Genomic DNA, 57,087 nt, shown 5'->3' with positions numbered 1-57,087 from the left:
TCGCGGGGCCCGGCGGCAGCCCGCGGTCCGGGTACTGGTGCGACCAGGGCCCGATCAGCCCGCGGACCCGGCGCGGGTCCAGCCGCTCCACCAGCTCCAGCACGGTGTCCCGGTGCGGGTCGTGCCAGCCGCCCACGGCGAGGACGGCCGCGCGGACCGCCGGAAGGGCCTCGCGGACGCCGCCCTCCCGCCAGTGGCCGTCGCGGGTCTGGTGGGCCAGCCAGGTGTGGACGGCCGGTTCCAGCGCCTCCAGCCGGTCCAGCCAGCGCGCCCGCCAGCCCTCGCCGGTGAACAGCGGGTCCGGCGGCCGGGCGGTGAGGGCCAGCAGGGCCGCCGCGCCCGCGTGCGCCTCCGGGGCGAGCACCGAGCCGCCCCGGTAGGGCCCGCCCCCGTCGAAGCGGTCGGCCGCGGCGCAGACGGCGACGACCGCCTTGAGGGCCGCGGGGGCGAGGGCGGCGGTCCCGAGGGCGGTGGAGCCGCCGTGGCCGAGCCCGAACATCCCCACCGCTCCCGTGCACCACGGCCGCCCCGCCAGCCACTCCACCACCGCGACCGCGTCGGCCGCCTCCCGGGCCTCGCCGGGCCCGCCGGGGCGGCCGCCGCTGCATCCGTGCCCGCGCGCGTCCACGCGTACGGAGGCGTAGCCGTGGCCCGCGTACCAGGGGTGGCGCTGGCGGTCGCGGGGCGCGGTGGAGTCGGTGAGCCGGTCCGGCAGGTACTCCAGCAGGGCGGGCACCGGCTCGTCCGTCACGGGCCGCCAGATCCGCGCGTACAGCTCCACGCCGTCGGGCAGCGGGATCCGGACGTCCTCGTGGGTGGTCTCGTACGGGAACGCGGTACGGATGATCATCGGGATCTCGGCCGCCCATCATCTCGGTGCAGGGGAGGGGGACGAGGATGCCCTGCGCACCGAACATACCGGTGCTTATCGGGCGGCGCGTGGAGGGTGGCCGGGAAGGCCCTCTCCGTGATCGAAAAGGGACCCGATACGCTGGCTTGAGTGATGGCAGCGACACATCGACAATCCAGGTGATCGTCAGCGTGATCGTCAGCAGACAGGAGTACCCCTCGTGACCGTCGTCGGGCCGTTCGGACTGAGCGTGCGGGACCAGGCTCTTGAGACCGATGTCCAGGCCGGACTGGCCGCCGTCGAGGCGGGTCTGCTGGAAGCCACCAAGAGCGAAGTCCCCTTCATCACCGAGGCCGCACAGCACCTGGTCCGGGCCGGCGGCAAGCGGTTCCGGCCGCTGCTCGTCATGCTCGCGTCCCGGTTCGGGGACCCCTACGCGCCCGGGATCGTCCCGTCCGCCGTGGTGGTCGAGCTCACGCACCTCGCCACGCTCTACCACGACGACGTCATGGACGAGGCGGACGTGCGCCGCGGGGTGGAGAGCGCCAACGCCCGCTGGGGCAACTCGGTGGCCGTCCTCACGGGTGACTTCCTCTTCGCCCGCGCCTCGCACATCCTGGCCGACCTCGGGCCCGAGGCCGTACGCATCCAGGCGGAGGCGTTCGAGCGGCTGGTGACGGGCCAGATCCTGGAGACGGCCGGGCCGCGCGACGGCCGCGACCCCGTCGCCCACTACCTCGACGTCATCGCCGGCAAGACCGGCTCGCTGATCGCGGTCTCCGGCCGCTTCGGCGCGCTGATGTCCGGCGCAGACGAGTCGGTCGTCGACATCCTGACCCAGTACGGCGAACGGCTCGGCACCGCCTTCCAGCTCGCCGACGACGTCCTCGACATCGCCTCCGACGCGCACGAGTCCGGCAAGACCCCGGGCACGGACCTGCGCGAGGGCATCCCGACGCTGCCCGTGCTGCGGCTGCGCGAGATGGCCGCGCGGGACGGCCGTCCGGAGGACCTGGAGCTCGTCGCGCTGCTCGACGGCGACCTCACGGACGACGCCCGGCACGCCGAGGTCCTGACCCGGCTGCGGGCGCACCCCGCCCTGGAGCAGGCCCGCCGCGACACCATCCGGTACGCGGAGGACGCGCGGGCCACGCTCGCGCCGCTGCCCGAGTGCTTCGCGAAGGCGGCCCTGGAGGAGCTCTGCGACGCGGTGGTGCACCGCGCCGGCTGACGCCGCCGGGGCGGCGCCACCGCCCCTCGTACGGACACGGGCCCCGGGCCCCCGGTGACCCCTACGGGTCGGGGGAGCGGGGCCCGCGCCGTGTCATCCCTCGGTATTACGTCCGGTTGCGTCCGGGGGCTGACGCGTCCGGGCCGCGTTTTTGGTCAGATGGAGCTATCAACCCCACCGGATCGGGTGAGTGCGGCGAAACGGATATCGCCGCCGTCGACACAGAGGGCAGGGCACTGACATGGCAGCGAACACGAAGACTTCTCGCAGGGTCGCCCGGTACGCGGTACCGGTCGCGGTGGCGGGTGTCGCCGCGGCGACCGTGGCGATGGTCCCGGCCTTCGCCAACGCCGGCGGACCCGACCTCCCGCACCTCACCGCGCAGCAGCTGATCGAGAAGGTCGCCGCCTCCGAGGTGGAGCAGCTCTCCGGCACCGCCAAGATCAGCACCGACCTCGGCCTGCCGAAGCTCGCCTCCGGCCTGCTCGGCGGCGGCGGGGTCACGGGCGGCTCCGCCAACCCGGAGGACAAGGTCGCGCAGCTGGCGAACGGCACGCACACCCTGCGTGTCGCGGCCGACGGCCCGGACCGCCAGAAGCTCACCTTCCTCGACGGCAAGGACGAGTACAGCCTCCTGCACAACGGCGACGAGGTGTGGGGCTACGACTCCAAGTCGAACGAGGTCTTCCACGAGAAGGCCCCGGCCGGCGCCGGCCACGAGGCGGGCAAGGGCCAGGACAAGGGCAAGGAGCACAAGACGGGCGAGCGCATGGGCGCCTCCCCGCAGCAGCTGGCCCAGGAGATCCTCAAGGCCGCCGGCCCCACCACGGACGTCAGCGTGGGCGACACCGCGCAGGTGGCCGGGCGGGACGCCTACCAGCTGGTGCTCAAGCCCAAGCAGGCCGGTTCCACGGTCGGTTCGGTGCAGATCGCGGTGGACGCGAAGAACGGCGTGCCGCTGCGCGTGCAGCTGCTGTCCGCCCAGGGCGGCAAGCCGATCGTGGACGCGGGCTTCACCAAGGTGGACTTCGCCAAGCCCGCCGCCGACACCTTCGCCTTCACCCCGCCCAAGGGCGCCAAGGTGACCGAGGGCACCGACGCGCCGGGCAAGGGCGAGAAGGACTCGCCGTTCAAGGCACTGGAGTCCTTCCCCGGCCTGGACGGCCTGGCCGGCGGCGCGAACGGCAAGGGCGACGTGAAGGTCCTCGGCGAGGGCTGGGCGGCCATCGCCCGGATCGACTCCGGCGCGGGCACGAGCCTCAAGGACCTGGAGAAGGACAAGAACGCGCCCAAGGAGGCCAAGCAGTTCCTCGACTCCCTCGGGGACAAGGTGAACGGCTCCTTCGGTGAGGGCCGGGTCCTGTCCACCCGCCTGTTCAACGTCCTGCTCACGGACGACGGCAAGGTCTACGCCGGCGCCGTCACCAAGGACGCCCTGGTGAAGGCCGCCGAGGCCCACAAGTAAGCCTCCCCGGGGGGAGTTCCGCCGGGGCGGGCGCGGCTGTGCCGTCGCCCACCCCGGCGGCCGTCCTGCTGACCGTACAGCGGTTCCGCTGTACGGTGTGGGGCATGTCGAGACACGTCACCATCCGCCTGGACGAGGAGTTCCACGAGCGCCTGAAGGCGCGCGCCGCGGCGCTGGGGACGACGGTGACCGCGCTGATCACCGAGGTCACCGAGCGCGAACTCGACGAGGACCGGAAGAACTTCCTCTCCGGCATAGAGGAGTTCGCCGACCACTGGAGCTACTTCCAGGAGCGGTTCGGCAATTGAAGATCACCATGGAGTGGGCCTGGACCGCTCTGGCCCACCATCTCCCGTCAGATCCCGCCGTGTGGGATCCCTCCGGGGTGGCCGCCGCCGTCGCCCGGCACCAGAACGACCTCGTGCTGGTCCCCGAACAGCCCGCCCCGGACACCGCGTGGCGGGCCGCCGCGTTTCTGCACACGCTCGCGGTCTGCCCGGCGCTGGAGTCCCCGATGAACGAGTTCTACGCGGCCGCGGCGACGCGCTCGTATCTGCGGGTGGCCGGGGCGCGGACGCTGCCCTCGCCGGAGGTGCTGGGCGATCTGGTCGAGGCGGCGAAGCTGGGCCGGGCGGACGTGGCGGCGGTGGCCGAGGAGCTGCGCGCCCGGATACAGGAACCGCAGCCGGCCTCCTCGCAGGGCCGCGCCGACGAGGCGTGAGCGGGCCCGCCGGGTGGCGGGCGTGCGGGAGCCCCGGCGCCGATCGCACCGGGGCTCCCGTGGTCCGCGTACCCGTCGTGGCCGGGACTAGAAGGTGATCTTCCAGCTGTTGATGTAGCCGACGTCCTGCGCGGCGGAGTCCTTGGCCCGCAGCTGCCAGACGCCGTTGGCCACCTCGCTGGAGGCGTTCACGGTGTAGGACTGCACGAGGTTGTCGGCGCTGCCGCCGGTCCGGTTGTGCAGGTTGTAGACCGTGCCGTCCGGGGCGACCAGGTCGACCACCAGGTCACCGCGGTAGGTGTGCACGATGTTCACGTCCACCTTGGTCGTGGCCGGGGCGTTGCCCGCGACACCCGAGACCGTGATCGGCGAGGTCACCGCGGCACCGGGGGAGTCCGGGATGTTCACGTCCGCCGTGTTCTCGAAGGACTTCCCGGGCGGTACGGGCGTGCCCGCGCCCAGGGTCCAGATCGCGTAGGCGGCGGCGTCCGTGTTGCGGTCCAGGGCGGTGTCGCTGATGTTCGACAGGCTGTCGCACGAGGAGTGGTAGCAGCGGTCGAAGGACTGCCCGGCGGTGCCGCCCCACTTCTGCGCCTGTGCGGAGGTCTTGGAGTTGCTGGCTCCGGTGAACAGGCCGCCGACGGGTATGCCCACGTTCTTGAACGAGGCGTGGTCGGAGCGGCCGTCGCCCTCGGTCTCGATCTCGGTCGGGACGCCGATGCCCGAGAAGTAGTTCTTGAAGGTCTGCTCGATGGTCGGGTCGTCGTCGTAGACGAAGTAGCCCGGGTTCGGCGAGCCGATCATGTCGAAGTTCAGGTAGCCGGCGAACTTGGACCGCTCCGCCGACGGCAGGTTGTTGACGTAGTACTTCGACCCGACCAGGCCCAGCTCCTCCGCGCCCCACCAGCCGAAGCGCAGGTGCTTGGTGGGCTGGAGCCCGGCGCGGGAGACGGCGAGGGCCGTCTCCAGGACGCCGGCGCTGCCGGAGCCGTTGTCGTTGATGCCCGCGCCCGAGGTCACGGAGTCCAGGTGGGCGCCGGCCATCAGCACCGAGTTCGGGTCGCCGCCCGGCCAGTCGGCGATCAGGTTGTAGCCGGTGGCGCCGCTGGAGGTGAAGGTCTGCAGGGTGGTGGTGAAGCCCGCCGCGTCCAGCTTGGCCTTCACGTAGTCGATCGACGCCTTGTAACCGGCCCGGCCGTGGGCGCGGTTGCCGCCGTTGTTGGCGGCGATCGTCGAGAACTGCGACAGGTGGGCCTTGACGTTGGCCAGCGGGATGTCGGGCGGTGTCGGCGCCGCGGTCGCCGCCGTGGGGGCGGCCAGTGCGGCGGGAGCGGTGGAGGCGAACAGGCCGGCGACCGCGAGGGCGGTCACGGTGGCGAGGCGCCGGGAGACGGACAGGCTCATGTGGGGGCTCCGGGATTCCGCTGGGGATATGACGGAACGAGCGAGAGAGCGGGTGAGCGTTAGTGCGTCGGTGCGTCAGTGCGAGCCTGATGTTCAGCGAGAGTATGACTGTCCGTCAAGACCATAATCCGGTCATGGGGGTTCGCTCAGCGAACGATCCCCGGTACGGGAGGCCCGTACCGGGGATCGTGGGATCGGAGCGTTTGCTGGTGCGCGCCTCGCGCGCGGTCGCCTACGCGGGCTCGCGCGCCGGAGCGGGAGCGGGCGCGGGCGCCGCTTCGAGCCGGGCCCGGGAGCGCCGGGCCGTCCGCAGCGCGTCCCAGGTGAGGACGGCGAGCGCGGCCCACACGAGCGAGAAGCCCGCCCAGCGCTCCGGCGGCATGGCCTCGTGGAAGTACAGGACGCCGAGCCCGAACTGGAAGACCGGCGCCATGTACTGGAGCAGCCCCAGCGTGGAGAGCGGGACGCGGATCGCGGCCGCCCCGAAGAACACCAGCGGCACCGCCGTGACCAGCCCGGTCGCGGCCAGCAGCAGGGCGTGCCCGGTGCCCTGCGCGGCGAAGGTCGACTGCCCCCGCGCGCCGAGCCAGATCAGGTAGCCCAGGGCCGGCAGGAACAGCAGGGCCGTCTCGGCGGCCAGCGATTCCAGCCCGCCCATGTTGAGCTTCTTCTTGATCAGCCCGTACGTGGCGAAGGAGCAGGCCAGCACCAGCGAGATCCACGGCGGCCGCCCGTAGCCGACGGCGAGCACGAGCACGGCGAGGAAGCTGATGCCGACGGCCACCCACTGGGCGCGGCGCAGCCGCTCACCCAGGACGAGCACGCCCATCGCGATGCTGACCAGCGGGTTGATGAAGTAGCCGAGGCTGGATTCGACGACATGGCCGTTGTTGACCGACCAGATGTACAGGCCCCAGTTCACGCTGATCACCGACGCGGCCAGCGCCGTCAGGGCCAGCTTGCGCGGCCGGCGCAGCAGCTCCCCGATCCAGCTCCAGCGGCGTACGGCGAGCAGCGCGACCCCGACCACGGCCAGGGACCAGGTCATCCGGTGCGCCAGGATCTCCACGGCTCCCGCGGGCATCAGCAGCGGCCAGAAGAGCGGGACCAGCCCCCACATCCCGTACGCGCCGAATCCGTAGAGCAAACCCGTGCGCTGCTCGTTCTCCGCCTTCACGGGGGCCTCCTGTGCGACTTCCAGCCAACTTCACGACGGTATCGCCGCACGGCCCGGATGTCATGCCCGTTATCGCGAGATACTCATGACATCGGGCAGGGGGCGCGCCCAGGAGCCCCGGAAGCCCGCGGGCTCAGGCCAGCGCCTCGCGGATCGCCTCGGCCATCGGGGTCGTCGGCCGCCCGATCAGCCGGGCCAGGTCCCCGCCGGTGCCCGCGAGCCGGCCGCGCGCGATCGCCGCGTCCACGTCCACGAGTACGGCCGCGAAGCCCTCGGGCACCCCGGCGCCGGTCAGGACCGCCAGGTGCTCCTCCGCCGTCACGTCCCGGTACACGACCTCCTTGCCGGACTGCGCCGCCACCTCGGCCGCGTACTCCGCGAGGCTCCAGGCGGTGTCCCCGGAGAGCTCGTAGACCTGGTTCAGGTGTCCCTCGCCGGTGAGCACCACGGCCGCGGCGGCAGCGAAGTCGGCGCGGGCGGCGGAGGCCACCCGGCCCTCGCCCGTACTGCCCACGACCGCGCCGTGCCCGAGGGCGGCGGGCAGCTCGCGGGTGTAGTTCTCGTGGTACCAGCCGTTGCGCAGGAAGGTGTACGGCACCCCGGAGCCGAGGATGGCCCGCTCGGTGGCGATGTGCTCCGCGGCCAGCTCGAAGTCGGCCTCGGGGCCGCCCAGGATGCCCGTGTAGGCCAGCTGCGCCACGCCCGCGGCCTGGGCGGCCTCCAGGACGGCGGTGTGCTGGGCCGTGCGGCGCCCGAACTCGTTGCCGGAGATCAGCAGCACGCGGTCGCCCGCCCGGAAGGCGGCGGCCAGGGCCGCGGGGTCGTTGTAGTCGGCCACGCGGACCTCGACCCCGCGGGCGGCCAGGTCGGCGGCCTTGTCCCGGTCACGGACGACGACGGCGACGCGCTCGGCGGGGACCCGCTCCAGCAGTTCCCCGACGACGAGACGGCCGAGGGCCCCGGTGGCTGCGGTGACGACGATGCTCATGACTGCTCTCCTCAGTGGACGGTCACACCATCGTACGGTAAGCGCTAACTTTTAGAAAGCGCTCACTGTGGGACTGCGCCCGGCGCCGTGCCCGGCACCCTGCTCGGCGTCCTGCGGGGGTGACGTATCCGGGCATGCCGGAGCCCGGACCCCCTGGGGGATCCGGGCTCCGTGACGGCCGTACGCGGGGCCGGTCAGCCGACCACCGTCCAGGTGTCGTCCCCGCTCAGCAGGGCGCCGAGGTCGCCCTTGCCGTTGCGCTCGACGGCCGCGTCCAGCTGGTCGGCCATCAGCGTGTCGTAGACCGGCCGCTCGACACTGCGGAAGACCCCGATCGGGGTGCGGTGCAGGGTGTCCGGGTCGGCCAGGCGCGAGAGCGCGAACGCCGTGGTGGCGCCGGCGGCGGTGGAGTCGTGGACCAGCACCCGCGACTCGTTCTCCGGGGTGACCTCGACGACCTCCAGCTCGCCCGTGGCCTCGTTGCGTACGACGCCCTTCGCGCCGTCGGCGCCGAAGCGGATCGGCCGGCCGTCCTCCAGCCGGATCACCGCCTCCCGGGCCTGCTCCTGGTCCTTGAGGACCTCGAAGGCGCCGTCGTTGAAGATGTTGCAGTTCTGGTAGATCTCCACGAGCGCCGTGCCCTCGTGGTCGGCCGCCCGGCGCAGCACCTCGGTGAGGTGCTTGCGGTCGGAGTCGACGGTCCGGGCGACGAAGGTCGCCTCGGCGCCGATGGCCAGCGACACCGGGTTGAAGGGCGCGTCCAGCGAGCCCATCGGCGTCGACTTGGTGATCTTGCCGACCTCGGAGGTGGGGGAGTACTGCCCCTTCGTCAGCCCGTAGATCCGGTTGTTGAAGAGCAGGATCTTGAGGTTGACGTTCCGGCGCAGGGCGTGGATCAGGTGGTTCCCGCCGATGGAGAGCGCGTCGCCGTCGCCCGTGACCACCCAGACGGACAGATCGCGCCGGGAGGTGGCCAGGCCCGTGGCGATGGCCGGGGCGCGGCCGTGGATGGAGTGCATCCCGTAGGTGTTCATGTAGTACGGGAAGCGCGAGGAGCAGCCGATCCCGGAGACGAAGACGATGTTCTCCTTCGCCAGCCCCAGTTCGGGCATGAAGCCCTGGACGGCGGCCAGGACGGCGTAGTCGCCGCAGCCCGGGCACCAGCGGACCTCCTGGTCCGACTTGAAGTCCTTCATCGACTGCTTGCTCTCGGCCTTCGGCACCAGCGAGAGCAGGGTGCGGGCGGTGCCGGCCCGCCCGGGTGCCGCGCCGGCGGTCGCCCCGTCGGTCGCCTCTTCGGTCACCTCAGTCATCGATGGCCTCCTTGAGAACCGTCGCCAGCTGCTCCGCCTTGAACGGCATTCCGTTGACCTGGTGGTAGGACTGCGCGTCGACCAGGTATTTCGCCCGGATCAGGGTGGCGAGCTGCCCGAGGTTCATCTCCGGCACCACTACCTTCTCGTAACGCTCCAGGACCTCGCCCAGATTCCGCGGGAAGGGGTTCAGGTGCCGCAGATGGGCCTGGGCGACGGGGAGTCCGGCGATCCGGAGCCGCCGGACGGCGGCGGTGATCGGCCCGTAGGTGGAGCCCCAGCCGAGGACCAGGGTGCTCGCGCCGTCCGGGTCGTCGACCTCCACGTCGGGCACCCGGATGCCGTCGATCTTGGCCTGGCGGGTGCGGACCATGAAGTCGTGGTTCGCGGGGTCGTAGGAGATGTTGCCCGTGCCGTCCTGCTTCTCGATGCCGCCGATGCGGTGTTCGAGACCAGCGGTCCCGGGCACCGCCCAGGGCCGGGCCAGGGTCTCGGGATCGCGCTTGTACGGCCAGAAGACCTCGGAGCCGTCGGCCAGGGTGTGGTTCGTGGCGGTGGCGAACTTGACCTTGAGGTCCGGCAGGTCGGTGACCTCCGGGATCCGCCAGGGCTCGGAGCCGTTGGCCAGGTAGCCGTCGGAGAGCAGGAAGACCGGGGTCCGGTAGGTGAGCGCGATCCGGGCCGCGTCGAGGGCGGCGTCGAAGCAGTCCGCGGGTGTGCGCGGCGCCACGATCGGGACGGGCGCCTCGCCGTTGCGGCCGTACATGGCCTGGAGCAGGTCCGCCTGCTCCGTCTTCGTCGGCAGACCGGTGGACGGGCCACCCCGCTGGATGTCCACGACCAGCAGCGGAAGCTCCAGCGACACCGCGAGGCCGATCGTCTCCGACTTGAGCGCCACGCCCGGCCCGGAGGTGGTGGTCACGGCCAGCGCCCCGCCGAAGGCCGCGCCGAGGGCCGCCCCGATGCCCGCGATCTCGTCCTCGGCCTGGAAGGTCCGGACACCGAAGTTCTTGTGCTTCGACAGCTCGTGCAGGATGTCCGAGGCCGGGGTGATCGGGTAGGAGCCCAGGTAGAGGGGCAGATCGGCCTGCTGGCCCGCGGCGATGAGTCCGTAGGAGAGGGCCAGGTTGCCGGAGATGTTGCGGTAGGTGCCGGTGGGGAACGCCTGGGTGGCGGGCGCCACCTCGTAGGAGACCGCGAAGTCCTCCGTGGTCTCCCCGAAGTTCCAGCCGGCGCGGAAGGCGACGATGTTCGCCTCGGCGATGTGCGGCTTCTTCGCGAACTTCTGCCGCAGGAACGCCTCGGTGGCCTCGGTCGGCCGGTGGTACATCCAGGACAGCAGGCCCAGCGCGAACATGTTCTTGCTGCGCTCGGCCTCCTTGCGGGAGAGGCCGAAGTCCTTGAGCGCCTCGACCGTCAGGGTGGTCAGCGGCACCGGGTGGAGGCTGTAGGCCGCCAGGGAGCCGTCCTCCAGCGGGGAGGTCTCGTAGCCGACCTTGGCCATGGGGCGCTTGGTGAACTCGTCCGTGTTGACGATGATCTCCGCGCCGCGCGGCACGTCCGCGATGTTCGCCTTGAGCGCGGCCGGGTTCATCGCCACCAGCACGTTCGGGGCGTCACCGGGGGTGAGGATGTCGTGGTCGGCGAAGTGCAGCTGGAACGAGGAGACGCCGGGCAGGGTGCCGGCGGGGGCGCGGATCTCGGCGGGGAAGTTCGGCAGCGTCGACAGGTCGTTCCCGAAGGACGCCGTCTCCGACGTGAAGCGGTCACCGGTGAGCTGCATGCCGTCACCGGAGTCACCCGCGAAGCGGATGATCACCCGGTCGAGACGGCGTACTTCCTTGCCGCCAGGACTCTCCGGGGTGCGCGGTCCGCCGACGACCGCACCTCCGGCCCCGTCGGCCTGTTCTGGGCTGCTGACCTGGCTGGTCACTGAACTGGACCTCCTTCGAGGCGTGAGCACCCCCAGAACCAACCCTACGACTGCACGGATCGGGTCCCCAGGAGCGGCCACATTCTGGACCGTAGGACCGCCCATCGGGACGGCCCGACCGGTATGCCATATCTGACAGAGTGTCAGTCGATCAAGATTTCAGATAGGTGAGAACGGCCAGTACACGCCGATGATCCCCATCACTCGGCGACAGGCCCAGCTTCATGAAGATATTGCTGACGTGCTTCTCGACCGCCCCGTCGCTGACGACCATCTGCTTCGCCACGGCGGAATTGGTACGCCCCTCGGCCATCAGCCCGAGCACCTCGCGCTCGCGCGGGGTCAGCCCCGCGAGGACGTCCTGCTTCCGGCTGCGGCCGAGCAGCTGCGCGACCACCTCCGGGTCCAGGGCGGTCCCGCCGCGGGCCACGCGGACCACCGCGTCCAGGAACTCCCGGACATCGGCCACGCGGTCCTTGAGCAGGTACCCCACTCCGGTACTGGATCCCGCCAGCAGCTCGGTCGCGTACTGCTCCTCCACGTACTGGGACAGCACGAGCACGCCTATCCCGGGGTGCGCGCGCCGCAGCCGTACGGCGGCCCGCACGCCCTCGTCCGTATGCGTCGGCGGCATCCGCACGTCCGCCACCACCACATCCGGCAGCGCGTCCTCGGCGGCGAGCTCCGCCACCGTCTTGATCAGGGCCTCGGCGTCCCCGACCCCGGCCACGACCTCATGACCCCGGTCGGTCAGCAACCGGGTCAGTCCCTCGCGCAGCAGCACTGAATCCTCGGCGATGACCACCCGCACCCTGTCGTCCACGACTCAGCAGCTCCCGCGTCCACTCGTTCCCACACCACCCGACCCGCCCAAGCATCCCAGCCCAACCCCCTGGGAAAGGCGGAGCCGGGCCAACAGGTGCCCACGAAGCCCGAGTTTTCCCCCGGAACCCCCAGCTCCGCCGCAGGAGCCGCAGATTCCGGCACGGCGGGGGCGCGAGACGGCGCGCCGGGAGGGGCGCCCGGGACCGCAAATCCAGCCCCGCGGGCGCTTGAGGCGCGCAAGCCGGCGCGGCAGAGCCCTGCGCGCGGGGGCGCAGATCCAGCCTCGCCGGCGTTTGAGGCGCTCTAAACGGCGCGGCAGAGCTCCGCGCGCGGGCGCGCAATCCCAGCCCCGCCGGCGTTTGAGGCGCGCAAGCCCTGGCGGCCGAGTCCCGCGCGCGGGGGCGCAATCCCAGCCCCGCCGGCGCTTGAAGGCGCGCAAGCCCGCGCGGCAGAGCCCGGCGCGCGGGGGGCGCAAATCCAGCCCCGCCGGCGTTTGAGGCGCGGGGGTCCGGGGCGGCGCCCCGAGCAATGGCGCGGCACCGGCCAGCGCGCGGGCAGCGCAACACCCGCAATCCCAGCCCCGCCGGCGTTTGAGGCGCGGGGTTCCGCGGCGGAGCCCCGGGCAACGGCGCGGCACACGCCACACGCAAGCGGGGCCCCCGGCCACCGGCCAGAAGCCCCGCACCCCCCCAAGGGCTACGCCCGCCACGGCAACTCGACCGTCACCACCGTCCCCTCACCCTCCGCGGAGTCCACCACGAGCACCCCGTCCACCGCCCCCACCCGCTCCGCGAGCCCCGCCAGCCCGCCGCCGCCCCCACGGGCAACCGCCGCCCCGCCCCGCCCGTCATCCCCCACCTGGATCAGCAACCGCTCCCCGGACTTCCACACCTCCACCGTCGCCCCGCGCGCCCCCGCCCCCGCATGCTCACTCACGTTCCGCAGCAGCTCCGACACCGCGAAGTACGCCATCCCCTCGATCGCCGCCGCCGGCCGCGCCGGCAGTTCCACCGCCACCCGCACCGGCACCGCGCACCGCGAAGCCACCGCCGACAGCGCCGCGTCCAGCCCCCGGTCCGTCAGTACCGCCGGATGGATCCCGCGCGCCAGATCCCGCAGCTCCTGGAGCGCGACCTTCACCTCCCCGTGCGCCTCGTCCACCAGCCGCGCGGCCGCCCGCGGATCCGCGGCCAGCTGCTCCCGCGCCCTGCCCAGGTCCGCCTCCAGGGAGACCAGCCGCGCCTGCGCCCCCTCGTGCAGATCCCGCTCGATGCGCCGCAGATCCGCCGCCGCCGTGTCCACGACCACGCCCCGGTCGGACTCCAGCTCACTGACACGCTCCGCCAGCCGCGACCCTCCCAGCAGCCCGCCGACCATCACCCGGTCCACCATGGTCAGCGCCCGGATCACCCACGGCGTGACAAGGGTGAGGACCAGCCCCACCAGGCAGGTCAGGGCGATCTCGGAGGGCGTGTCCAGGTAGAAGGAGAAGTCGTCGTTCTGGAAGAGCTGCAGCCCGGGCTGGTCGGTGTAGGCGGGGAACACCCAGTACCAGAGCGGGTACAGCAGGTACGTCCACCCCGCCGCCCAGAACGTCAGTGCCACACAGAAACCGAACACCGCCAGCGGGAAGTGGATCAGCGAGTACAGCAGATGCCGCCACGCACTCCCGCTCTTGAGCACCGCCCCCATCGCCGCGAACGCCCCCGGCTTCCCCGCCCGGATCGGCGCCGGGTCGGCGACGCGCCCCCCGAGCAGCACCCGTACCCGGGCCCGCTCCAGATGCCCGAAGCCGCGGCACATCACGAGCACAGCGGCGAGCACCGGAACACCCACGAACGTGACGAGCAGCCCGGCACCGAGGCTCACGCCCGTGATGGCCAGCGAGAAATACACCGTGCTGAGCGGCAGCCCGACCAGCAGATGCCCGAACTCCTTCCACGTCCGCCCCGCCACCGGAGCCCCCAGCACACCCAAGACCCCACCGCGCGCCATACCCACACCCACCCTCCACCGCCGAACCCAACCCCTCCACCCTCCCGCCGCCCCCCACCCCGGAACCATCCAGCGAGTAGGCGTCTCCACCGGGGGGTTAACCCCACCAAGTCCAGCGAATCCAGCCCCGCCGGCGTTTGAGGCGCGGGGTCCGGGGCGGAGCCCCGAGCAGCGGCGCGGCAGACGCCGGCCCATCCCAGCCCCGCCGGCGTTTGAGGCGCGGGGTCCGGGGCGGAGCCCCGTGCAACGGCGCCGCACCCCCAAAACACAAGCGGGGCCCCCGGCCCACCCGGCCAGGAGCCCCGCACCGGCTCCGCCCTACCCCCGCCCCCGCCCCCGCCACGGCAACTCCGCCGTCACCACCGTCCCCGCCCCCTCAGGCGAGTCCACAACGAGCACCCCGTCCACCGCCCCCAACCGCTCCGCCAGCCCCGCCAGCCCACTCCCGCGCGCCATGTCCGCCCCACCGCACCCGTCGTCGGACACCCGCAGCATCAACCGCCCACCGGCCCGCCACACCTCCACACTCGCGCCCCGCGCCCCCGCCCCCGCGTGCTTGCTCACGTTCTGCAGCAGCTCCGACACCACGAAATACGCGATCCCCTCAATCGCCTCGGCAGGCCGCCCCTCCTGCCCCCCGGCCCCACCCGAAGCACCCCGCCCACCCGACCCCGTCGACCCACCCGCCCCCGCCGGCAGATCCACCAACACCTTCACCGGCACCGCGCACCGCGAAGCCACCGCCGACAGCGCCGCGTCCAGCCCCCGGTCCGTCAGTACCGCCGGATGGATCCCGCGCGCCAGATCCCGCAGCTCCTGGAGGGCCAGCTTCACCTCCCCGTGCGCCTCGTCCACCATCGCCGCCGCCCCCTCCGGGTCCTCCAGCAGCTTTTCCTTCGCCAGGCCCAGCCCCATCGCCAGCGCGACCAGCCGCGCCTGCGCCCCGTCGTGGAGATCCCGCTCGATGCGCCGCAGGTCAGCCGCCGCCGTGTCCACGACCACCCCGCGGTCGGACTCCAGCTCCGCGATCCGCCGCTCCAGGTCGTCCGAGGGCGACAGCAGCCCCCGTACCATCGCGCGGTCCGCGTTCGCCAGCGTCCGCACCACATACGGCAGCACCGGCCACAGCACGAACAGCCCGGTCAGGACTACCGTGAAGGTGAGCACCCCCCAGGGCAGCCGGATCAGCTGGTACAGCACCGTCCGCCAGCCCACCGGATCCTTGATCGCCGTCCACAGCCAGGGGAAGAAGCCCCCGGCACGCCCCGGACCGGGCAGCCGGCTCGGCTCCTCCACCCGTATGCCCAGCAGCATCCGCGCACGGGCCCGTTCGAGCCGGCCCCACAGCCGGGACCCGAAAAGACCGGCCGCCAGCAGAGGAAGTCCGATCGCGGTCACGGAAAGACCGCCCGCGGTGGACACCATGACGACCGCGTACACGAATCCGATGATCCCTTCCGGCAGATTGGTCACCAGATGGGCGATCTCCTTCCACGTGACGGCACTGAACACGGGCCGTACGGGCGGAGGCCCGTCGCGGTCGGGGAGGGCATGGCTCATCGTCATGCGGCACACCCTGTCAAGTGCGGCTCACCGATGCCATGGGGCGGCCGGGGTGCTGTGAACGGGGGATAACCCCACCCCGTGTGAGGCAGGCCCTAGACTCCCGTCCGTACCAGATCGTCGACAGTGAACGAGGAGCGAGGAACGGACGTGCCCGAACCGACGGTATCGACCGTAACCGTGCTCGCGGCGGACTACTTCCGGAGTTATTCGGTCGTCGGTCTGCTCGCCGCCCTCGGTGTGCTCTTCGTGGCCGTCGCCTTCGGCGCCGGGCGCCTGCTGCGCCCCTCGGTCCCGACGCCCGAGAAGCTCATGACGTACGAATGCGGCGTCGACCCGGTCGGTGAGGGCTGGGCGCACACCCAGGTCCGCTACTACGTCTACGCGTTCCTCTACGTCATCTTCGCCGTCGACTCGATCTTCCTCTTCCCCTGGGCGACGGTGTTCGCCGCCGCCGGCTACGGCGCGACCACGCTCGTGGAGATGTTCATCTTCCTGGGCTTCCTGGCCGTCGGCCTGCTCTACGCGTACAAGAAGGGCGTCCTCGAATGGACGTGACACCCCAGCCGGAGCCGCATCGGGAGCCGCATCCGGAGTCGCTTCCGGAGCTGCTTCCGGAGCCCAAGCGGCTCGGAGTCCTCTCCCGCCTGGCCCCGGAACCGATGAAGGTGGTCCTGAACTGGGGCCGCCGCTACAGCCTGTGGGTCTTCAACTTCGGGCTGGCCTGCTGCGCGATCGAGTTCATCGCCGCGTCCATGGCCCGGCACGACTTCATCCGGCTCGGCGTGATCCCCTTCGCGCCCGGTCCGCGCCAGGCCGACCTCATGATCGTCTCGGGCACCGTCACGGACAAGATGGCCCCCGCCGTCAAGCGGCTGTACGAGCAGATGCCGGAGCCGAAGTACGTCATCTCCTTCGGCGCCTGCTCCAACTGCGGCGGCCCCTACTGGGACTCGTACTCGGTGACCAAGGGCGTCGACCAGATCATCCCCGTCGACGTCTACGTGCCCGGCTGCCCGCCCCGGCCGGAGGCGCTGCTCCAGGGCATCCTCAAGCTCCAGGAGAAGATCGCCCGCGAGTCGCTGGCCGAGCGGTACGCCGAGGGCCCGTCCGTCTCCCAGCTGACGAGCGGCCTGGTCACGGCCCCGCCGGCGCCCGCGCCCGCCTCCATCGACCGGGAGGCGGGGGCGTGAACCTCTACGACTCCCTCCCCGACGCGGCGGCCACCGTCTTCGGCGCCGAGGCGCGCGCGGAGATCGCGTACGACGTCCTCACCGTGGACGTGCCCGTCGGCAGCTGGATCCCCGCGCTGGAAATCGCCCGGGACAAGCTGGGCTGCACGTACTTCGACTGGCTGAGCGCCGTCGACGAGCCGGGCACCGGCTTCCAGATCTGCGCGCACGTCGCCTCGCTGGAGAACCACCGCGTCCGCCGTCTCCTGCTGCGTACGACGGTCCCGCACTCCGCGCCCTCCCTGCCGTCGGCGGTCGCCGTGTACGCGGGGGCGGAGTGGCACGAGCGCGAGACCTTCGAGATGTTCGGGATCCGCTTCACCGACCACCCGAACCTGGTGCACCTGCTGCTCCCCGAGAACTTCGAGGGCCACCCGCTGCGCAAGGACTTCGTCCTCGCGGCACGCGTGGCGAAGGCATGGCCGGGCGCGAAGGAACCGGGCGAGACCCACGACCCGGACGCCCCGAAGCGCCGCCAGATGCTCCCCCCGGGCGTCCCGGACCCGAACGACTGGGGCCCCATGAAGGGCCAACTCCCCCCAGCCCCCACCCGCCCCGCCCGCACCCCCCGCGCCGCGGGCACCACCCCCACCCGCCGCCCCCGCCCTGCGACAGACGCCCCAACGGCCGCCGCACCCCGCCGCACCCGCTCGGTCTCGGAAGGCTCAGCCACCCAGCCCACCCCGGCGGCGTCCCCTGACGCGCCAGCGGCGAGCGCGCCGACGCCGGACACGGCGGCCCGCCCGCCCCGCCGCACCCGCACGTCAGCGGACGGCTCAACCAGCCAGCCCACCCCGGAAACGGAAACACAGGCCCCCGGCCCGGACGCGGCGCCCACCGGCACCCCGGCCGCCGACCGGGACACGGCAGCCCCGGAAGCCGCCTCCCGCCCACCCCGCCGCAGCCGCTCCGCGGCGGACGGCTCGGCCAGCCAGGCGGCGCCGGACGCGGCAGCGGAAACCCCGGACGCGGCGTCCCGCCCGCCCCGCCGTAGCCGCTCCGCGGCGGACGGCTCGGCCAGCCAGGCGGCGCCTGACGCGGCAGCGGCGGAAACCCCGGGTGCGGCGTCCCGCCCGCCGCGCCGCGCCCGCTCAGCAGCCGACGGCTCCGCGAGCCAGTCGCCCTCGGCCACCGGCCAGGACACGGCAGCCCCGGAGGCCGCGCCCACCGGGACCCCGGGCGCGGAAGCCCCGCAGCCCCCGGACGCGCCGACCCCGGAAGCCGGCTCCCGCCCGCCCCGCCGCAGCCGCTCCGCGGCCGACGGCTCGACCAGCCAGGCGGCGCCCGGCGCGGGAGCGCCGGAAACGGCGGCGGCGCGGCAGAGGCGCCGCGCGGCGCCCCGCTCCGATGCCCCCTGGCACGACCCGAAGCCCGCCTTCGACGAGCCGGACCCCGGCCCCGACCCCGAATCCACCCCCGACAACGGAGGCGACGCGTGAACGACGTCCTCGACGTCGCCCTCCGGCTGATCGTCGTCTTCGCCGTCTTCCTCGTGCTCCCGCTCGTCGTCGGGCAGACCGAGCACAAGGTGATGGCCCACATGCAGGGCCGCCTCGGCCCCATGTACGCCGGCGGCTTCCACGGCTGGGCCCAGCTCGTCGCCGACGGCGTGAAGTTCGCGCAGAAGGAGGACGTCGTCCCCGCCGGCGCCGACCGCCGCATCTTCCAGCTGGCCCCCGCCGTCGCCCTGCTCCCGTACCTCCTCGTCCTCCTCGCGATCCCGATCGGCCCGGGCGAGGGCGCCGTGGGCCAGGTCATCGACGCGGGCCTGTTCTTCGTACTCGCCGTCATGGGCGTCGGAGTCCTCGGCTCCCTCATGGCCGGCTGGGCCTCCGCGAACAAGTTCTCCCTGCTCGGCGGCCTCCGCACCGCCGCCCAGCTGCTCGCCTACGAGCTGCCCATGCTGCTCGCCGCCGCCTCGGTCGCGATGGCCGCCGGGACCGTCTCCCTCCCCGGCATCGTCGAGAGCTTCCAGTGGTGGTGGCTGCCCTGGCAGATCGTCGGCGCGCTCGTCTTCTTCACCGCCGGCCTCGCCGAACTCCAGCGGCCCCCCTTCGACATGCCCGTCGCCGATTCCGAGATCATCTTCGGCGCGTACACCGAGTACACCGGCCTCCGCTTCGCCCTGTTCCTCCTCGCCGAGTACGCCGGCATCGTCGTCCTCTGCTTCCTCACCACCGTCCTCTTCCTCGGCGGCTGGCACGGCCCCTTCGGCGCCGACGGCCTCGGCTGGGTCTGGACCCTGCTCAAGACCGCCGTCCTCGCCTTCGTCGTGATCTGGCTCCGCGTCAGCTACCCGCGCCTGCGCGAGGACCAGCTCCAGAAGCTCGCCTGGACCACACTCATCCCGCTCGCGCTCGCCCAGATCGCGCTCACCGGCATCGTGAAGGTGGCGATCCAGTAATGCCCATCCCCGGATCCGGCCTCGCCAAGGGCCTGGCCGTCACGCTGCGCACGATGACGAAGCGCTCGCACACCGCCCAGTACCCCGAGGTCCAGCCCGAGCTCCCGCCCCGCTCCCGCGGGGTCATCGGCCTGTTCGAGGAGAACTGCACGGTCTGCATGCTGTGCGCCCGCGAGTGCCCCGACTGGTGCATCTACATCGACTCCCACAAGGAGACGGTCCCGGCCTCCACCCCCGGCGGCCGCGAGCGCAGCCGCAACGTCCTCGACCGCTTCGCCATCGACTTCTCCCTCTGCATGTACTGCGGTATCTGCATCGAGGTGTGCCCCTTCGACGCCCTGTTCTGGTCGCCGGAGTTCGAGTACGCGGAGACCGACATCCACGAGCTCACCCACGAGCGCGACAAGCTGCGCGAGTGGATGTGGACCGTCCCGGCGCCGCCCGCGCTGGACCCGGCCGCCGAGGAGCCCAAGGAACTCGCCGCCGCCCGCAAGGCCGCCGAGAAGGCCGAGGCCGCAGCGGCCGCCGCCGCAGCCGCCCAGGCAGCCGAAGCGGCGCAGGCCGCGCAAGCCGCCGAAGCCGCCCCCGCAAGCGACACCGAACCGCCGACGACCACCCCGAACCCGGAGGGAGACGCGTGACCCCCACCGCCACCCTGGCCGCAGCCGCCACCGCCACCACCGGGCCCGGTTTCCTCTCCCCGACCGGCGTCGAGATCACCTTCCTCCTCGTCGGACTCGCCACCCTCGGCGCGGCCCTCGTCACGGTCACCACCCGCCAGCTGGTGCACGCCGCCCTCTGGCTGGTCGTGACCCTCGGCGGCATCGCCGTCGAGTACCTCCTGCTGACCGCCGAGTTCATCGCCTGGGTCCAGGTCCTCATCTACCTCGGCTCCGTGATCGTCCTCCTCCTCTTCGGGCTGATGCTCACCAAGGCCCCCATCGGCCGCTCCCCGGACGCCGACTCCGGTAACCGCCCCGTCGCCCTCGGCGTCGCCGTCCTCGCCGCCGCGGCCCTGGTCTGGGTCGTCACCGACGCCTTCCGCACCACCTGGATCGACCTCGACGGACCGGTCCAGGGCTCCACGAAGGTCTCCGGCGAGATCCTCTTCCAGCACTGGGTGCTGCCCTTCGAAGCGCTCTCCGTCCTCCTCCTCGCGGCGCTGATCGGCGCCATCGTGCTGTCCCGCAAGAACGACGCCTCCGACGCCGCCACCCCGGCCGGCCCCGGCGGACAGAAGGACCGGCGCTGATGCACCTCGCCTATCCCGCCGTGCTCGCGGCGCTCCTCTTCTGCACGGGCCTGTACGGCGTACTCGCCCGCCGCAACGCCATCCTGGTGCTGATGTCCGTCGAGCTGATGCTCAACGCCGTCAACCTCAACCTGGTGGCCTTCGACGTCTGGCTGCGCGACGCCCTGCACGCCGGCCAGGCCCTCACCCTCTTCACCATCGCCATCGCCGCCGCCGAGATCGGCATCGGCCTCGCGATCGTGCTGATGGTGTACCGGAACCGCGGCACCTCGGACGTCGACCGGCTGCGCGACACCGCGGAGGGCCACGAGCCCGACCAGGACACCAGCACCAGCACCGGCGCCCCCGCCGCCACCGCCCGGCCGGAGGTCTCCGCGTGAGCACCACGACCCTCGCCGTCCTCGTCCCGCTGCTCCCCTTCCTCGGCGGGGTCGCGGGACTGCTGTCCGGCCGCGCCGCACCCGGCTTCGTCCGGCCGCTGGCGATCCTGCCGACGCTCGCCTCCGCCGTACTGGCCGTGCTCGTCGCCGTCCGCCAGGGCACCGGCCCCGCGCTCAGCACCGCCACCGAACTGACCCCGACCGGCTCGGTGCCGATCGACCTCTCGCTCTACATCGACGGCTTCGCCGCACTGGTCGCCGTTCTGGTCGGACTCGTCGCCACCTGCGTGCAGGTGTACTCGACGGCCTACCTCCGTGAGGACCCGCGCTACTCCTCGTACGCCGCTCTCGTCTCACTGTTCACCTCCGCCATGCTGCTCGTCGTCTACTCCGGCGACCTGATGGTGCTGCTGGTCGGCTGGGAGGTCATGGGCATCTGCTCCTACTTCCTCGTCGGCCACTACTGGGAGACCGAAGCGGCCCGCTCCGCCTCCCTCAAGGCGTTCCTCGTCACCAAGCTCGGCGACGTCCCCTTCCTGATCGGCCTGTTCGCCCTCGCCGCCGACGCCGGCTCCTTCCGGATCACGAAGATCCTGGACACCGTCGCCGCGGGCGGACTCGACCACCCGACCGTCATCGCGCTGCTCCTGCTCGCCGGAGTGGCGGGCAAGTCCGCGCAGTTCCCGCTGCACACCTGGCTCCCCGACGCCATGGCCGGCCCCACCCCGGTGTCCGCCCTGATCCACGCCGCGACGATGGTCGCCGCCGGTGTCTACTTCATCGCCCGCCTCCTGCCCGTCTTCGCCGCCTCCGCGGCCGCGCTGGTGGTCATGGCCGTCATGGCGGCCGTCACGATGGTCGGATCCGCCCTCGCCGCCCTCGCCCAGGACGACATCAAGCGGGTCCTCGCCTACTCCACGGTCGGTCAGCTCGCCTACATGACCGGCGCCCTGGCCGTCGGCGACCGCTCCGCCGCCGTCTTCCACCTCCTCTCCCACGGCGCCTTCAAGGCGCTCCTCTTCCTGGGCGCCGGCGTGATCATCCACGCCGCCGGGACGAACTCCCTGGCCGCCATGTCCCGCATGGACGGCCTCTCCCGGCGCATCCCCGACGCCTTCTGGACCATGACGATCGCGCTCCTCGCGCTCGCCGCGATCCCGCCCTTCGCCGGCTTCTTCTCCAAGGAAGCCGTCCTCGTCGCCGCCGAGCAGACCGCCACCGGCCACTCCGGCCTCGCCCCCGAGGCCGCCGGCTGGCTGGTGCTCGCCGCCGGTGTGCTGACCGCCCTCCTCACCGCCGCCTACGCCGCCCGCCTCTGGCTGATGGCCTTCCGCGGCCGGGGCGCCTCCGCCCCCGACCACGGCAAGGAGCCCGTCGCCATGACCGGCGTGCTGTGGCTGCTCGCCGTCCCCACCCTCGGACTCGGCCTCGCCGCCGGCCCCATCGGGGACCGCCTCGACGGCCAGGAGCTCAGCCCGAGCCTGGTCACCTCCGTCCTCGGCACCGGCGCCGCCGTCCTCGGCGTGATGCTGACCTACGCCCTCTGGCAGCGCGCCACCGCCAAGGCCGCCCTCGGCTCCGCCTCCGGCGTCCCCGCCGACATCGCCGCCGCCGAATCCGCGGCCGAGGCGCCCGAGGTCGCCGAGGTCACCCTCGACCACCCCGCCGTCCCGCCCGGCCCCGCCCCCGACCCCGGCAGGGCGCTGCTCGGCCCGCTCCACCGGCACGCCGCCGACGGCTTCCACCTCGACGCCGTCTACGACCGGCTGTTCGTCCGCCCCGTCCGCGCGGCCGCCCGCCTCGTCACCTTCCTCGACCGCGAGGTCGTCGACACGTACGTCCGCGGCGCGGGCACCGGCACCCGGCTGCTCGGCGGCCTCGTCCGCCGCGCCCAGACCGGCAACGTGCAGAGCTACCTGAGCGCCCTGCTCGCCGGCGCCGTGGTCCTGGCCGTCGCCACCGCCGTCCTCGCCAACGTCAACGCCGGATCGTGAGCCGTGAGTCAGCCGTGATTGATATCAGCCCGTCCGTGATGCAGTTCCTTCTGGCGTTCCTCGTGGCCGCACCGCTCCTCGGCGCCGTCGCGGCCCTCCTCCCGGCCCCGCCCGGCCTCAAGGGCCGCAGCCCCGAACAGGCCGTCCTGCGCCACGGCGTGACCGTGACCGGCGTGATCCTCGCCGCGGCGATCGCCCTCGCCCTGGGCTTCGACCACGACAACCCCTCCCGCTTCCAGGCGACGACGGACATCAGCTGGATCCCGGCACTGGACGTGCGGATCCACCTCGGTGTCGACGGCATCTCGCTCCCCCTCCTCCTGATGACCGCGCTGCTGTTCTTCCTCTGCGCGCTCTACAGCTACTTCAAGCTCCCCGCGGGCCCCTCCGCGAAGGCGTTCACGGCCCTGCTCCTCGTCCTCGAAGCCGGCACCCTCGCGACCTTCGCCGTCCTCGACCTGCTGCTCTTCTTCCTCGCCTTCGAGATGGTCCTCATCCCGATGTACTTCCTCATCGCCCGCTGGGGCGGTGCGCAGCGGCAGGCCGCCGCCTGGAAGTTCATCCTCTACACCCTGCTCGGCTCCGTCGTCATGCTGCTCGGTCTCCTCCTCGTCGGTGTGACGGCGGGCACATTCGACATGGTGGCACTCGCCACTGACAACGGCCGCGAACTGTCCGCGACCACCCAGCTACTGGCCGTGCTCTCCATCGGCATCGGACTCGCCGTCAAGACGCCCATGTGGCCGCTCCACAGCTGGCTCCCGGACGCCCACACGGCCGCCCCCACCGTCGGTTCCGTCCTGCTGGCCGGCGTCCTGCTCAAGATGGGTACGTACGGGTTCGTCCGCATCCTGCTCCCCGTCACCCCCGACGGCATGCGGACCCTCGCCCCCTACCTGGGCGCCTTCGCCGTCGTCGGCATCGTCTACGGATCGCTCGCCTGCCTCGCCCTGGCCCGCAAGGGGAGCAAGGGCGACCTCAAGCGCCTCATCGCCTACTCCTCCGTCGGCCACATGGGCTTCGTCCTCCTCGGCATCGCCTCCATGACCCCCACCGGCGTCAACGGCGCGCTCTTCGCCAACATCGCCCACGGCCTGATCACCGGCCTGCTCTTCTTCCTGGTCGGCGCCCTCAAGGACCGCTACGGCACCGCCGACCTCGACACCCTCGCCGGCGCCACCGGAGCCGCCCTCTACGGCCGCGCCCCCCGCCTCGGCGCCCTCCTCGCCTTCGCCGCCGTCGCCTCCCTCGGCCTGCCCGGCCTGGCCGGCTTCTGGGGGGAGATGCTCGCCCTCTTCGGCGCCTTCGACCCCGCGCGGGGCCTCTCCCGGCCCGCGTTCCTCACGTACACGGCCATCGGCGCCCTCGGCACGCTGCTCACCGCCGCCTATCTGCTGATCGTCGTACGGCGCGTCTGCATGGGAGACCCCGAGACCGCCCCCGACCTCGCCGTCGCGGACGTCCAGCGCTACGAGTTCGCCGCCTGGACCCCGCTCGTCGCCCTCACCGTCCTCGCCGGCCTGTGGCCCGCGCTCCTCCTCGGCCTGACCGACCCGGCCGTTCAGCAGCTCCTCGCAGGAGGCACCTCATGACGGCCCTGACGGTCCTCGCGGCCGAGACCCCCAGCCTGGTCCAGTCCGTCGACTGGCTCGCCATCGCCCCCGTGGTGATCACCGCCGCCGTCGGCCTGCTCGTCCTCGTCGCCGATCTCTTCACCGCCGAGCGCCACAAGCCGCTCCTCGGCTGGATCTCCGTGGCGGGCCTGGCCGCCGCGACCGCCACCCTGGTCCCGCTGCGGACCGGGGAGCGCGCCACCTTCTGCCTCACCGCCGCCCCGGAGGCGTGCAGCTACGTCGCCGACCGGTTCACGGTCGTCGTGCAGTTCCTGGTGCTCGCCGGGGCCCTGGTCACTGCCCTGCTGTCGGTGACCGCCGTCCGCGAGAGCCGCATGCCCGCGGGGGAGTACTGGTTCCTGCTGCTCTCCTCCGCCGCCGGCGCGACCCTGCTGCCCGCCTCCCGCGACCTCGCCACCCTGATCGTCGCGCTCGAAGTGGCCTCGCTGCCCGCCTTCGCGCTCGTCGGCATGCGCCGCGGCGACCGGCTCTCCTCCGAGGCCGCCCTGAAGTTCTTCCTGTCCTCCGTCACCGCCACCGCCGTGTCGCTGATGGGCGTCAGCTTCGTCTACGCCGCCACCGGCTCCCTCCACCTCACCCAGGTGGCCGACCGCCTCGAAGACGTCCCCGGACAGCTCGACACCCTCGCCATGGCGGGCGTCGCCCTCACCCTCGTCGGCTTCGCCTTCAAGACCGCGGCCGTCCCCTTCCACTTCTGGGTCCCCGACACCTACGTCGGCGCCCCCCTGCCCATCGCCGGCTACCTCTCGGTGATCGGCAAGGCCGTCGGCTTCACCGGCCTCATCCTCGTCACGGTGATCGCCTTCCCGGCGTACTCGCAGATCTGGGGCCCGGCCCTCGCCGTCCTCGCCGCGCTCACCATGACCCTGGGCAACGCCGCCGCGCTGCGCCAGTCCCCGGACCGCCCGCACAGCGCCGTACGGCTGCTCGCCTGGTCCTCCGTCGGCCAGGCCGGCTACCTGCTGGTGCCGATCGCGGCCGCCGCGTACTCCGAGCGCGACCAGATCGGCTCCACCCTCGCCTACGCCCTCATGTACGCGGCGGTGAACCTCGGCGCCTTCGCCGTGGCCGCCCTCGTCGCCCGCACCCGGCCCCGGCACCGGATCAGCGACTACCGGGGCCTGTACGCCGAGCGCCCCTTCGCCGCCCTCTCCCTGGCCTTCTTCCTGCTCTGCCTGGCCGGTCTCCCGCCGGGCATCATCGGCCTCTTCGCCAAGGTCACCGTCTTCCGGTCCGCCGTGGACGCCGGTCTGGGCTGGCTGGCCGTGCTCATGGCGGTCAACGTCGTCATCGCCCTGTACTACTACCTGCGCTGGACGGCGCTCCTCTTCCGCGGGCCCGAGGCAGCCGGGGACAAGGCGGCCGGGGAAGAGACGGCCGACGGGGCGGGACCGGCCCGCGTCCGCGCCCCCTGGCCGGTCACGGCCGCCATCGTCGCCACCGCGGTCACCGCGGTGATCCTCTCCGGCGCCCCGCAGCTCGTCCTGCGCGTCGCCTCGGGGAGCCTGTTCGCGCAGTGATCCGGCGCGCCCCGGCCGCGCGCTCACCCGTACGGAGCAGTGCCCGCCGCGGCCCCGCCGGCCCCCTCCCGGGGCGGCGGCGGGCCGCCGTCCCCGCACGCCCCTGGGAACCAGCCGCCCTCACCTCGCGTTGACCAGGAAGGGAGGGTCCACTGGACCGTAGACCCTCAGATCCATGACGGGGCTCCCCCTGCCGCACCACTTGGAGGGCGTACCGTGCACCGCCGGCACAACGGGCTCAAGACCGCCGTACTCCTCGGCGGGCTGTCCGCACTCATCATCCTCATCGGCAGCTTCTTCGGCCGGGGCGGCCTCATCATCGCCCTGGTCGTCGCCCTCGGGACGAACGCCTACGCGTACTGGAACAGCGACAAGCTGGCTCTACGCGCGATGCGCGCCCGCCCCGTCAGCGAGTTCGAGGCGCCACAGCTGTACCGCATGGTGCGCGAGCTCTCCACCTCCGCGCGCCAGCCGATGCCACGGCTCTACATCTCGCCCACCGAGGCCCCCAACGCCTTCGCCACCGGCCGCAACCCGCGCAACGCCGCGGTCTGCTGCACCGAGGGCATCCTGCGCATCCTCGACGAGCGCGAGCTGCGCGGGGTCATCGGGCACGAGCTCAGCCACGTCTACAACCGCGACATCCTGATCTCGTCCGTCGCCGGAGCGCTCGCCTCCGTGATCATGTTCCTGGTGAACTTCGCCTGGCTGATCCCGGTCGGCCGCTCGAACGACGACGAGGGCCCCGGCCTCATCGGCATGTTGCTGATCATGATCCTTGGCCCGCTGGCCGCCTCGGTGATCCAGCTGGCCATCAGCCGCTCGCGCGAGTACGAGGCGGACGCCTCCGGCGCCCAGCTCACCGGCGACCCGCTGGCCCTGGCCAGCGCGCTGCGCAAGCTCGACGCGGGCACCAAGCAGCTTCCGCTGCCCCCCGAACCGAGACTGGAGACGGCGAGTCACATGATGATCGCCAATCCCTTCCGCCCCGGTCAGGGACTGACCAAGATGTTTTCGACCCACCCCCCGATGGCCGAGCGCATCGCCCGGCTCGAACAGATGGCAGGCCGCAGGCAGTGAAGACCATTCTCAACATCATCTGGCTCGTACTCAGCGGCGTCTGGCTGTTCCTGGGCTACATCCTCGCGGGTGTGCTGCTGTGCATCACGATCATCGGCATCCCCTTCGGGATCGCCGCCTTCCGCATCGCCGTGTACGCCCTCTGGCCCTTCGGCTACACCACCGTCGAGCGCCGTGACGCCGGCGCCGGGTCCTGCGTGGGCAATGTCCTGTGGCTGGTCCTGGCCGGCTGGTGGCTGGCCCTGGGCCACATCGTCACGGGCATCGCGCTGTGCGTCACGATCATCGGTATCCCGTTCGGCATCGCCAACTTCAAGATGGTTCCGCTGTCCCTGCTGCCGCTGGGGCGGGAAATCGTACCGACGGACGCGCCGTTCGCGACCCGGTGACGGGGGCCCTGACCTGGGGCTCGACGTCGTTGTGACGTGTGTTCCGAGGGTAGTTTGACGCGGCCCGGTCAGTGGTTGTCCACAGGCCGGGCCGCGTGTCGGTGGGGTGCGCCACCATGAACGCATGAACGAGACCGAGCAGTTGCTGGAGCAAGTCGCCACCCGCGCGCACAACTCCGCGCGTGCGCACCGAAAGGCCCTCCCCGCGCCCCTGGGCGCCGGGGAGATCGCCCGGGCCGAGGGCATAGTCGGCTTCCCGCTGCCGCCCCTGCTCGCCCGCCTCTACACCCAGGTGGGGGACGGGGGATTCGGCCCGGAACAGGGCCTGCTCCCACTGCGCCGGGCCGTCGCGGTCTACCGGGCGCAGCGGGAGTCCGGGTGGCGCTGGCCCGAAGGGGTCCTGCCCGTGGCCGACTTCGGCTGCGCCATGTACGCCTGCGTCGACTGCCGTTCCGGCACCGCCCAGGTCCTGCTGTTCGACCCCAACCCGGGTGAGCCGGACCTCGCCTGGTCCGTCGACACCCCGAGCCTGGCCGGCTGGCTGCGCGGCTGGCTCGACGGCACCGCCTGGTTCTGCGCGGAATCGGGCCTGGGGGAGGAGGAAGACCTGGAGTTCGCGCCCTGGGAGGAGTTCAGATCCCGGATCTGACCCGGCCGCGGCGCAGCCCGTAGGCCAGCGCGCCCAGAGCCAGCACCGCCGCCCCGGTCACCGCCGAGGCCAGGGGCAGCGCACACCCCAGCACCACACAGCCGGACAGTCCGACCGCTGCCACGGCACGACCCTTGACAGCTGAATCGAGAGTCCACGCGGAGGCGTTCGCGATCGCGTAGTAGGCCAGCACTCCGAAGGAGGAGAAACCGATCGCGCCCCGCAGATCGGCCGTCGCCGCGAGCACGGCCACGACCGCACTCACTGCCACCTCGGCATGGTGCGGCACCCGCCGCCGCGGATGTACGGTGGCCAGCGCGCGCGGGAGATGGCCGTCGCGGGCCATCGCAAGGGTGGTCCTCGACACCCCCAGCACCAGGGCCAGCAGCGAGCCCAGCGCGGCCAGGGCCGCGCCCACCCGGACGACCGGGACCAGTCCGGGCCACCCGGCCGCCCGGACCGCGTCGGCCAGCGGCGCCGACGACCGCGCCAGCCCCTCCGCCCCGAGCACCGACAGCGCCGCCACCGCGACCGCGGCGTACACCAGCAGCGCGATCCCGAGCGCGAGCGGCACCGCCCGCGGGATCGTCCGCTCCGGATCGCGCACCTCCTCGCCCAGGGTGGTGATCCGGGCGTAGCCCGCGAAGGCGAAGAACAGCAGGCCCGCCCCCTGCAGCAGCCCGAGCGGGCCCGGCGCCGTCCCGCCGAGCCGCCCGGCGTCCGCCGCCTCCGAGGACAGGCACACCACGACCACCCCGGCGAGCACCGCCAGCACCACCGCCACGATCAGCCGGGCGATCCGGGCCGACGTCCGCACACCGCCGTAGCCCGCGGCGGTCGGCGCCACCACCGCCGCGACGGCCACCGCATGCTGCCGGCCGGGCCAGACGTACGCGCCCACCGTGAGGGCCATCGCCGCGCAGGAGGCCGTCTTGCCGACCACGAAGCCCCAGCCCGCCAGGTACCCCCAGAACGGGCCCAGCCGCTCCCGCCCGTAGACGTACGTGCCGCCGGAGGCCGGGTACCGGGCGGCGAGCCGCGCCGAGGAGTGCGCGTTGCAGTAGGCCACCAGGGCCGCCACGGCGAGCGCCGCCAGCAGGGCGCCGCCCGCCGCCCGAGCCGCCGGGGCGAGGGCCGCGAAGATCCCGGCGCCGACCATCGCGCCCAGTCCGACGACGACCGCGTCGGAGACCCCCAGAGTCCGCCTCAACTCATCCGTCACGGGCGGAGGGTAGCGGGCCTAGACGACGCCCTCCCGGCCGGCGAGCGGCGTCCGCGTACGCTCCCAGCCCTCCAGCGCCGTCAGGCAGGCGTGGTCGAGGTGGCGCAGCCCGCTGAGGTCGAGCCGCACCGGCTGCCCGTGCGGCAGCGCGTCCAGGGCGTCGAGCAGTTTGGGCAGCCGCAGGAAGCTGGCATTGCCCAGGACCCGTACGCGCAGTTCCCCGTCCTCCCAGACCTCCTCGATGTGTACGTGGGAGGTCTCCCAGGCCGCCTTCGCGATGGCCAGCCCCAGCCCGATCAGCACGCCCTCGAACAGGTTGGTGGCCACGATCGCGGTGGCCGTGACCACCAGCACCACCGCCTCGCCCCGGTGCGTGCGCCACAGCGAGGCCACCGTCCGGACGGGCAGCAGCTTCCAGCCCGCGTGCAGCAGCACCCCCGCCAGCGCGGCGAGCGGCACGCTCTCCAGCACCTGGGGGAAGGCCACGGCGAAGACGAGCAGCCAGACGCCGTGCAGCACCCGCGAGGCCCGGGTCCGCGCCCCGGCCTCCACGTTGGCGGCGCTGCGGACGATCACGGCGGTCATCGGCAGCGCCCCGAGCAGCCCGCAGACGCTGTTGCCCACCCCCTGAGCGATGAGCTCCTTGTCGTACTCGGTCCGCGGGCCGTCGTGCATCCGGTCCACGGCGGCGGCGCTGAACAGCGTCTCGGCGGAGGCGATCAGCGCCAGCGCGATCACGGTCCCGGCCGCTCCCACGGTGGCCAGCACCTCGAACTCGCCCCAGGCGGGCGGGGACACCGCCTCCAGCACCCCCGTCACCCGCACCTTCTCCACGGGCAGTTCCAGCAGCGCGGCCGCGGCGGTGGCGACGGCCACCCCGACGAGCGCCCCGGGCAGCAGCCGCAGCCGGGCGGGCACCCGCCGCCACAGCACCATGAGGGCGATCGTGCCCACCCCCAGCAGCACGGCGGCCCAGTCGGCCCGCGAGGCGAGCCCGTGCACCCCGCCGAGCTTCGCCAGGGTGTGCCCGGGGGCGTCGGCGTCACTCAGGGCGTACAGCTGCCCCGAGATCAGCACCAGCCCGATGCCGGCCAGCATCCCCTGCACGACGGCGACGGAGATCGCCCGGAACCACCGGCCCAGCCGCAGCGCCCCCAGGCCCAGCTGCACCACCCCGGCGGCGAGCACCAGCACCCCGAGCGCGGGGAGGCCGTACGTCTGCACCGCCTCGTAGACGAGCACGGTGAGCCCGGCCGCGGGCCCGCTCACCTGGAGCGAGCTCCCCCGGAACCAGCCGGTGACGAGCCCGCCGACCACGCCGGTGACGATCCCCAGCTCGGCCGGCACCCCGGAGGCGACCGCCACCCCCACGCACAGGGGGATGGCGACCAGAGCGACGACGACGGACGCCCAGAAGTCGTCGCGGAACGTGCCGGCCCCAGGCATGCGAGAACCCCCTGCCACGCGGTGATGTGATGCCACCACCGTGCTGGGCGCACTCCCCGCCCCCCAAGTACCCACGGAAGCCCACGACCGCGCACGCGCCGCTCACGCCCCGCACACACGCCCCACCACCGGAGGCGCGAGCCGTGCGGAGGAGAGGGGTCCCGGGAAGCACCTGAGCCCACCCGCCGGGGCGGATGGGCTCACCGCGCACCGGATCATCCGGCCGCTTCGTACAGGTCGGGGACCTCGGTCAGCGGTAGTTCACGAACTGGATCGCGAAGTCCAGGTCCTTGCCCTTGAGGAGCGCCTGGACCGCCTGGAGGTCGTCACGGCTCTTGGAGCTGACGCGCAGCTCCTCGCCCTGGACCTGGGCCTTGACGCCCTTGGGACCCTCGTCCCGGATGATCTTCGCCACCTTCTTGGCGTTCTCCTGGGAGATGCCCTCCTCGATGTTGGCGAAGATCTTGTACTCCTTGCCGGACAGCTGCGGCTCGCCGGCGTCCAGCGCCTTGAGCGAGATCCCGCGCTTGACCAGCTTGGTCTCGAAGACGTCGAGGACGGCCTTGACGCGCTCCTCGGAGTTCGCCTCCATCAGGATCTTCTCGCCGGACCAGGCGATGGTGGCGCCGGTGCCCTTGAAGTCGTAGCGCTGCGAGAGCTCCTTGGCGGCCTGGTTGAGGGCGTTGTCGACCTCCTGCCGCTCGACCTTCGAGACGATGTCGAAACTGGAGTCGGCCATGTGCTGTGGCTCCTTGAAGTCGGGTGTGATCGCCCCGGAGGGCGCGGCCGGACATGCCCGGACCGCTCGGCAAAGCCTAGCCACCGCGCCCACCCGCGGCGCTGATCAATCCGGTGGCGAAGCACCCCCGGTCATCAGGTATCGTTTACGTCGTTGCCAAGGAGCACCGCCACAAAGCGGACTCACCGGCGACATCCCATGGCGGTGTGCCCGAGTGGCCAATGGGAGCGGACTGTAAATCCGTCGGCTTAGCCTACCCAGGTTCGAATCCTGGCGCCGCCACGCGAGTGGAACCCCCGTTTTCTGCGGTATCGCAGAGGACGGGGGTTCTTTCGTCATGGCCCGAATGCCCGGGTTCCCGCACCGCCCGACAGGGCGTCAGTTGCCCGCCACGTCCTTCACGGCCACCTGCACCGGCGTCGAGCCGGAGACCAGCTCCAGGGTCAGCCCCGCCGTCGCCGGGGTCTCGACCAGCTCGGCCAGTACGGCGGCCACGTCGTCGCGCGGGATCATCCCGCGGCCCGTCCGGGCCTCCAGCCGGACCAGGCCCGTCCCGGCGTCGTCGATCAGCGAGCCCGGCCGCAGGACGGTCCACTCCAGGCCGAGGCGGGTGCGGACATGGTCGTCGGCCTCGCCCTTCGCCCGCAGGTAGGCGTCGAAGACCTCGTCACCGCCGTGGTGGGAGTCGGCGCCCATCGAAGAGACCATCAGGAAGCGGCTCACCCGCGCCCGTTCCGCCGCGTCCGCGAGCAGGACCGCCGCCCCGCGGTCCACGGTGTCCTTGCGTCCCGCGCCGCTGCCGGGTCCGGCGCCCGCGGCGAACACCGCCACGTCCGCGCCCTGAAGGATCCCCGCCACGTGCTCCACCGAGGCCGACTCCAGATCACAGAGCACCGGCTCGGCACCCGCCGCCCTGAGGTCGTCGCCCTGTGCCGGGTCGCGGATGATGCCCGCGACCTCGTACCCGCGCGCGGCGAGCAGGCGCTCCAGCCGCAGCGCGATCCGACCGTGTCCACCCGCGATGACGATGCGCATGACCCGACCGTACGTCGAGCCGGGCGCGGCTGCCCGCGAACGCACGGCGAACTTCAGGGGCCGGGCTCCGTACGGCCCTGCCGGGGCAGGTCCAGGGCGACGGCGACCGCGGAGTCGCAGTACTCCCGCACCGCACTCGTACGGGCTACCACCCGCCCGCGGTGGATCACGATCCGGCTGTACGCGAGGGACAGCACGCCCGCGATCCGCTCCCCGCGCACCGCGAGCAGCTCCGCGGGGAAGCCCGCCTCCACCCGCACCTCCGGCAGGCCCATCGCGGCGCGGGCGCAGGCGCTCACCGTCTCGTAGGCTTCGGCGGCCCGGAGCCCGCCCTGGGAGGCCAGGAGGTACGCGGCCTCCAGCGGGTCGCCCCGGCCGACCGGGTTGCCGACGTCCCGCAGCGCCCCGCTGCCCGCGGCGACGAGCACACCGGCCGCGCGCAGCAGCCGTACGGGGGCGGTGCGCAGGCCGCGGCGTTCCAGGGCCGCGCAGTCGCCCTGGGGCAGGCAGGTGACCCGTACGCCGGCCGCCGCGAGCTGGTCGGCGGCGCGGGTCGCCGCGTCCAGGGGGAGCCGGGAGAGGCCGCCGCAGGGGCCGATGGTCACCCCGGGCCGCAGCCCGCCGGCCATGGCGGCGAGCCGGGAGAGGCGGGCGGGATCGTCACCGTCCGTGTGGAGGTCCACGGGGCAGCCGTGCTCGTCGGCGAGTCCCAGGACGGCTTCGAGGAAGCCCGACGGGTCCGGGTCCAGGTCCGGGCAGCCGCCGATCACCGAGGCGCCCATCTTCACCGCGTCCCGCAGCATCGCGAGCCCGTCCGCGCCGGCCACCCCGGTCAGCAGCCGGGGGACGGCGACGGCGGTCAGATCGGCGAGCCCGCGCAGGGAGCGGCGGGCCTGGAGCACGGCCTCCAGGGGGCCGAGGCCGTGCACGTCGCCGATGCGGACGTGGGAGCGCATCGCGGTGGCGCCGTGCCCGAGCTGGAGCAGGGCGGCCTCGGTGGCCCGGCGCTGGACCTCGTCGGGGCTGTAGGAGACGGGCCCTTCCACATCGGCGGTGAGGGCGGTGTCCCCGTGGGCGTGCGGTTCGGCGGGAGCGGGGAGGAGCAGGTAGCCGCCGAGGTCCACCCGGGACAGCGTCGGCGAGAGCAGGCTGCCCGCCGTGCCGACGGCCTGGATCCGGCCCCCGCCGAGGCGGACGTCGACGGTGCGGCCGTCGGTGAGGCGGGCCCCGGCGAGCAGCAGGGTGGTGCCCTCCGGGGCGGCAGCGTTGCCGTTGCCGCCGCGGGGGGAGTGGAACGGCTGCTGCGGCTGGCTGTCGGACATCGCGCTCCTGCGGTGGCTCGGGCGGTTCTCGGGGCCGTGGCCGCGGCCACGGGCCAAGATCACGCAGCGTGCTCAGAGCGTAGGGCGCGGCGCACTCCGCTTCGGGGAGGAGCGCAATAGTCGTACCGGTGTGGTGCCCCGCGCGGATGTGAGCCCGCGCACAAAAAGGCCGGGAAGAGGGCCGGGGGCGCGTGGAGGCTTGATCGGGAAGAGCCGGCGAACCCCCTCCGAGCCCAGGTGCCGCAAAGGATTTGGGCGATCGGCGGGCAACCGTGTAATGTCTTCATCGCTCGCCCCAATAGCTCAGTCGGTAGAGCGTCTCCATGGTAAGGAGAAGGTCTGCGGTTCGATTCCGCATTGGGGCTCTGGTGAGAGAGGTTCCCCGCCCTCGGGTGGGGAGCTGATCACATCAAAGCGGCGTAGCTCAGTCGGTAGAGCAAGCGGCTCATAATCGCTGTGTCACCGGTTCAAGTCCGGTCGCCGCTACCCACAGTAGCCGATTGCGGGGTCGGTCTCCCGATCGGCTACTCTTTTATGCGTTCATCCGTCCCATAGTCCGTCAAGGAGCACTCACGTGGCTGCCACCGACGTCCGCCCGAAGATCACGCTGGCCTGCGTGGAGTGCAAGGAGCGGAACTACATCACCAAGAAGAACCGGCGTAACAACCCGGACCGCATGGAGATGAAGAAGCACTGCCCGCGCTGCAACTCGCACACCGCGCACCGCGAGACCCGCTGACCCCAGCGAAGTCTCGAATACAGGCACCGTCATGAGGTCGTCCCCTTCATTGGGGGCGGCCTCGTGTCGTTTCCGTGCCTGATCTTCGCCCCTGTCTTTGTTTCCGTGTGTTTCGTGTCCCTTCATCAGGAGGTAGTGAGTCATGGCTCTCGACCAGTCCTTCGTGGGGCGGAGCTACCCGCCCACCGATCCGTACGAGGTCGGCCGGGAGAAGATCCGCGAATTCGCGGTGGCGGTGGGAGACACCAATCCCGTCTACACCGACCCCGAGGCCGCCAAGGCGTTCGGCCACCCCGATGTGATCGCCCCGCCGACGTTCGTGTTCGCGATCACGTTCAAGGCCGCCGGGCAGGTCGTCGAGGACCCGCAGCTGGGCCTGGACTACAGCCGCGTCGTGCACGGCGACCAGAAGTTCGCCTACTCCCGCCCGGTGCGCGCGGGTGACCGCCTCTCGGTGGCCTCCACCATCGAGGCCGTGAAGTCCCTCGCCGGCAACGACATCATCGACATCCGCGGCGAGGTCCACGACGAGACCGGCGAGCACGTGGTGACGGCCTGGACGAAGCTCGTCTCCCGCGCCCCCGAGGAGGCATGACATGGCAGCGCTGATCAAGTACGCCGACGTCGAGGTCGGCACCGAGCTGCCCGCGGCGTCCTTCCCCGTGACGCGCGCCACGCTGGTGCAGTACGCGGGCGCCTCCGGCGACTTCAACCCGATCCACTGGAACGAGAAGTTCGCCAAGGAGGTCGGGCTGCCGGACGTGATCGCGCACGGCATGTTCACGATGGCCGAGGCGATCCGCGTGGTCACCGACTGGGTCGGAGACCCGGGCGCGGTGGTCGAGTACGGCGTGCGCTTCACCAAGCCGGTCGTGGTCCCGAACGACGAGGCGGGCGGGCTGATCGAGGTCTCCGCGAAGGTCGCGGTGAAGCTGGACGACAACCGGGTGCGGGTCGACCTGACGGCCGTCAGTGCCGGTCAGAAGGTCCTCGGCATGTCCCGCGCCGTGGTCGCGCTGGCCTGAGCGGCACCGGGGGAGAGTGAGGGGGCGGGGGGGAAACCCCGCCCCCTTCGCGTGCCCCGCGCCTCCCGCACGCCGCTCCGTGCCGGGGAACACGCCCCTTGACGCAGTTAGTGATTGGCCACTAACTTAACAACATGGCAAGGATGAGCGCAGAGGAGCGGCGCGAGAGCGTCATCCGCGCGGCGATGCACGAGTTCGCCCGCGGCGGCTACCACGGGACCTCCACCGAGGCGATCGCCAAGCGCGTGGGCGTCTCGCAGCCGTACCTCTTCCGGCTCTTCCCCAACAAGCAGGCGATCTTCCAGGCCGCATCCGAGCGGTGCCTCAAGGACATGCGCGAGCACTTCGCCACCGCCGTCGAAGGGCTGCACGGGGAGGCGGCCCATCAGGCCATGGCCAACGCCTACACCCGGCTGATCACCGAAGATCCCGACAAGCTCCAGATGCAGCTCCAGATGTACGTGGCCGTGGCCGCCGCCGAGGCGGCCGGCGACCACGAGTTCGGGGAGGCCGTCCGCTCCGGCTGGATGGAGCTGTGGGACACCGCCCACCTGCCGCTCGGCGGGAACCCGGAGGAGACCACGGTCTTCATGGCCTACGGGATGCTGATCAATGTCCTGGCCGCCATGGGCTTCCCGTTCGAGCACCGGGTGTGGGAGGGGTTCTACCCGTCGGCCCGCGTCACCGGCCGTCTTGAGGTGTGAGGGGCGGCGCGCGGGCCGGATCGCGCGCTTTCCCATGCCCACGAAAGTTAGTCAGCAATAACTAACAACCAGCAGGGGGACCATCATGCAGCACACGCAAGGCGCCGACACCAGCCCGGGCACCAACCCAGGCGCCGACCCCGGCACCAACCCCGGCACCGACCCCGACACCCGGCTCCGCGGCCCGGCCGTCTGGGCCCTCGTCCTCACCGGCGTGGCCAGCTTCATGGCCGCCCTCGACAACCTCGTCGTCACCACCGCCCTCCCCGCCATCCGCGAGGACCTCGGCGGCCGGCTGGAGGACCTGGAGTGGACGGTGAACGCCTACACGCTCACCTTCGCCGTCCTGCTCCTCTTCGGCTCCGCCCTCGGTGACCGCTTCGGCCGCCGCCGGCTGTTCATAGCGGGCCTCGCCGTCTTCACCGGTGCCTCCGCCGCGGCCGCCCTCTCGCCCGGTATCGACGCGCTCATCGCCGCCCGCGCCGTGCAGGGCGTCGGCGCCGCCGTCATGATGCCGCTCACCCTCACCCTGCTCACCGCCGCCGTGCCGCCCGCCCGCCGCGGCCTGGCCCTCGGGATCTACGGCGCCGTCACCGGCCTCGCCGTCGCCAGCGGCCCCCTCATCGGCGGCAGCCTCACCGAGCACATCTCCTGGCAGTGGATCTTCTGGCTGAACGTGCCGATCGGCCTCGCCGTGATCCCGCTCGCCCGGCTGCGCCTCGCGGAATCCACCGTGCCGGACGCCCGCCTCGACGTCCTGGGCACCGTCCTCGTCAGCACCGGCCTCTTCGGGATCGTCTACGCCCTCGTCAACGCCAACGCCGAGGGCTGGACCAGCGCCCCCGTCCTCACCGGGCTGATCGCAGGCAGCGTGCTCGTCGGAGCCTTCGTCCGCCACGGGTTCACCCACCCGAACCCCATGCTCCCCATGCGGCTCTTCCGCGACCGCGGCTTCTTCGGCATCAACATCGCCGGGCTGCTGATGTTCCTCGGCATGTTCGGCTCGATCTTCCTGCTCAGCCAGTTCTTCCAGGGCGTCGCCGGCTACTCGCCCACCGAGGCCGGACTGCGCATGCTGCCCTGGACCGGTATGCCGATGATCATCGCCCCGCTGGCCGGGATCCTGTCCGACCGCATCGGCGGCCGCCCGGTCGTCGCCGCCGGACTGGCCTTCCAGGCGCTCGGCCTCGGCTGGTTCGCCGCGGTCCTGGACGCCGAGATCTCGTACGCGGCGCAGCTCCCGCCGCTGATCCTCAGCGGGATCGGCATGGCGCTGTACTTCGCGCCCGCCGCCAACGTCCTGATGTCCACCGTGGCCCCCGCCGACCAGGGCCGGGCCTCCGGCACCAACAACGCCCTCCGCGAGGTCGGCGGAGCCCTCGGCGTGGCCGTCCTCGCCTCGGTCTTCTCCGCCCAGGGCGGCTACGAGTCCCCGCAGGCGTTCACCGACGGCACCGTGCCCGCGCTGTGGATCGGGGCCGCGGCGGTCGCCGTCGCCGCCGCGCTGGCCCTGCTGGTGCCGCGCCGGGCCAGGGACACCGCCCGGGCCGCGGCCCCGCTCGCCCCCGCCGGCCCGGTGGACAAGATCGCCGCGACCCGCTGACCCCGCACCGGAGGAGAGCCCGTCATGCCCGACATCCCCTGGTCCACCCCGCATCGCCCCGACCCCGGCGCCGAGGTGTACGTCATGGCCTCCCGCTTCGAGACCGCCACCCTCGCCGGAGCCCTCCGGTTCCTGCTCAGGTCCCCCGGCATCATCCGCCAGGTCCGCGCGGCCCCGGGCGCCCACGGCGCCGCCCTCCGGGCCCGCGTCCTCGGCCGTACCTTCCTCACCCTGTCCGCCTGGGAGGACCGCGACGCCCTCTACCGCTTCGCCCGCGCCGAGCCCCACCGCTCCGGCTCCCGCGCCGCCGCCGCTTACACGAAGGAATCCGCCTTCACCTTCTGGACCGTGCCCGCGAGCGAACTCCCCATCGGCTGGGACGAGGCCGAGCGGCGGCTCGCCGAGCGCGGGGCGGCGTACTGAGGTGCGGCCGTGGCCCCGCCGGGATGCGAGGGGCACGGACCGTACTCTTGTCCACGTGCAGGAACTCCACGACGCCCCCCTCGCCCCCCTGACCACCTTCCGTCTCGGTGGTCCCGCCGCCCGCCTGGTCACCGCCACCACCGACGCCGAGGTGGTGGCCGCCGTCCGCGCCGCGGACGAGAGCGGCACGCCCCTCCTGATCATCGGCGGCGGCAGCAACCTGGTCATCGGCGACCAGGGCTTCGACGGCACCGCCCTGCGCATCGCCACCACCGGCTTCCACCTGGACGGGACCCGCCTGGAGCTCGCCGCCGGCGAGAACTGGAGCGACGCCGTCGCCCGTACCGTCGAGGCGGGCCTCGCCGGCATCGAATGCCTCGCCGGAATCCCCGGCTCGGCCGGCGCCACCCCCATCCAGAACGTCGGGGCGTACGGCCAGGAGGTCTGCGACACCATCAGCGAGGTCGTCGCCTACGACCGCACCACCGGCGAGACGGTCACCCTCAGCGCCGCCGACTGCGCCTTCCGGTACCGCCACAGCACCTTCAAGGACCAGCCCGACCGCTACGTCGTCCTCCGCGTGCGCTTCGCCCTGGAGGACGCCGGCGGCCTCTCCGCGCCGGTCAAGTACCCCGAGACCGCCCGCGCCCTCGGCGTCGGGGCGGGCGACCGGGTCCCCGCCGCCGCGGCCCGCGAGACCGTCCTGCGCCTGCGCGCCGGCAAGGGCATGGTCCTCGACCCCGCCGACCACGACACCTGGTCCGCCGGATCCTTCTTCCACAACCCGATCCTGACGGACGACGCCTACGCCGCCTTCCTCGCCCGCGTCCAGGACCGCCTCGGCGCCGAGGCCGCCCCGCCCGCCTACCCCGCGGGTGAGGGCCGTACGAAGACCAGCGCGGCCTGGCTGATCGACAAGGCCGGCTTCACCAAGGGCTACGGCAGCGGCCCCGCCCGCATCTCCACCAAGCACACCCTCGCCCTCACCAACCGCGGCGAGGCCACCACCGAGGACCTGCTCACCCTGGCCCGCGAGGTCGTCGCGGGCGTCCACGCGGCCTTCGGCGTCACCCTCGTCAACGAGCCGGTGACGGTCGGCGTCAGCATCTGAGGAGCCCCGGCCGCCCATGCTCTGCCCTCTGCACGGCGCCGGTACGGACCCCACCCGGCTCGTGGGCCGCACGCTCAGCAGGGTCGTCGCCTCCTGGCACATCAGCGACGGCGAACGCTCCGAGTCCCCGCTCGACGTATGGCTGATCGACAGCGTCGGCGACTCCATCCGGATCACCACCGGGTCCGACCAGTGCCTCATCGTCGAGTCCGCCGCGCCGCACAAGCCGTACGACATGGGGGAGTGGGGCCGTATCGAGGTCGGTGAGGACCTCGGCGACCACCCCTTCCTGCGGCACCTCGGCGAGACCGTCGCCTCCGTCGCCGAGTTCGCGCTGCCCGAACAGGGCCGCACCCACCTGGAGATCGGCTTCCCCGACGGCCGCCGGGTGCGCGCCGACTGCTACGAGGGGGACCTGCGGCTCACCCGGTGAGCCAGTGGTCGATCCCCGCCAGCAGCTTGGCCTGCACCTCCTCCGGCGCCGCGCTGCCGCGCACCGACTGGCGGGCCAGCTCCGCGAGCTCCGCGTCCGTGAAGGCGTGGTGGCGGCGCGCGATCTCGTACTGGGCCGCCAGCCGGGACCCGAACAGCAGCGGGTCGTCCGCGCCCAGCGCCATCGGCACCCCGGCCTCGAACAGCGTGCGCAGCGGCACGTCCTCCGGCCGCTGGTACACCCCGAGGGCGACGTTGGACGCCGGGCAGACCTCGCAGGTGATCTGCCGGTCCGCGAGCCGCTTGAGCAGCCGCGGGTCCTCCGCCGCCCGTACGCCGTGCCCGATGCGGGACGCGTGCAGATCGTCCAGGCAGTCCCGGACCGAGGCGGGGCCGGTCAGCTCGCCGCCGTGCGGGGCCGCGAGGAGGCCGCCGTCGCGGGCGATGGCGAAGGCCCGGTCGAAGTCGCGGGCCATGCCGCGCCGCTCGTCGTTGGAGAGCCCGAAGCCGACGACGCCGCGGTCGGCGTAGCGCACGGCGAGCCGGGCCAGGGTGCGGGCGTCGAGGGGGTGCTTCATGCGGTTCGCGGCGATCAGGACCCGCATGCCGAGTCCGGTCTCGCGGGAGGCCGCGTCCACCGCGTCGAGGATGATCTCGACCGCCGGGATCATCCCGCCCAGCAGGGGGGCGTAGGAGGTGGGATCCACCTGGATCTCCAGCCAGCCGCTGCCGTCCCGTACGTCCTCCTCCGCGGCCTCGCGCACCAGGCGCTGGATGTCCTCCGGCTCGCGCAGGCAGGAGCGGGCGGTGTCGTAGAGGCGCTGGAAGCGGAACCAGCCGCGCTCGTCGGTGGCGCGGAGCTTGGGCGGCTCGTCGGCGGTGAGGGCGTCGGGGAGGCGCACGCCGTACTTGTCGGCCAGCTCCAGCAGGGTCGATGGTCGCATCGAGCCGGTGAAGTGCAGGTGGAGGTGGGCCTTCGGAAGAAGCGTGAGATCGCGTGCGTGCTCCATCCGGTGATCCTGCCGTACCGCTGCGCTCGGCGGGAGGGGGTTTTACCGATCGGGGGCTTGCGCGAACGCCTGAGCGGTGCCTCCCGGGCTCCGCCCGGCCCCGCGCCCCGCACGCCGTCGGGGCTGGATGGCGCGGCTGAAGCCGAAACGGCGAGCGGCGCCTCCCCCCGTGGGGAAGGCGCCGCTCGGGTGGGGCCGGGGTCAGACCTTGGCCTCGGCCAGGAGCTTCTGGACGCGGGACACGCCCTCCACCAGGTCCTCGTCGCCCAGGGCGTACGAGAGGCGCAGGTAGCCGGGGGTGCCGAACGCCTCGCCCGGGACCACCGCGACCTCGGCCTCGTCCAGGATCAGCGCGGCCAGCTCCACGGAGGTCTGCGGGCGCTTGCCGCGGATCTCCTTGCCGAGCAGGTCCTTGACCGAGGGGTACGCGTAGAACGCGCCCTCGGGGGTCGGGCAGAACACGCCGTCGATCTCGTTCAGCATCCGGACCATGGTCTGGCGGCGGCGGTCGAACGCCTTGCGCATCTCCGCGACGGCCTCCAGGTCGCCCGAGACGGCGGCCAGCGCGGCGACCTGCGCCACGTTGGAGACGTTGGAGGTGGCGTGCGACTGCAGGTTCGTCGCGGCCTTGATCACGTCCTGCGGGGCGATGACCCAGCCCACGCGCCAGCCGGTCATCGCGTACGTCTTGGCGACGCCGTTCACGATGATGCACTTGTCGCGCAGGGCCGGGACCAGCACGGGCAGGGAGGTGAACTTCGCGTCCCCGTAGACCAGGTGCTCGTAGATCTCGTCCGTCAGCACCCACAGGCCGTGCGCGGCCGCCCACTCGCCGATCGCGCGGGCGTCGTCCTCGCTGTAGACCGCGCCGGTCGGGTTGGAGGGGGAGACGAACAGGACGACCTTGGTGCGCTCGGTGCGCGCGGCCTCCAGCTGCTCGACGGAGACCCGGTAGCCGGTGGTCTCGTCGGCGACGACCTCGACGGGGACACCGCCCGCGAGACGGATGGACTCGGGGTACGTGGTCCAGTACGGGGCCGGGACGATGACCTCGTCACCCTGGTCCAGGACGGCCGCGAACGCCTCGTAGATCGCCTGCTTGCCGCCGTTGGTCACCAGGACCTGCGAGGCGTCGATCTCGTAGCCGGAGTCGCGCAGCGTCTTGGCGGCGATGGCGGACTTGAGCTCGGGCAGGCCGCCGGCGGGCGTGTAGCGGTGGTACTTCGGGTTGCGGCAGGCTTCGACCGCGGCCTCGACGATGTAGTCCGGGGTCGGGAAGTCGGGCTCGCCGGCGCCGAAGCCGATCACCGGACGCCCGGCGGCCTTGAGGGCCTTGGCCTTGGCGTCCACGGCGAGGGTGGCGGACTCGGAGATGGCGCCGATACGGGCGGACACGCGGCGCTCGGAGGAAGGCGTTGCAGAGGTCATACGGGCAATCGTCCCAGACCTCGAAGAAGCCCCGCACACCGTTTCAGGGAACGGACCGGAGCCGCCCCGGAGGGATGCTGTTCGACGTCAGGGCCGGGTTCACGTACACTCACCTGTCGTTGGACCTCGCCGACCGGCGCAGAGCGTGAGCACTCCGTGCACTCGCCCGGATGCGGTAGGTTGGGGGACACAAAGGGTCGTAGCTCAATTGGTAGAGCACTGGTCTCCAAAACCAGCGGTTGGGGGTTCGAGTCCCTCCGGCCCTGCTCCACACTCCTTCTCGGACGTGTGTGCGCAGGTACGTACTTTGATGCAACGCCGTGCGGCGCAACCGGGCGCGGTACGGCCACGACCCGGATTCAGGTGAGAGACGTGACGGACGCCCTGGGCTCCATCGACATGCCTGACGCCGAGGACGAGACGCGCGAGAAGAAGGCCCGCAAGGGCGGCAAGCGCGGCAAGAAGGGCCCTCTGGGCCGGCTCGCGCTGTTCTACCGCCAGATCGTCGCGGAACTCCGCAAGGTTGTCTGGCCCACTCGCAAGCAGCTCACGACGTACACCACCGTGGTGATTGTCTTCGTGGTCATCATGATCGCTCTGGTGACCGTGATTGACTATGGGTTCCAGGAAGCCATCAAGTTCGTCTTCGGCTGATCCCCGCGGAGGGCGGCGCCTTGATGGGTGCCGCCCGTTTTCGCATGTTCCACCACCTTTTGTATCCAGGAAGAAGCAGCCACCGTGTCTGACCCGAACCTGAACGTGAGCCACGACTCCGTCGAGTCCGTCGAGGACGAGCTCGACATCGTCGAGGCGGCGGACGCTGTGGACCCCGACGAGGCCGAGCTCGCCGAGGCCGAGGCGGATGTCGCTGCCGAGGAGGCCGCGCTGCACGTCGAGGACGAGGACGAGGCAGACGCCGCGCCCGAGGAGCTCGAAGAGACCGCGGCCGACGTCGAGATCGCGGACGAGGCCGATGAGGCCGCGGCCGACGACGAGGCCGAAGAGGCCGAGCCCGCCGAGCCCGTCGACCCGATCCAGGCCCTGCGCGAGGAGCTCCGCCTGCTCCCCGGCGAGTGGTACGTGATCCACACCTACGCCGGCTACGAGAAGAGGGTGAAGGCGAACCTCGAACAGCGTGCCGTCTCGCTGAACGTCGAGGAGTTCATCTACCAGGCCGAGGTGCCCGAGGAAGAGATCGTCCAGATCAAGAACGGCGAGCGCAAGAACGTCCGGCAGAACAAGCTGCCCGGCTACGTTCTCGTCCGCATGGATCTGACGAACGAGTCCTGGGGCGTCGTCCGCAACACCCCCGGTGTCACCGGCTTCGTCGGCAACGCCTACGACCCGTACCCGCTGACCCTCGACGAGATCGTCAAGATGCTCGCCCCCGAGGCGCAGGAGAAGGCCGCCAAGGCCGCCGCGGAAGAGGCCGGTCTGCCCGCGCCCGCCGTCAAGCGCGCGATCGAGGTCCTGGACTTCGAGGTCGGCGACTCGGTCACCGTCACCGACGGCCCGTTCGCGACGCTCCAGGCGACCATCAACGAGATCAACCCCGACTCGAAGAAGGTCAAGGGCCTCGTCGAGATCTTCGGTCGCGAGACCCCGGTCGAGCTCAGCTTCGACCAGATCCAGAAGAACTGATCCACTCCTCGTGGGCCACGGCTTCTGAGCCACAGCTTCCGGACAGGTCAGACCACCCCTCGCGGGCGGTCTGACCTGCTCGGTTTTTAGCCCCGCACCGATACCCGTTATCGTGGTGCGGTATGCCTCCATCCGGATGACCGGATCGGTGGCTGAAAACTCTCACTAGGACCCGGAGAGAGCAATGCCTCCCAAGAAGAAGAAGGTCACGGGGCTTATCAAGCTCCAGATCAAGGCCGGTGCGGCCAACCCGGCTCCGCCGGTCGGCCCCGCGCTCGGTCAGCACGGCGTCAACATCATGGAGTTCTGCAAGGCGTACAACGCCGCGACCGAGTCGCAGCGTGGCATGGTCGTGCCGGTGGAGATCACGGTCTACGAGGACCGCACCTTCACCTTCATCACCAAGACGCCGCCGGCTGCGCGCCTCATCCTGAAGCACGCGGGCATCGAGAAGGGCTCCGGCGAGCCCCACAAGACCAAGGTCGCCAAGCTGACGGCCGCTCAGGTCCGCGAGATCGCCGAGCTGAAGATGCCCGACCTGAACGCCAACGACATCGACGCCGCCGTGAAGATCATTTCCGGCACCGCGCGTTCGATGGGCGTCACGGTCGAGGGCTGATCCAGCCACCCCCCTGCACCACCAGTGGTAGGGCCAAGCGCTGGCCCGCACCACGACTCCATGCCTGAATCCGAAATACAGGAGCTGAAGTGAAGCGCAGCAAGACTCTCCGCGCTGCGGACGCCAAGATCGACCGGGAGAAGCAGTACGCCCCGCTCGAGGCCGTCCGTCTCGCCAAGGAGATCACCTCGACCAAGTTCGACAGCACCGTCGAGGTCGCCTTCCGCCTGGGTGTCGACCCGCGCAAGGCCGACCAGATGGTCCGCGGCACCGTGAACCTCCCGCACGGCACCGGCAAGACCGCCCGGGTCCTGGTCTTCGCGACCGGTGACCGTGCTGCGGCCGCGGAAGCCGCCGGCGCCGACATCGTCGGCGATGACGAGCTGATCAACGAGATCGCCAAGGGCAACCGCCTGAACGAGTTCGACGCCGTGGTCGCCACCCCGGACCTCATGGGCAAGGTCGGCCGCCTCGGCCGCGTGCTCGGTCCCCGTGGCCTCATGCCGAACCCGAAGACCGGCACCGTCACGATGGACGTCGCGAAGGCTGTCACCGAGATCAAGGGTGGCAAGATCGAGTTCCGCGTCGACAAGCACTCGAACCTGCACTTCATCATCGGCAAGGTCTCCTTCTCCGATGAGCAGCTCGTCGAGAACTACGGCGCGGCCCTGGACGAGATCCTGCGTCTCAAGCCGTCCGCCGCGAAGGGCCGCTACCTGAAGAAGGCCGCCCTCAGCACCACCATGGGCCCCGGCATCCAGCTGGACCCGAACCGCACCCGGAACCTCCTCGTCGAGGAAGACCCGGCTGCTGTCTGAGCCTGACGGCTCACCGAGTGGCTGAACGGGCCCCTCGCCCCCTCCAAGGGCGGCGAGGGGCCCGTTTTCCGTCTCCTGCGCCCCTCTGTGCGAACCCTGTGCGAACCCTGTGCGTCAGCTGTCGGTGACGGGTCGTACAGTCGACAGGGGCAGCGTCACGCGCGGAACCGCCGCGGACCGGGCGCTGACCGGACACGGGGTGGGAACACATGAACGCGTACCGCAAGAAGACCGTCTCGGCCGTCCTGGCGGCTCTCCTGCTCGCGGTCGGGGCCACGGCCTGCCAGAGCGGGGACGACGCGAAGAAGGACAAGGGGGCGCCGGCGCCGGCCAAGGCCGCGGAGAAGCCGGCGGAGGTGACGCCCGCCGCGTACCTGGAGAAGACGAAGAAGAAGTCCGAGGAGATCAGCTCCCTCCGGTACAGCATCGTCGGCGACGTCGCGGGCCAGAAGGTCACCGGCGAGGCCGCTGTGCGGATGAAGCCGACCGTGGCCATGTCGATGCGGATGGACTCGCCCGAGAAGCCGGGCGAGAAGGTCGAGATCCGCCTGCTCGACAGCACCATGTACCTGGGCGCCCAGAGCAAGTGGCTCAAGTTCGACCTCAAGGCCCTCGCCCCGGACCAGGCCAAGCAGCTGGACTCGCTCGGGGCGGCCCAGCAGGGCCAGAACCCGGCCGACACGGCCGACAGCCTGGGCAGCGCCAAGGACCTCACGAAGGTCGGCGAGGAAACCGTCGACGGGCAGAAGACCACGCACCTGACGGGCACCGTCTCGGTCGACGAGCTGCGGTCGCGCAACGCCGCCGCCTCCAGCCCGGAGGCCAAGGAGCGCCAGGGCAAGAACCTCGCGGCGCTGGAGGCGCAGGGCATCAAGTCCCTGACCATGGACATCTGGATCGACGAGAACGACCAGCCCAAGCAGGTCCGCACTCGGGGCGCCGGCACGTCCGGCCCGATGGACGTCACCGTGAAGTTCCTGGACATCAACAAGCCCGTCGAGGTCGCCGCGCCGCCGGCGGAGCAGGTCATCGACCTGGCCGAGATGATGAAGGAAGAGGGCGGGGGCTCCGCCTGACCCCCGCCGCCGGCCCGGCCGGAGAGGGCTCCAGGGGCGATTTGCCTCGGGTGGAGCCGTTCACGTACTCTTCTGCAGAAGCCAAAGACCGCTGGTCGTTGCTGTGCCCGTCAGGGCGTGGTGGCCGAAGGATCCGTTGATTGCGGACGACCCGCGCAGGTGACTGTGGAAGAGTTCCCGGAAGACATTCCGGTCGAGCTACGCCCTGGCGCCTGCGCCGGGGCGTTTTGTATGTCAGCCCCTTCTGAGCGGTCCTCATCACCCGGAAGGAGGCGAACGCACCATGCCGACGCCCAACAAGGCTGCATCGGTGGCCGAGCTCAAGGACGCGTTCCAGAGCTCCAACGCCGCCGTGCTGACCGAGTACCGGGGTCTCACCGTCGCGCAGCTCAAGACGCTGCGTCGCTCCCTCGGTGAGAACGCCCAGTACGCCGTGGTGAAGAACACGCTGACCAAGATTGCGGCCAACCAGGCCGGGATCACCGCGCTGGACGAGCACTTCGCTGGTCCGACCGCGGTCGCCTTCATCACCGGTGACCCGGTGGAGTCGGCGAAGAGCCTGCGTGACTTCGCCAAGGACAACCCCAACCTGATCATCAAGGCGGGTGTCCTTGATGGTAAGGCGCTCTCCGCCGATGACATCAAGAAGCTTGCGGACCTCGAGTCCCGCGAGGTTCTGCTCAGCAAGCTGGCCGGCGCGTTCAAGGGCAAGCAGTCCCAGGCTGCCTCGCTCTTCCAGGCGCTGCCGTCGAAGTTCGTCCGCACCGCGGAAGCGCTTCGCGTCAAGCTCGCCGAGCAGGGCGGTGCCGAGTAATTCGGCTCGCGCACTGATCCGCGCCGCCTAGTGCGCGGGTCGTAGCGGGCCGTTACGCCCGCCTCTAAAGACATATCGGCACCTGCCGAATTAGTGGAAGGATCGCCCATCATGGCGAAGCTCTCTCAGGACGACCTCCTCGCCCAGTTCGAGGAGATGACCCTCATCGAGCTCTCCGAGTTCGTGAAGGCGTTCGAGGACAAGTTCGACGTCACCGCCGCCGCGGCCGTCGCCGTTGCCGGTCCGGCCGGCCCGGGTGCCGTTGCCGAGGCCGAGGAGGAGAAGGACGAGTTCGACGTCATCCTCACCGGTGCCGGCGACAAGAAGATCCAGGTCATCAAGGTCGTGCGTGAGCTGACCTCCCTGGGTCTGAAGGAGGCCAAGGACCTCGTGGACGGCGCCCCGAAGCCGGTCCTCGAGAAGGTCGCCAAGGACGCCGCCGAGAAGGCCGCCGAGGCCCTCAAGGGCGCCGGTGCGGCCGTCGAGGTCAAGTAACACCTCAGGGGCCCTCTGAGGCCCCTGCCAAGGGCGATCACCCGTAAGGGTGGTCGCCCTTCGGCGTACCCGCGATGCCTGACTTGCCCTGGTCCTGTTGGGGAGTAGGGTGATCATCGTTGCCCCGACGCAGGGTCCGGAGATGATCCGCTCGGAGCAGGGGGCCTTGACGAACGGGACGCGGCGCAGCATTCTCAGACCCGTCGAGAGGTCGGCCACCTCGATCCGAGATCCGAGGCATGGAACGACTACGAAGAGGGCAGTACTGATACGCGCTCTGTACATGGGAGCCGCGGGGTTGACGCAGGGTTGATCGACATGGGGAAGGGCCTGTTGCCGGTTTCCGGAAACCTGGTCTGGACATCAGTGAGCCAAGTGGCTACACTGACCCTTTGCGCTGCCTGTTAGCTGTCCCCTGCCCGTCGCCAGGGACATGCCCACGCTTGAGCACACTTGATTGATCCGCCCTGACCTGGTGTTTTGACCGGATTCGGGGGGCCCTGTCTTCTGTGTCTGCTGGGACCGGTACGCGCGTAGTGAGTCCGAGCCCTCGGAAGGACCCCCTCTTGGCCGCCTCGCGCAACGCCTCGACCAATACGAACAACGGTGCCAGCACCGCCCCGCTGCGCATCTCCTTTGCAAAGATCAAGGAGCCCCTCGAGGTTCCGAACCTCCTGGCGCTGCAGACCGAGAGCTTTGACTGGCTGCTCGGCAACGCCGCCTGGAAGTCTCGCGTCGAGTCGGCGCTCGAGAGTGGACAGGACGTCCCCACCAAGTCCGGTCTGGAAGAGATCTTCGAGGAGATCTCGCCGATCGAGGACTTCTCCGGGTCGATGTCGCTGACCTTCCGCGACCACCGTTTCGAGCCGGCGAAGAACTCCGTCGACGAGTGCAAGGAGCGCGACTTCACGTACGCGGCTCCGCTGTTCGTCACGGCCGAGTTCACGAACAACGAGACCGGTGAGATCAAGTCTCAGACGGTCTTCATGGGCGACTTCCCGCTCATGACCAACAAGGGCACCTTCGTCATCAACGGCACCGAGCGTGTCGTGGTGTCGCAGCTCGTCCGTTCCCCCGGTGTCTACTTCGACTCCTCCATCGACAAGACGTCCGACAAGGACATCTTCTCCGCCAAGATCATCCCTTCCCGGGGTGCCTGGCTGGAGATGGAGATCGACAAGCGCGACATGGTCGGCGTCCGCATCGACCGCAAGCGCAAGCAGTCCGTCACCGTCCTCCTCAAGGCTCTCGGCTGGACCACCGAGCAGATCCTGGAGGAGTTCGGCGAGTACGAGTCCATGCGCGCCACCCTGGAGAAGGACCACACCCAGGGTCAGGACGACGCGCTGCTCGACATCTACCGCAAGCTGCGCCCGGGCGAGCCGCCGACCCGTGAGGCCGCTCAGACGCTGCTCGAGAACCTCTACTTCAACCCGAAGCGCTACGACCTCGCGAAGGTCGGCCGCTACAAGGTGAACAAGAAGCTCGGCGCCGACGAGCCGCTCGACGCCGGTGTGCTCACCACCGACGACGTCATCGCCACGATCAAGTACCTGGTCAAGCTGCACGCCGGCGAGACCGAGACGATCGGCGAGTCCGGCCGTTCGATCGTGGTCGAGACCGACGACATCGACCACTTCGGCAACCGTCGTCTGCGCAACGTCGGCGAGCTCATCCAGAACCAGGTCCGTACGGGTCTGGCGCGTATGGAGCGCGTCGTGCGCGAGCGCATGACCACCCAGGACGTCGAGGCGATCACGCCGCAGACCCTGATCAACATCCGGCCGGTCGTCGCCTCCATCAAGGAGTTCTTCGGCACCAGCCAGCTGTCGCAGTTCATGGACCAGAACAACCCGCTGTCGGGTCTGACGCACAAGCGTCGTCTCTCGGCGCTGGGTCCCGGTGGTCTGTCCCGTGAGCGGGCCGGCTTCGAGGTCCGTGACGTGCACCCCTCGCACTACGGCCGCATGTGCCCGATCGAGACCCCCGAAGGCCCGAACATCGGTCTGATCGGCTCGCTCGCCTCCTACGGCCGCGTCAACGCGTTCGGCTTCGTGGAGACCCCGTACCGCAAGGTCATCGACGGTGTCGTCACCGACGACGTCGACTACCTGACGGCCGACGAGGAAGACCGCTTCGTCATCGCGCAGGCGAACGCCGCCCTGTCCGAGGACATGCGCTTCACCGAGAACCGCGTGCTGGTCCGCCGTCGTGGCGGCGAGATCGACTACATCGCCGGCGACGACGTCGACTACATGGACGTCTCCCCGCGCCAGATGGTGTCCGTCGCGACCGCGATGATCCCCTTCCTGGAGCACGACGACGCCAACCGCGCCCTCATGGGCGCGAACATGATGCGCCAGGCCGTTCCGCTCATCAAGGCGGAGGCCCCGCTCGTCGGCACCGGCATGGAGTACCGCTGTGCGGTCGACGCCGGTGACTCGATCCGCGCGGAGAAGGACGGTGTGGTCCAGGAGGTCTCGGCCGACTACATCACCGTCGCCAACGACGATGGCACGTACACCACGTACCGCGTCGCGAAGTTCTCCCGGTCGAACCAGGGCACCTCGGTCAACCAGAAGGTCATCGTCAACGAGGGTGACCGGATCGTCGAGTCCCAGGTCCTCGCCGACGGACCGGCGACCGAAGAGGGCGAGATGGCCCTCGGCAAGAACCTGCTCGTCGCGTTCATGCCGTGGGAAGGCCACAACTACGAGGACGCGATCATCCTGTCGCAGCGCCTCGTGCAGGACGACGTCCTCTCCTCGATCCACATCGAGGAGCACGAGGTCGACGCCCGTGACACCAAGCTGGGCCCCGAGGAGATCACCCGGGACATCCCGAACGTCTCCGAGGAGGTCCTGGCGGACCTCGACGAGCGCGGCATCATCCGCATCGGTGCGGACGTCGTCGCCGGTGACATCCTGGTCGGCAAGGTCACGCCCAAGGGTGAGACCGAGCTGACCCCGGAGGAGCGCCTGCTCCGCGCGATCTTCGGTGAGAAGGCCCGCGAGGTGCGCGACACCTCGCTCAAGGTCCCTCACGGTGAGATCGGCAAGGTCATCGGTGTCCGCGTCTTCGACCGCGAGGAGGGCGACGAGCTTCCCCCGGGCGTGAACCAGCTGGTCCGCGTCTACGTCGCCCAGAAGCGCAAGATCACCGACGGTGACAAGCTCGCCGGCCGTCACGGCAACAAGGGCGTCATCTCCAAGATCCTCCCGATCGAGGACATGCCGTTCCTGGAGGACGGCACCCCGGTCGACATCATCCTGAACCCGCTGGGTGTCCCGTCCCGAATGAACCCGGGACAGGTCCTGGAGATCCACCTCGGCTGGCTCGCCAGCCGCGGCTGGGACGTCTCCGGTCTGGGTGAGGAGTGGGCCGAGCGACTGAAGGCCATCGGCGCCGACCGCGTCGAGCCCGGCACCAACGTCGCCACCCCCGTGTTCGACGGCGCCCGCGAGGACGAGCTCGCCGGCCTCTTCGAGCACACCATCCCGAACCGCGACGGCGACCGCCTGGTCCTCCCGTCCGGCAAGGCGCGCCTGTTCGACGGCCGCTCCGGTGAGCCGTTCCCGGACCCGATCTCGATCGGGTACATGTACATCCTCAAGCTCCACCACCTGGTCGACGACAAGCTCCACGCCCGTTCGACCGGTCCGTACTCGATGATCACGCAGCAGCCGCTGGGTGGTAAGGCACAGTTCGGTGGCCAGCGATTCGGCGAGATGGAGGTGTGGGCGCTCGAGGCGTACGGCGCCGCCTACGCCCTCCAGGAGCTGCTGACCATCAAGTCCGACGACGTCACCGGCCGCGTGAAGGTCTACGAGGCCATCGTCAAGGGCGAGAACATCCCCGAGCCGGGCATTCCCGAGTCCTTCAAGGTGCTCATCAAGGAAATGCAGTCGCTCTGCCTCAACGTGGAGGTGCTGTCCTCGGACGGCATGTCCATCGAGATGCGCGACACCGACGAGGACGTCTTCCGCGCGGCGGAGGAGCTCGGTATCGACCTGTCCCGGCGCGAGCCGAGCAGCGTCGAAGAGGTCTGACGGGCCTGACGGGGGGCTCCCACCCGGAGCCCCCCGTCATCCCCGGGACCGTTCAGACCACTGATCAAGAGACACGACCCCGAAAGAGGGATTGACGCACAGTGCTCGACGTCAACTTCTTCGACGAGCTGCGGATCGGCCTTGCCACCGCGGACGACATCCGAACCTGGTCGCACGGCGAGGTAAAGAAGCCGGAGACCATCAACTACCGCACCCTCAAGCCCGAGAAGGACGGACTCTTCTGCGAGAAGATCTTCGGTCCGACCCGGGACTGGGAGTGCTACTGCGGCAAGTACAAGCGTGTCCGCTTCAAGGGCATCATCTGTGAGCGCTGTGGCGTCGAGGTCACGCGCGCCAAGGTGCGCCGTGAGCGCATGGGCCACATCGAGCTTGCCGCTCCCGTTACCCACATCTGGTACTTCAAGGGCGTCCCGTCGCGCCTGGGCTACCTGCTGGACCTCGCGCCGAAGGACCTCGAGAAGGTCATCTACTTCGCCGCTTACATGATCACGTTCGTCGACGACGAGCGCCGCCAGCGCGACCTGCCGTCGCTGGAGGCCCACGTCTCCGTCGAGCGCCAGCAGATCGAGAACCGCCGCGACGCCGACCTGGAAGGCCGGGCCAAGAAGCTCGAGTCCGACCTGGCCGAGCTGGAGGCCGAGGGCGCGAAGGCCGACGTACGCCGCAAGGTGCGCGAGGGTGCCGAGCGCGAGATGAAGCAGCTCCGCGACCGCGCCCAGCGCGAGATCGACCGCCTCGACGAGGTGTGGGCCCGCTTCAAGAACCTCAAGGTCCAGGACCTGGAGGGCGACGAGCTGCTCTACCGCGAGCTGCGTGACCGCTTCGGCACGTACTTCGACGGCTGCATGGGCGCCGCCGCGCTGCAGAAGCGCCTGGAGTCCTTCGACCTGGAGGAGGAGGCCGAGCGCCTCCGCGAGATCATCCGGACCGGCAAGGGCCAGAAGAAGACCCGTGCGCTCAAGCGCCTCAAGGTCGTCTCCGCGTTCCTGCAGACCAGCAACAAGCCCAAGGGCATGGTCCTGGACTGCGTCCCGGTCATCCCGCCGGACCTCCGTCCGATGGTGCAGCTGGACGGTGGCCGCTTCGCGACCTCCGACCTGAACGACCTGTACCGCCGTGTGATCAACCGCAACAACCGCCTGAAGCGCCTTCTCGACCTCGGTGCCCCCGAGATCATCGTGAACAACGAGAAGCGCATGCTCCAGGAGGCCGTGGACGCCCTCTTCGACAACGGTCGTCGTGGTCGCCCGGTCACCGGTCCCGGCAACCGCCCGCTCAAGTCCCTCAGCGACATGCTGAAGGGCAAGCAGGGCCGCTTCCGCCAGAACCTCCTCGGCAAGCGCGTGGACTACTCCGCGCGTTCCGTGATCGTCGTCGGTCCGCAGCTCAAGCTGCACCAGTGCGGTCTGCCGAAGGCGATGGCGCTGGAGCTCTTCAAGCCGTTCGTGATGAAGCGCCTGGTCGACCTGAACCACGCGCAGAACATCAAGTCGGCGAAGCGCATGGTCGAGCGCGGCCGCACGGTCGTGTACGACGTGCTCGAAGAGGTCATCGCCGAGCACCCGGTGCTGCTGAACCGTGCGCCCACGCTGCACCGTCTCGGCATCCAGGCGTTCGAGCCGCAGCTCGTCGAGGGCAAGGCCATCCAGATCCACCCGCTCGTCTGCACCGCGTTCAACGCGGACTTCGACGGTGACCAGATGGCCGTCCACCTGCCGCTCTCCGCGGAGGCGCAGGCCGAGGCCCGCATCCTGATGCTGTCCTCGAACAACATCCTCAAGCCGGCCGACGGCCGTCCGGTCACGATGCCGACGCAGGACATGGTCCTGGGTCTGTTCTTCCTGACCACCGACGGTGAGCTCCGTGACGTCAAGGGCGAGGGCCGGGCGTTCGGCTCCACCGCCGAGGCGATCATGGCGTTCGACGCCGGTGAGCTCGCGCTGCAGTCGTCCGTCGACATCCGCTTCCCGGTGGGCACCATCCCGCCGCGCGGCTGGGTGGCGCCGGTGGCCGAGGAGGGCGAGCAGGAGTTCCAGCCGGGCGACAGCTTCCGTCTCAAGACGACCCTGGGCCGCGCGCTCTTCAACGAGCTGCTGCCCGAGGACTACCCGTTCGTCGACTACTCGGTGGGCAAGAAGCAGCTCTCCGAGATCGTCAACGACCTGGCGGAGCGCTACCCCAAGGTCATCGTGGCGGCGACGCTCGACAACCTGAAGGCGGCCGGCTTCCACTGGGCGACCCGTTCCGGTGTCACCGTCGCCATCTCCGACGTCGTCGTTCCCGAGGCGAAGAAGGAGATCGTCGCGGGCTACGAGGCCCAGGACGAGAAGGTCCAGAAGCAGTACGAGCGCGGTCTGATCACCAAGGACGAGCGCACGCAGGAGCTCATCAACATCTGGACCAAGGCGACCAACGAGGTCGCCGAGGCGATGAACGCGAACTTCCCCAAGACGAACCCCATCTTCATGATGGTTGACTCGGGTGCCCGAGGAAACATGATGCAGATGCGGCAGATCGCCGGTATGCGTGGTCTGGTGTCGAACGCGAAGAACGAGACCATCCCGCGTCCCATCAAGGCGTCCTTCCGTGAGGGCCTCACCGTTCTGGAGTACTTCATCTCCACGCACGGTGCCCGTAAGGGTCTGGCGGACACCGCCCTGCGTACCGCCGACTCGGGTTACCTGACCCGTCGTCTGGTGGACGTCTCGCAGGACGTGATCATCCGCGAGGAGGACTGCGGCACCGAGCGCGGCCTCAAGCTGAAGATCGCCGTCCGCGGCGAGGACGGCGTGCTGCGCAAGGCCGACGACGTCGAGACCTCGGTCTACGCCCGCATGCTGGCCGAGGACGTCGTCATCGACGGCAAGGTCATCGCGCCGGCCAACGTCGACCTCGGTGACGTGCTCATCGACGCCCTGGTCGCCAACGGCGTCGAGGAGGTCAAGACCCGCTCGGTCCTGACCTGTGAGTCCGCGGTCGGCACCTGTGCCTTCTGCTACGGACGCTCGCTCGCCACCGGCAAGCTGGTCGACATCGGTGAGGCGGTCGGCATCATCGCCGCCCAGTCCATCGGTGAGCCCGGTACCCAGCTGACGATGCGTACCTTCCACACCGGTGGTGTGGCCGGTGACGACATCACGCAGGGTCTGCCGCGTGTCGTCGAGCTCTTCGAGGCCCGTACCCCGAAGGGTGTCGCCCCGATCTCCGAGGCCGCCGGCCGCGTGCGGATCGAGGAGACCGAGAAGACGAAGAAGATCGTCATCACGCCCGACGACGGCAGCGACGAGACGGCGTTCCCGATCTCGAAGCGCGCCAAGGTCATCGTGCACGAGGGCGACCACGTCGAGGTGGGCCAGAAGCTCACCATGGGTGCCACCAACCCGCACGACGTGCTGCGCATCCTCGGCCAGCGTGCCGTCCAGGTCCACCTGGTCGGCGAGGTCCAGAAGGTCTACAACTCGCAGGGCGTGTCGATCCACGACAAGCACATCGAGATCATCATCCGGCAGATGCTGCGCCGCGTGACGATCATCGAGTCCGGCGACGCGGAGCTCCTGCCGGGCGAGCTGGTCGAGCGGTCGAAGTTCGAGACGGAGAACCGTCGTGTGGTCACCGAGGGCGGTCACCCCGCCTCCGGCCGTCCGCAGCTGATGGGTATCACCAAGGCTTCGCTGGCGACGGAATCCTGGCTGTCGGCCGCCTCCTTCCAGGAGACGACCCGAGTCCTGACGGATGCGGCGATCAACGCCAAGTCCGACAGCCTCATCGGCCTCAAGGAGAACGTCATCATCGGTAAGCTCATCCCGGCCGGTACGGGCCTCGCCCGCTACCGCAACATCCGGGTGGAGCCCACCGAGGAGGCGAAGGCCGCGATGTACTCGGCCGTCGGCTACGACGACATCGACTACTCGCCCTTCGGCACCGGCTCGGGCCAGGCGGTCCCGCTGGAGGACTACGACTACGGCCCGTACAACGGCTGAGTCCCGAAAGAGCAGTAACCCGCGAGGCGGCCCCCTGGGAGGGGGGCCGCCTCGCGGCGTTTCCGGCTCACAAGTGCTTCTGCAGACGCTCCAGCCGGGTCCGGAGATCGGGGTGGCGCGACAGCAGCCGGGCCCCCGGCCGGGACGGCACCCCCGGTCCCCGCGCGGCCGACTGCTCGGCGAGCCGTTCGTGCAGGGTCAGGGCGAGGGAGTGCCCGAATCCCAGCCGTGCCGCGTGCGCGTCGGCGCGTAGCTCGGCCTGCCGACCCACCGCCGCCGCCAGCCAGGGCACGGTGAGCAGGAGCAGGGGCAGCCCGTACGTGGCTCGCAGCGTGGTGAACGCGACGTAGCAGGTCAGGGCCACGACGACGGTCAGCGCCGTGACCGAGGCTCCGTGCGCCGCACGGCGCAGCCGGGGCTTCAAGCGGCTCAGGACACGCCAGGCACAGCGGCCGGGGATCGCATACCACCAGACGAGCGTTCCCGACCAGGAGTGGCCGCTCGTGTGGTGGCCGAGCTCATGGGCGAGTACGGCGCCCAGCTGCGAGGTGGGCAGGTCCCGCAGGGCCCGCCTGGTGACGGCGACGATATGGCCGGCGGCGGCGAGGGCGTTCAGGCCGTCGCTCTCCTCGACCCACAGTTCGTACCGGCTCCCGTCCACCCCGGCCCGGGCCGTCACCTCGCGCCAGACCGGGGCCAGGGCGGCCAGCTCGGCCGGCAGGGGCCGGTGCAGGTGGAGCAGGTGGCGGGCGACGATCCTTTCGGTGGGCCGGTGGAAGGCGAGGGCGCCGGAGGCGGCCCACAGCCCGGACGGCAGCCAGGCCGGGACCCCCAGCAGGGCGTCGAGCGCCAGGGCGACCGCCAGCACCAGCGTGAAGCTGATCAGGAACGACGGCAGGTGCAGGGCGAGCCCGAGCCAGACGGTGCGGTCGGCCCGGCGCTGCCGGGCCCGGTAGGTGACGCGGGTACCGGGGGCGTTGCGGTATTCGAGGTCATCGGGGGGAGCGGTCGTCTCGTCCATACGGACCTCCACGGGCGGGGGAGCGCGGTCTCAGCCGAGGAACAGGGCGGTGGGCAGCAGCAGGGCGCCGGAGCCGTAGGCCAGCAGGCCGATCCGGATCCACTGGTGTTTCCGGAGGGCGATCCGGCTGTTCGCGGCCAGCGCGGCGCGCAGCGCGGTGCCGGGATCCTGGGCCGTGTCGGAGAGGGCTTCGGCCAGCCGGCCCTCCCGGTCGGCGGTGCGGATGTCGCCGAAGTAGGCCAGCGGGGTGCCCGCCTGCCAGCCGGAACGCAGGGACCGCGGCAGCACCGCCAGCAGCAGGGCCACCAGGGCCAG

Annotated in this window: 52 protein-coding genes and 4 tRNA genes (2 of these 56 running past the window's edge); 38 read left to right on the top strand and 18 right to left on the bottom strand. The window is 71.2% G+C overall.

Going from position 1 to position 57,087, the window contains the following annotated elements; genetic code table 11:
* On the bottom strand, positions 1-850 hold the start of the coding sequence (locus tag ABZ873_RS10385) for a CocE/NonD family hydrolase (protein ID WP_360868157.1). Its footprint begins 1,154 nt before the window's first position; only the first 850 of its 2,004 coding nucleotides appear in the window; it begins with the start codon at positions 848-850; its stop codon lies off the left edge, out of view.
* A gap of 220 nt (positions 851-1,070) precedes the next feature.
* Between ABZ873_RS10385 and ABZ873_RS10380 the strand changes: the two genes are divergently transcribed.
* From ABZ873_RS10380 to ABZ873_RS10365, 4 genes are all read left to right on the top strand, one after another.
* Positions 1,071-2,081: a polyprenyl synthetase family protein gene (locus tag ABZ873_RS10380; protein ID WP_030831648.1), complete on the top strand. Its 1,011-nt coding sequence runs from the start codon at positions 1,071-1,073 to the stop codon at positions 2,079-2,081.
* 241 nt (positions 2,082-2,322) lie between these two features.
* The gene (locus ABZ873_RS10375; RefSeq protein WP_360868153.1) at positions 2,323-3,546 is read left to right on the top strand and encodes a DUF2092 domain-containing protein; all 1,224 of its coding nucleotides are present in this window, start codon (positions 2,323-2,325) and stop codon (positions 3,544-3,546) included.
* Between the two features lie 104 nt (positions 3,547-3,650).
* On the top strand, positions 3,651-3,854 hold the full coding sequence (locus ABZ873_RS10370; RefSeq protein WP_229337077.1) for a ribbon-helix-helix domain-containing protein: 204 nt from the start codon (positions 3,651-3,653) through the stop codon (positions 3,852-3,854).
* Positions 3,851-4,267 (top strand): hypothetical protein, encoded by a 417-nt coding sequence (locus tag ABZ873_RS10365; protein WP_360868150.1) that lies wholly within the window; start codon positions 3,851-3,853, stop codon positions 4,265-4,267. The genes ABZ873_RS10370 and ABZ873_RS10365 overlap by 4 nt, the downstream gene beginning before the upstream one ends.
* A gap of 87 nt (positions 4,268-4,354) precedes the next feature.
* On the opposite strand, the gene ABZ873_RS10360 is transcribed toward ABZ873_RS10365, so the two are convergent.
* The 8 genes from ABZ873_RS10360 to ABZ873_RS10325 all read right to left on the bottom strand — a co-directional run bounded on the left by ABZ873_RS10360 (position 4,355) and on the right by ABZ873_RS10325 (position 15,468).
* Positions 4,355-5,671: a M28 family metallopeptidase gene (locus ABZ873_RS10360; RefSeq protein WP_360868147.1), complete on the bottom strand. Its 1,317-nt coding sequence runs from the start codon at positions 5,669-5,671 to the stop codon at positions 4,355-4,357.
* Positions 5,672-5,903: 232 nt separating this feature from the next.
* A complete protein-coding gene (gene rarD / locus ABZ873_RS10355; RefSeq protein WP_360868144.1) occupies positions 5,904-6,848 on the bottom strand; it encodes an EamA family transporter RarD in 945 nt (314 codons plus the stop codon).
* A gap of 133 nt (positions 6,849-6,981) precedes the next feature.
* The gene (locus ABZ873_RS10350; RefSeq protein ID WP_360868141.1) at positions 6,982-7,836 is read right to left on the bottom strand and encodes an SDR family oxidoreductase; all 855 of its coding nucleotides are present in this window, start codon (positions 7,834-7,836) and stop codon (positions 6,982-6,984) included.
* Positions 7,837-8,030: 194 nt separating this feature from the next.
* Positions 8,031-9,032 (bottom strand): 2-oxoacid:ferredoxin oxidoreductase subunit beta, encoded by a 1,002-nt coding sequence (locus ABZ873_RS10345; protein WP_360868260.1) that lies wholly within the window; start codon positions 9,030-9,032, stop codon positions 8,031-8,033.
* A 109-nt stretch (positions 9,033-9,141) separates the two neighbouring features.
* Positions 9,142-11,082, bottom strand: a complete 1,941-nt coding sequence (locus ABZ873_RS10340) for a 2-oxoacid:acceptor oxidoreductase subunit alpha (protein ID WP_360868138.1) — start codon at positions 11,080-11,082, stop codon at positions 9,142-9,144.
* Positions 11,083-11,233: 151 nt separating this feature from the next.
* The gene (locus ABZ873_RS10335) at positions 11,234-11,893 is read right to left on the bottom strand and encodes a response regulator transcription factor (protein ID WP_360868258.1); all 660 of its coding nucleotides are present in this window, start codon (positions 11,891-11,893) and stop codon (positions 11,234-11,236) included.
* A gap of 710 nt (positions 11,894-12,603) precedes the next feature.
* Positions 12,604-13,902 (bottom strand): sensor domain-containing protein, encoded by a 1,299-nt coding sequence (locus tag ABZ873_RS10330; RefSeq protein WP_360868254.1) that lies wholly within the window; start codon positions 13,900-13,902, stop codon positions 12,604-12,606.
* Positions 13,903-14,220: 318 nt separating this feature from the next.
* The gene (locus tag ABZ873_RS10325) at positions 14,221-15,468 is read right to left on the bottom strand and encodes a sensor domain-containing protein (protein WP_360868136.1); all 1,248 of its coding nucleotides are present in this window, start codon (positions 15,466-15,468) and stop codon (positions 14,221-14,223) included.
* 147 nt (positions 15,469-15,615) lie between these two features.
* On the opposite strand from ABZ873_RS10325, the gene ABZ873_RS10320 reads away from it, so the two are divergent.
* From ABZ873_RS10320 to ABZ873_RS10260, 13 genes are all read left to right on the top strand, one after another.
* A complete protein-coding gene (locus tag ABZ873_RS10320) occupies positions 15,616-16,023 on the top strand; it encodes an NADH-quinone oxidoreductase subunit A (protein WP_360868133.1) in 408 nt (135 codons plus the stop codon).
* Positions 16,014-16,658, top strand: coding sequence for an NADH-quinone oxidoreductase subunit B family protein (locus ABZ873_RS10315; RefSeq protein ID WP_360868130.1), 645 nt, complete (start codon positions 16,014-16,016; stop codon positions 16,656-16,658). The genes ABZ873_RS10320 and ABZ873_RS10315 overlap by 10 nt, the downstream gene beginning before the upstream one ends.
* Entirely contained in the window at positions 16,655-18,136 is a 1,482-nt protein-coding gene (locus ABZ873_RS10310; RefSeq protein WP_360868127.1) for an NADH-quinone oxidoreductase subunit C, read from the top strand. The genes ABZ873_RS10315 and ABZ873_RS10310 overlap by 4 nt, the downstream gene beginning before the upstream one ends.
* Positions 18,133-19,101 carry a complex I subunit 1 family protein gene (locus tag ABZ873_RS10305; protein ID WP_360868124.1) on the top strand — a complete coding sequence of 323 codons (969 nt, stop codon included), beginning with the start codon at positions 18,133-18,135 and terminating at the stop codon, positions 19,099-19,101. Before ABZ873_RS10310 ends, ABZ873_RS10305 begins: the two co-directional genes overlap by 4 nt.
* Positions 19,101-19,742, top strand: a complete 642-nt coding sequence (locus tag ABZ873_RS10300) for an NADH-quinone oxidoreductase subunit I (RefSeq protein WP_360868122.1) — start codon at positions 19,101-19,103, stop codon at positions 19,740-19,742. Before ABZ873_RS10305 ends, ABZ873_RS10300 begins: the two co-directional genes overlap by 1 nt.
* Entirely contained in the window at positions 19,739-20,353 is a 615-nt protein-coding gene (locus tag ABZ873_RS10295; RefSeq protein WP_360868119.1) for an NADH-quinone oxidoreductase subunit J, read from the top strand. Before ABZ873_RS10300 ends, ABZ873_RS10295 begins: the two co-directional genes overlap by 4 nt.
* A complete protein-coding gene (gene nuoK, locus ABZ873_RS10290) occupies positions 20,353-20,733 on the top strand; it encodes an NADH-quinone oxidoreductase subunit NuoK (protein WP_360868116.1) in 381 nt (126 codons plus the stop codon). The genes ABZ873_RS10295 and nuoK overlap by 1 nt, the downstream gene beginning before the upstream one ends.
* Positions 20,730-22,727 carry an NADH-quinone oxidoreductase subunit L gene (locus ABZ873_RS10285; RefSeq protein ID WP_360868113.1) on the top strand — a complete coding sequence of 666 codons (1,998 nt, stop codon included), beginning with the start codon at positions 20,730-20,732 and terminating at the stop codon, positions 22,725-22,727. Before nuoK ends, ABZ873_RS10285 begins: the two co-directional genes overlap by 4 nt.
* A 38-nt stretch (positions 22,728-22,765) precedes the next feature.
* Entirely contained in the window at positions 22,766-24,319 is a 1,554-nt protein-coding gene (locus tag ABZ873_RS10280) for an NADH-quinone oxidoreductase subunit M (RefSeq protein WP_360868252.1), read from the top strand.
* Positions 24,316-25,881 (top strand): NADH-quinone oxidoreductase subunit N, encoded by a 1,566-nt coding sequence (locus ABZ873_RS10275; RefSeq protein ID WP_360868110.1) that lies wholly within the window; start codon positions 24,316-24,318, stop codon positions 25,879-25,881. The genes ABZ873_RS10280 and ABZ873_RS10275 overlap by 4 nt, the downstream gene beginning before the upstream one ends.
* Positions 25,882-26,097: 216 nt before the next feature.
* On the top strand, positions 26,098-26,961 hold the full coding sequence (htpX, locus tag ABZ873_RS10270) for a zinc metalloprotease HtpX (RefSeq protein WP_360868107.1): 864 nt from the start codon (positions 26,098-26,100) through the stop codon (positions 26,959-26,961).
* Positions 26,958-27,350: a YccF domain-containing protein gene (locus ABZ873_RS10265; protein WP_360868104.1), complete on the top strand. Its 393-nt coding sequence runs from the start codon at positions 26,958-26,960 to the stop codon at positions 27,348-27,350. The genes htpX and ABZ873_RS10265 overlap by 4 nt, the downstream gene beginning before the upstream one ends.
* 124 nt (positions 27,351-27,474) lie before the next feature.
* Positions 27,475-27,999 (top strand): SMI1/KNR4 family protein, encoded by a 525-nt coding sequence (locus ABZ873_RS10260; RefSeq protein ID WP_360868101.1) that lies wholly within the window; start codon positions 27,475-27,477, stop codon positions 27,997-27,999.
* On the opposite strand, the gene ABZ873_RS10255 is transcribed toward ABZ873_RS10260, so the two are convergent.
* The 3 genes from ABZ873_RS10255 to ABZ873_RS10245 all read right to left on the bottom strand — a co-directional run bounded on the left by ABZ873_RS10255 (position 27,983) and on the right by ABZ873_RS10245 (position 31,406).
* Entirely contained in the window at positions 27,983-29,221 is a 1,239-nt protein-coding gene (locus ABZ873_RS10255; protein ID WP_360868098.1) for an APC family permease, read from the bottom strand. The genes ABZ873_RS10260 and ABZ873_RS10255 overlap by 17 nt on opposite strands.
* 18 nt (positions 29,222-29,239) lie before the next feature.
* On the bottom strand, positions 29,240-30,667 hold the full coding sequence (locus ABZ873_RS10250) for a SulP family inorganic anion transporter (RefSeq protein ID WP_360868095.1): 1,428 nt from the start codon (positions 30,665-30,667) through the stop codon (positions 29,240-29,242).
* Positions 30,668-30,917: 250 nt separating this feature from the next.
* A complete protein-coding gene (locus ABZ873_RS10245) occupies positions 30,918-31,406 on the bottom strand; it encodes a YajQ family cyclic di-GMP-binding protein (RefSeq protein ID WP_360868092.1) in 489 nt (162 codons plus the stop codon).
* A gap of 200 nt (positions 31,407-31,606) precedes the next feature.
* Here ABZ873_RS10245 and ABZ873_RS10240 point away from each other — a divergent pair.
* A tRNA-Tyr gene (locus ABZ873_RS10240) sits at positions 31,607-31,688 on the top strand.
* A gap of 96 nt (positions 31,689-31,784) precedes the next feature.
* Here the strand turns inward: ABZ873_RS10240 and ABZ873_RS10235 are convergent.
* On the bottom strand, positions 31,785-32,441 hold the full coding sequence (locus tag ABZ873_RS10235; protein ID WP_360868090.1) for an SDR family oxidoreductase: 657 nt from the start codon (positions 32,439-32,441) through the stop codon (positions 31,785-31,787).
* Positions 32,442-32,494: 53 nt separating this feature from the next.
* Positions 32,495-33,763: an amidohydrolase family protein gene (locus ABZ873_RS10230; RefSeq protein ID WP_360868087.1), complete on the bottom strand. Its 1,269-nt coding sequence runs from the start codon at positions 33,761-33,763 to the stop codon at positions 32,495-32,497.
* 292 nt (positions 33,764-34,055) lie between these two features.
* Here ABZ873_RS10230 and ABZ873_RS10225 point away from each other — a divergent pair.
* From ABZ873_RS10225 to ABZ873_RS10180, 10 genes are all read left to right on the top strand, one after another.
* Positions 34,056-34,128 (top strand) — tRNA-Thr (locus ABZ873_RS10225).
* A gap of 48 nt (positions 34,129-34,176) precedes the next feature.
* A tRNA-Met gene (locus tag ABZ873_RS10220) sits at positions 34,177-34,249 on the top strand.
* A gap of 88 nt (positions 34,250-34,337) precedes the next feature.
* Positions 34,338-34,502 carry a 50S ribosomal protein L33 gene (gene rpmG, locus ABZ873_RS10215; protein WP_007265873.1) on the top strand — a complete coding sequence of 55 codons (165 nt, stop codon included), beginning with the start codon at positions 34,338-34,340 and terminating at the stop codon, positions 34,500-34,502.
* A 142-nt stretch (positions 34,503-34,644) separates the two neighbouring features.
* Positions 34,645-35,097 carry a MaoC family dehydratase N-terminal domain-containing protein gene (locus ABZ873_RS10210; protein ID WP_360868085.1) on the top strand — a complete coding sequence of 151 codons (453 nt, stop codon included), beginning with the start codon at positions 34,645-34,647 and terminating at the stop codon, positions 35,095-35,097.
* Between the two features lies 1 nt (position 35,098).
* Entirely contained in the window at positions 35,099-35,527 is a 429-nt protein-coding gene (locus ABZ873_RS10205; RefSeq protein ID WP_360868083.1) for a MaoC family dehydratase, read from the top strand.
* A 134-nt stretch (positions 35,528-35,661) separates the two neighbouring features.
* Positions 35,662-36,231: a helix-turn-helix domain-containing protein gene (locus ABZ873_RS10200; RefSeq protein WP_360868081.1), complete on the top strand. Its 570-nt coding sequence runs from the start codon at positions 35,662-35,664 to the stop codon at positions 36,229-36,231.
* A gap of 85 nt (positions 36,232-36,316) precedes the next feature.
* Positions 36,317-37,834 carry a DHA2 family efflux MFS transporter permease subunit gene (locus ABZ873_RS10195; RefSeq protein WP_360868079.1) on the top strand — a complete coding sequence of 506 codons (1,518 nt, stop codon included), beginning with the start codon at positions 36,317-36,319 and terminating at the stop codon, positions 37,832-37,834.
* Positions 37,835-37,858: 24 nt separating this feature from the next.
* Positions 37,859-38,257, top strand: coding sequence for a DUF3291 domain-containing protein (locus ABZ873_RS10190; protein WP_360868076.1), 399 nt, complete (start codon positions 37,859-37,861; stop codon positions 38,255-38,257).
* 1 nt (position 38,258) lies between these two features.
* Positions 38,259-39,368, top strand: coding sequence for a UDP-N-acetylmuramate dehydrogenase (locus ABZ873_RS10185; RefSeq protein WP_360868074.1), 1,110 nt, complete (start codon positions 38,259-38,261; stop codon positions 39,366-39,368).
* Between the two features lie 16 nt (positions 39,369-39,384).
* On the top strand, positions 39,385-39,801 hold the full coding sequence (locus ABZ873_RS10180; RefSeq protein WP_360868071.1) for a hypothetical protein: 417 nt from the start codon (positions 39,385-39,387) through the stop codon (positions 39,799-39,801).
* Here ABZ873_RS10180 and ABZ873_RS10175 read toward each other — a convergent pair.
* Together ABZ873_RS10175 and ABZ873_RS10170 are read right to left on the bottom strand one after the other, a co-directional pair.
* A complete protein-coding gene (locus ABZ873_RS10175; RefSeq protein ID WP_360868069.1) occupies positions 39,791-40,810 on the bottom strand; it encodes an adenosine deaminase in 1,020 nt (339 codons plus the stop codon). The two genes, ABZ873_RS10180 and ABZ873_RS10175, sit on opposite strands and share 11 nt — an antisense overlap.
* A gap of 201 nt (positions 40,811-41,011) precedes the next feature.
* Positions 41,012-42,238 (bottom strand): pyridoxal phosphate-dependent aminotransferase, encoded by a 1,227-nt coding sequence (locus ABZ873_RS10170; RefSeq protein WP_360868066.1) that lies wholly within the window; start codon positions 42,236-42,238, stop codon positions 41,012-41,014.
* A gap of 193 nt (positions 42,239-42,431) precedes the next feature.
* Between ABZ873_RS10170 and ABZ873_RS10165 the strand changes: the two genes are divergently transcribed.
* The 10 genes from ABZ873_RS10165 to ABZ873_RS10120 all read left to right on the top strand — a co-directional run bounded on the left by ABZ873_RS10165 (position 42,432) and on the right by ABZ873_RS10120 (position 55,751).
* Positions 42,432-42,504 (top strand) — tRNA-Trp (locus ABZ873_RS10165).
* A gap of 106 nt (positions 42,505-42,610) precedes the next feature.
* Positions 42,611-42,892: a preprotein translocase subunit SecE gene (secE, locus tag ABZ873_RS10160; RefSeq protein ID WP_360868063.1), complete on the top strand. Its 282-nt coding sequence runs from the start codon at positions 42,611-42,613 to the stop codon at positions 42,890-42,892.
* 84 nt (positions 42,893-42,976) lie between these two features.
* A complete protein-coding gene (nusG, locus tag ABZ873_RS10155) occupies positions 42,977-43,879 on the top strand; it encodes a transcription termination/antitermination protein NusG (protein WP_360868061.1) in 903 nt (300 codons plus the stop codon).
* Positions 43,880-44,063: 184 nt separating this feature from the next.
* Positions 44,064-44,498, top strand: a complete 435-nt coding sequence (rplK, locus tag ABZ873_RS10150; protein WP_030773771.1) for a 50S ribosomal protein L11 — start codon at positions 44,064-44,066, stop codon at positions 44,496-44,498.
* 89 nt (positions 44,499-44,587) lie between these two features.
* Positions 44,588-45,316 carry a 50S ribosomal protein L1 gene (gene rplA / locus ABZ873_RS10145; protein WP_360868058.1) on the top strand — a complete coding sequence of 243 codons (729 nt, stop codon included), beginning with the start codon at positions 44,588-44,590 and terminating at the stop codon, positions 45,314-45,316.
* A gap of 209 nt (positions 45,317-45,525) precedes the next feature.
* Positions 45,526-46,392, top strand: coding sequence for an LppX_LprAFG lipoprotein (locus ABZ873_RS10140; protein WP_360868055.1), 867 nt, complete (start codon positions 45,526-45,528; stop codon positions 46,390-46,392).
* A gap of 283 nt (positions 46,393-46,675) precedes the next feature.
* Complete coding sequence (rplJ, locus tag ABZ873_RS10135) at positions 46,676-47,206, top strand: 50S ribosomal protein L10 (RefSeq protein ID WP_030653597.1); 531 nt, start codon at positions 46,676-46,678, stop codon at positions 47,204-47,206.
* A 111-nt stretch (positions 47,207-47,317) separates the two neighbouring features.
* Positions 47,318-47,701, top strand: coding sequence for a 50S ribosomal protein L7/L12 (rplL, locus tag ABZ873_RS10130; protein WP_360868053.1), 384 nt, complete (start codon positions 47,318-47,320; stop codon positions 47,699-47,701).
* Between the two features lie 566 nt (positions 47,702-48,267).
* Positions 48,268-51,750, top strand: coding sequence for a DNA-directed RNA polymerase subunit beta (rpoB, locus tag ABZ873_RS10125; protein ID WP_360868050.1), 3,483 nt, complete (start codon positions 48,268-48,270; stop codon positions 51,748-51,750).
* Positions 51,751-51,851: 101 nt separating this feature from the next.
* Positions 51,852-55,751 carry a DNA-directed RNA polymerase subunit beta' gene (locus tag ABZ873_RS10120; RefSeq protein ID WP_360868047.1) on the top strand — a complete coding sequence of 1,300 codons (3,900 nt, stop codon included), beginning with the start codon at positions 51,852-51,854 and terminating at the stop codon, positions 55,749-55,751.
* A 67-nt stretch (positions 55,752-55,818) separates the two neighbouring features.
* Here the strand turns inward: ABZ873_RS10120 and ABZ873_RS10115 are convergent, their stop codons facing one another.
* Together ABZ873_RS10115 and ABZ873_RS10110 are read right to left on the bottom strand one after the other, a co-directional pair.
* Entirely contained in the window at positions 55,819-56,772 is a 954-nt protein-coding gene (locus ABZ873_RS10115; RefSeq protein WP_360868044.1) for a M48 family metalloprotease, read from the bottom strand.
* Positions 56,773-56,802: 30 nt separating this feature from the next.
* Positions 56,803-57,087: the 3' portion of a Pycsar system effector family protein gene (locus ABZ873_RS10110; protein ID WP_360868041.1), read on the bottom strand. It continues 210 nt past the right edge of the window; only the last 285 of its 495 coding nucleotides appear in the window; its start codon lies off the right edge, out of view; its stop codon occupies positions 56,803-56,805.

This window comes from Streptomyces sp. NPDC047014 (genome assembly GCF_040644195.1).
GTDB lineage: Bacteria > Actinomycetota > Actinomycetes > Streptomycetales > Streptomycetaceae > Streptomyces.
The sequence above is the reverse complement of the archived record's forward strand: the minus strand, read 5'-3'. Positions and strand labels throughout refer to the sequence as shown.

Coding starts and splice junctions, on each gene's coding strand:
- ABZ873_RS10205 (WP_360868083.1), top strand. CDS start 35,099: ATGGCAGCGCTGATCAAGTACGCCGACGTCGAGGTCGGCACCGAGCTG.
- ABZ873_RS10140 (WP_360868055.1), top strand. CDS start 45,526: ATGAACGCGTACCGCAAGAAGACCGTCTCGGCCGTCCTGGCGGCTCTC.
- ABZ873_RS10245 (WP_360868092.1), bottom strand. CDS start 31,406: ATGGCCGACTCCAGTTTCGACATCGTCTCGAAGGTCGAGCGGCAGGAG.
- ABZ873_RS10280 (WP_360868252.1), top strand. CDS start 22,766: ATGCAGTTCCTTCTGGCGTTCCTCGTGGCCGCACCGCTCCTCGGCGCC.
- ABZ873_RS10315 (WP_360868130.1), top strand. CDS start 16,014: ATGGACGTGACACCCCAGCCGGAGCCGCATCGGGAGCCGCATCCGGAG.
- nuoK (WP_360868116.1), top strand. CDS start 20,353: ATGCACCTCGCCTATCCCGCCGTGCTCGCGGCGCTCCTCTTCTGCACG.
- ABZ873_RS10115 (WP_360868044.1), bottom strand. CDS start 56,772: ATGGACGAGACGACCGCTCCCCCCGATGACCTCGAATACCGCAACGCC.
- ABZ873_RS10360 (WP_360868147.1), bottom strand. CDS start 5,671: ATGAGCCTGTCCGTCTCCCGGCGCCTCGCCACCGTGACCGCCCTCGCG.
- ABZ873_RS10275 (WP_360868110.1), top strand. CDS start 24,316: ATGACGGCCCTGACGGTCCTCGCGGCCGAGACCCCCAGCCTGGTCCAG.
- ABZ873_RS10260 (WP_360868101.1), top strand. CDS start 27,475: ATGAACGAGACCGAGCAGTTGCTGGAGCAAGTCGCCACCCGCGCGCAC.
- ABZ873_RS10195 (WP_360868079.1), top strand. CDS start 36,317: ATGCAGCACACGCAAGGCGCCGACACCAGCCCGGGCACCAACCCAGGC.
- ABZ873_RS10200 (WP_360868081.1), top strand. CDS start 35,662: ATGGCAAGGATGAGCGCAGAGGAGCGGCGCGAGAGCGTCATCCGCGCG.
- ABZ873_RS10325 (WP_360868136.1), bottom strand. CDS start 15,468: ATGACGATGAGCCATGCCCTCCCCGACCGCGACGGGCCTCCGCCCGTA.
- rplL (WP_360868053.1), top strand. CDS start 47,318: ATGGCGAAGCTCTCTCAGGACGACCTCCTCGCCCAGTTCGAGGAGATG.
- ABZ873_RS10350 (WP_360868141.1), bottom strand. CDS start 7,836: ATGAGCATCGTCGTCACCGCAGCCACCGGGGCCCTCGGCCGTCTCGTC.
- ABZ873_RS10370 (WP_229337077.1), top strand. CDS start 3,651: ATGTCGAGACACGTCACCATCCGCCTGGACGAGGAGTTCCACGAGCGC.
- ABZ873_RS10330 (WP_360868254.1), bottom strand. CDS start 13,902: ATGGCGCGCGGTGGGGTCTTGGGTGTGCTGGGGGCTCCGGTGGCGGGG.
- ABZ873_RS10210 (WP_360868085.1), top strand. CDS start 34,645: ATGGCTCTCGACCAGTCCTTCGTGGGGCGGAGCTACCCGCCCACCGAT.
- ABZ873_RS10230 (WP_360868087.1), bottom strand. CDS start 33,763: ATGTCCGACAGCCAGCCGCAGCAGCCGTTCCACTCCCCCCGCGGCGGC.
- ABZ873_RS10175 (WP_360868069.1), bottom strand. CDS start 40,810: ATGGAGCACGCACGCGATCTCACGCTTCTTCCGAAGGCCCACCTCCAC.
- ABZ873_RS10180 (WP_360868071.1), top strand. CDS start 39,385: ATGCTCTGCCCTCTGCACGGCGCCGGTACGGACCCCACCCGGCTCGTG.
- ABZ873_RS10375 (WP_360868153.1), top strand. CDS start 2,323: ATGGCAGCGAACACGAAGACTTCTCGCAGGGTCGCCCGGTACGCGGTA.
- ABZ873_RS10170 (WP_360868066.1), bottom strand. CDS start 42,238: ATGACCTCTGCAACGCCTTCCTCCGAGCGCCGCGTGTCCGCCCGTATC.
- ABZ873_RS10190 (WP_360868076.1), top strand. CDS start 37,859: ATGCCCGACATCCCCTGGTCCACCCCGCATCGCCCCGACCCCGGCGCC.
- ABZ873_RS10250 (WP_360868095.1), bottom strand. CDS start 30,667: ATGCCTGGGGCCGGCACGTTCCGCGACGACTTCTGGGCGTCCGTCGTC.
- rplJ (WP_030653597.1), top strand. CDS start 46,676: ATGCCGACGCCCAACAAGGCTGCATCGGTGGCCGAGCTCAAGGACGCG.
- ABZ873_RS10345 (WP_360868260.1), bottom strand. CDS start 9,032: ATGAAGGACTTCAAGTCGGACCAGGAGGTCCGCTGGTGCCCGGGCTGC.
- rplK (WP_030773771.1), top strand. CDS start 44,064: ATGCCTCCCAAGAAGAAGAAGGTCACGGGGCTTATCAAGCTCCAGATC.
- ABZ873_RS10235 (WP_360868090.1), bottom strand. CDS start 32,441: ATGCGCATCGTCATCGCGGGTGGACACGGTCGGATCGCGCTGCGGCTG.
- ABZ873_RS10300 (WP_360868122.1), top strand. CDS start 19,101: ATGCCCATCCCCGGATCCGGCCTCGCCAAGGGCCTGGCCGTCACGCTG.